Source organism: Arthrobacter sp. sptzw32, from assembly GCF_059089735.1.
Genome location: NZ_JBNHEZ010000002.1, coordinates 395857 through 452614, shown reverse-complemented (window position 1 = coordinate 452614; position 56758 = coordinate 395857). Strand labels below are relative to the sequence as shown.

Here is a 56758-nt window from a genome sequence, read left to right as displayed (position 1 = left end):
CGTCAAGCTCGTGTCGGAAGTGGGGATCGGCACCGTGGCGTCCGGCGTGACCAAGGCGAAGGCCGACGTCGTACTCGTCTCCGGCCACGACGGCGGAACGGGCGCCTCGCCGCTGAACTCGCTCAAGCACGCCGGTGTCCCGTGGGAGCTCGGCCTGGCCGAGACGCAGCAGACGCTGATGCTTAACGGCCTGCGCGACCGCGTGGTGGTGCAGGTGGACGGCCAGCTCAAGACCGGCCGCGACGTTGTGATCGCCGCTTTGCTGGGCGGCGAGGAGTTCGGCTTCGCCACCGCCCCGCTCGTGGTGGAGGGCTGCATCATGATGCGCGTCTGCCACCTGGACACCTGCCCCGTGGGCGTGGCCACCCAGAACCCGGAACTGCGGGCACGCTTCAGCGGCAAGCCCGAATTCGTGGTCAACTTCTTCGAGTTCCTCGCCGAGGAAGTCCGCGAAATCCTGGCAGAGCTGGGCTTCCGCAGCCTCGAAGAGGCCATCGGCCACGCCGAGGTCCTGGACACCCGCGAAGCCGTCAACCACTGGAAGGCCGACGGCCTGGACCTGGATCCGATCCTGCACGGGCTGGAGTTCGACGACGACGCCCCGCTGCGGAACATGACCGGCCAGAACCATGAGCTGGACAAGCACTTCGACCAGCGGCTGATCACCATGGCCACGGAAGCCCTGACGGACCGCAGCCCGGTGAAGATCTCGGTGGACGTGATCAACACTGACCGCTCCGTGGGCACCATGCTGGGCCACATGGTCACCAAGACCTTCAGCACGGACGTCCTGGCCACGGACACCATCGATGTCACCCTCAGCGGCACCGCCGGCCAGTCCCTGGGCGCCTTCCTGCCCGCAGGCATCACGCTGCGGCTGTTCGGTGACTCCAACGACTACGTGGGCAAGGGCCTGTCCGGCGGACGCATCATCGTCCGGCCGGACCGTACCAATGTGTTCAAGGCGGAGACCAACGTCATCGCCGGCAACGTGATCGGGTACGGCGCCACGAGCGGTGAAATGTTCCTGCGGGGCCAGGTGGGCGAACGCTTCCTGGTCCGCAACTCAGGTGCCACCGCCGTCGTCGAAGGCATCGGTGACCACGGCTGCGAGTACATGACCGGCGGCCAGACGCTGATCATCGGCCGCACCGGGCGCAACTTCGGCGCCGGCATGTCCGGCGGCACCGCCTACGTCCTTGACCTGGACACTGCCCGGGTCAACAAGGACGCGCTGCAGTCCGGCGAACTCCAGCTCCGCGGGCTGGACGCCGAGGACCGCGACATTGTGCACGGCCTCCTGGTCAAGCACGTTGAAGAAACAGACTCCCAGCTGGCTGCGCGGCTCCTCGAGAATTTCGATGACACCGCTGCCCGCATCACCAAGGTGCTGCCGCGCGATTACGCGGCTGTGCTGCAAACCCGCCTCAACGCCATTGAAGAGGGCCTGGACCCCGACGGCGAAGAAGTGTGGTCCCGAATCCTGGAGGTAACCGGTGGCTGATCCACGCGGATTTCTGAAAGTACGCCAGCGTGAAACCCAGCCCCGGCGTCCCGTTCCCGTCCGCATCATGGACTGGAAGGAAGTATACGAGGCGCAGGAAAAGGGCACCCTGAAGGCCCAGGCCGGCCGCTGCATGGACTGCGGCGTCCCGTTCTGCCACCAGGGCTGCCCGCTGGGCAACCTCATTCCCGAGTGGAACGACCTCATGTGGCGGGACAAGGGCGAGGAAGCCATCGAGCGGCTCCACGCCACGAACAACTTCCCGGAGTTCACCGGCCGGCTGTGCCCCGCCCCGTGCGAGGCGTCCTGCGTGCTGGGCATCAACCAGCCTGCAGTAACCATCAAGCAGGTGGAAGTTTCCATCATCGATGAGGCCTGGGACAACGGCTGGGTCAGCCCGCTGCCGCCGGCACGCCTGACCGGAAAGACCGTTGCCGTCGTCGGCTCCGGACCTGCCGGCCTTGCGGTCGCTCAGCAGCTGACGCGCGTGGGCCACACCGTGGCCGTGTACGAGCGGGACGAGAAAATCGGCGGCCTGCTGCGCTACGGCATCCCTGACTTCAAGATGGAAAAAGAGCAGGTGGACCGCCGCGTCGAGCAGATGAAGGCGGAAGGAACCCGTTTCCGCACCGGTGTAACGGTGGGGACGGACGTGACCTGGGAGCAGCTGCGCAGGCGCTACGACGCCGTCGTGGTTTGCACCGGCGCTACTGTGCCCCGTGACCTGCCCATCCCGGGCCGGGACCTCGAGGGCGTCCACTTCGCGATGGACTACCTGGTGCCGGCAAACCGTGTAGTAGCGGGGGAGACGGTGGAAAACCAGATTCACGCCCAGGGCAAGCACGTGGTGATCCTCGGCGGCGGCGACACCGGAGCAGACTGCCTCGGCACCGCCCACCGCCACGGTGCTGCTTCGGTGACCACCCTTGCCATCGGCAAGCAGCCCCCTGCTGAACGCGCGGGCCACCAGCCGTGGCCAACGTTCCCCACGCTGTTCGAGGTGGCCAGCGCCCACGAGGAAGGCGGCGAACGCACCTACCTCGCCTCCACGGTTGAGTTCGTTGGCGAAAACGGCCAGCTGACCGGCGTCAAGGTGGCCGAGACGGAGTTTGTTGACGGCAAGCGCCTACCCAAGGCCGGCACGGAGCGGATCATTCCCGCGGACCTGGTCTTCCTGTCCCTCGGGTTCACCGGTGCTGAGCCTGCCGGCATCACCGAACAGGTGAAGGCTGAATTCGACGGCCGCGGCAACGTGTCCCGCGACGGCTACTACATGACCAACACCGAAGGCGTATTCGTGGCCGGCGACGCCGGGCGCGGCCAGTCACTGATCGTCTGGGCCATCGCCGAAGGACGCGCCGCCGCAGCGGCAGTGGACAAGTTCCTGATGGGCAGCACCATCCTGCCGGCTCCCGTGGCGCCAACCGACAGGGCCATCGCCGTCCTCTAGCGCAGCATCAAGGGTTCACCTCCACGACGACTTAACCAATGCAAGTGACCAATAGGGTAGGTATATGAGACGCGCAAAAATTGTGGCTACGTTCGGCCCGGCAATTGCCAGCTACGAAAACACGCTCGCGGTGCTGGAGGCCGGCGTTGACGTCGCCCGCATGAACATGAGCCACGGTGACTACACCGTGCACGACAACACCTACGAGAACGTCCGGAAGGCTGCCGCCGATCTCGGCAAGGCGGTGGCCATCATGGCCGACCTGCAGGGGCCCAAGATCCGTTTGGGCCGGTTCGTTGACGGCCCGCACGCCCTGGCCGTCGGCGACACCTTCACCATCACCACGGAGGACGTTCCCGGCACCAAGGACATCTGCTCCACCACGCTGAAGAGCCTCACCGAGGACGTGAACGTGGGCGATGCCCTGCTGATCGACGACGGCAAGGTGGCGCTGCGTGCCACAGCCGTTGACGACGTCAAGGTTGTTGCCGAGGTGACAGTGGGCGGCATGGTGTCCAACAACAAGGGCATTAACCTGCCCGGCGTTGCCGTCAACGTCCCCGCCCTGAGCGAAAAGGATGAGGACGACCTCCGCTGGGCCATGCGCCGCGGTGTTGACCTGGTTGCCCTTTCCTTCGTGCGTGACGCCTCAGACATCACCCGGGTGCACGAGATCATGGACGAAGAAGGCCGCCGCGTGCCGGTCATCGCCAAGATCGAAAAGCCCCAGGCCGTGGAGCAGCTTTCGGAGATCATCGACGCGTTCGATGCCATCATGGTGGCCCGTGGCGACCTGGGCGTGGAACTGCCGCTGGAGGAAGTGCCGATCGTCCAGAAGCGTGCCATCGAACTGGCCCGCCGCTGGGCCAAGCCGGTCATCGTGGCAACCCAGGTCCTGGAATCCATGATCGACAACCCCCGCCCCACCCGGGCCGAGGCCTCCGACTGCGCCAACGCCGTCCTGGATGGTGCCGACGCCGTCATGCTCTCGGGTGAGACCAGCGTGGGCAAGTACCCGATTGAGACCGTCAAGGTGATGGCCCGGATCATCGAGTCCACCGAGGTCCACGGCCTTGAGCGCGTACCCCCGCTGGGGACGAAGCCCAAGACCCGCGGCGGTGCAATCACCCGTGCCGCCGTCGAAATCGCCGACCAGCTGGACGCCAAGTACATCTGTGCGTTCACCCAGTCCGGCGACTCCGCCCGCCGCCTCTCCCGCCTGCGCCCCATCAAGCCGGTCTTCGCGTTCACTCCGGTGGAGCAGGTCTGGAACCAGCTCGCGCTGACCTGGGGGATTCAGCCGGTGCTGGTCCAGATGGTGGACCACACGGATGAGATGACCGCGCAGGTGGACCGCAGCCTTCTGGAGATGGAACTCGTCGAAGATGGCGACCTGGTGGTCATCGCCGCCGGTTCCCCTCCCGGAAAAGCCGGCTCCACCAACTCGCTGAAGGTGCACAAGGTGGGCGACCTCGCTGACACCGCCCGTGTTGGTGAAGCGGTCAGCAACAAGGAAAAGCTCGGCCCCTGGCCGGAAAAGAAAAAGAAGGCCTAGGCTTTCGAGCAGCGAAAAGGACCCCTGCCGGTTGGCAGGGGTCCTTTTCGCTGGCTTCGTTGGTTGGGCCTGCTGGAACCAAAAGGCCCAACCTTTTGGCTGCTAGTTGACCTGGTTGATGATGGTTTCGGCGACCTCGCGCATGCTGAGGCGGCGGTCCATGGAGGTTTTCTGGATCCAGCGGAAGGCTTCGGGTTCGGTGAGGCCCATCTTGGTGGTGAGCAGGCTCTTGGCGCGCTCCACGAGCTTGCGGGTGGCGAACTGCTCCTGGAGGTCGGAGACTTCGCTTTCGAGTGCCTTGATCTCCTCGTGGCGGGAGAGTGCGATTTCGAGTGCCGGGATAAGGTCGGCAGGGGTGAAGGGCTTCACGACGTAAGCCATGGCCCCGGCGTCGCGGGCCCGCTCCACCAGTTCCTTCTGGCTGAAGGCGGTCAGCAGGACCACGGGGGCGATGCGGGCCTTGACGATCTTTTCCGCTGCTGAGATACCGTCCATGACGGGCATCTTGACGTCCATCAGGACCAGGTCCGGCTTCAGTTCCTCGGCAAGCTGGACAGCCTTTTCGCCGTTGTCCGCTTCGCCGATGACGTCATAGCCTTCGCCGCGCAGGATTTCGATGATGTCGAGGCGGATGAGGGTTTCATCCTCGGCCACAACGACGCGGCGCGCCGGCTGGGACGTGGGTTTTGACTCCGTCTGTTCAGTCACGGGATCTCCTTGGAAAGGTACGGCGGGACACCACTATCTTAGGTGCGCCCGGTCCCGTACTTGATCTGCATGGTCAGTTGCGGCGACGGCGGCGCGATTCTGGAATTCAGCCTATCTGCATGTAGAGTAATTCCGCGTACGTGAAGCGATCGCGTTGCTCACAATCAGCTGTGGGCGTACCGTTTTACTTCATGTATTCCGCGCCCGAGTGGCGGAATTGGCAGACGCGCCGCACTCAAAATGCGGTATCGAAAGGTGTGTGGGTTCGAGTCCCACCTCGGGCACGGCATATCCCCTCGTCAGAGGGGTTTTTGCTTTAACGTGTGTACCTGGCTTGTGGTGGCGTCCCTTTGACGCTAGGTGTGCGGGTTGTAGCCTGGCCGCCGCGGTGGCCTATTCAGGTGCGTGCGTGGCGGGATGAAGACCCTGGCTAGTGGGTCTTCCGCATGCTGGGGTTGAGTTCATGCGGTTTCTCGTTCCGGTATATCGGGTTGGTCGGGTGTGGCCAACACGTATTCATGGCTCGGGCTTTGCGGTCACAACATGACTTCGTCGAGTTGGGGGCGCATCGTCTTGGAGGGCTCCCCGAACATGCCCGGGAGCCGTATGAGCTCGGTTTGTCTGCCAAAGGAGGTGGACACTGTCCACACTTACGTCTGCTTTGTTTGATAGCCGGGCGGAAGACTGACGTAGCGAATTTAATGGTCACTGTTGGTGCCTGGTCTCCTGACAGCGCAGGAAAGCCGCCTAGCAGCAGCCAGAAGGACAACAGCGAAGCCGGCTCCTGGGGTTCAAGAGCGTGGGGGAGGAGCGCTCCATGGCGGACGGACAGGAGTGGACCGCTAACTGGCACCTTGAGTGTCTGGACAGAGGGCAGTTACTCCCGGTGCTGCCGCCCTCCAACCTGGCACTTCACCGTGCTGTTCCGCCGATTGGTCAGCTCTGATACTCGACGACCTGATGGATCAAATGAAGATTAGGCTCAACCAGATGTGTTCAAGTCTTAAGGTTTTGGTGGAACATCCTCTGGGTGTGTCGCGAGGGGGTTTACCTCTGCGGCATCGAGCAGGCCGGCCGTGTCGTTGTTGCTAACCAGGTCTTGCAGGGCGATGGCGGGGCGCGCCGGGGCATCAAAGGTCACTTTTCCCTTAGTTGAAATAGTCCCAAGTGAGACACGTTGTTTATACGCCGTCGTTCTCTGGAACCGCTGCGAAGCAAGGGGCTCCAGACGGCAGACAGGTCGGTTCTCCTGTCTCGATAAAGGATCCTTTAATGAACAACCCTCTTCAGGTCGCTCGTGGATCTAGTCGGAGGGTTCAGGAACATCATTGAGGTGGGTTGAGCGACGCGTTCTCGAAGAGGGATGGTCATGATGCGGGCTATGCTGTGCAGGCTCGATATTGGGCACCACTTGATGGCGCAGGGTCGCCTGAGGGTGGGTTCCGTCGCGTTGTACTGGGTGTGGCAAGTACAACGGCTATATCCCCAGCCGGCGGGGCACCTCGTACCAACTTAGAAGTTGATTTTTCGCTTTTCAGTCAAGCCATCGCTGAACGTTACTTCAACTGGCACTCCGTGATCCGAAGCATCTTGCAGTTCGTTTCCGGGTAGCCAGAAGGCGAAGTGACCTTTCGCTACGGTTGCGAGCACCTTTGTGCCGTCGGCGCTTGTGTAGGACATCGCTGCGACATCAGTTCCTACGCGACCTGCCGCCATCGAGATGTGGTTGTCCGCGTTGGTACCGGTCCCAAGTTGAGTAACAGCGATACCTCGGGCAGGCAGGGTAGTGGCATTCGTTGGTTTTCCAACCGTGCCGAAGGACCCCTTGTTGAACCAGGATGCTGTGGCGTCGGTGGTGCAGCTCGCTTCGAAACCGTCACCGCCGGTGAGGATGACTGTCACCCAGGCTCCGCGCCGCTCAGCAATGGCTACTTCCGCTGCTGCAAGGTCGGTCCTGTACATTCCGTCGCCTACACGTTGGGTAGATCCGCGGCAGTCCGAGACGGCATTGTCGCGTTCTAAGCCGATCAGTGTCCCGGGTGCTGCTGTCCATGTCGCGAAGGCTGGGTCACCTCCTGAGATTGCCGGCACGATGAGCAAACCGGCGGTGACTGCAGCGGCCAGACCTCCCAGAGAGACGGCTCGTCGCAAGCGCTTGACCTTGGGTCTGGTCGGGCAGTAGCTAACCCCCGAACTGCTGCTGGAACCAGTGGAAGCTGGCGGGGAGCTAAGTATGCGTGTGAGGTCGGCTTCAGCCCGGCCGGCGTTTGGCAGCGGGCTTTGCGCTGCGGCATCGAGGGAGCGAAGAAGCGGGTCGAGATGCTGATCGGTTTTCATAGTGTTGACGCCTTTTCGGGTGTTGCCGCCGACATCTCGGAAGCCTGATGGGGGAGGTGGTCAAGGAGGAGCCGCAAGGCTCGTCTGGCGCGGGTCAATCTCAGGCGGAAAGCCACAGGTGAGATGCCGAGGACTTTGGCCGCTTGCGGCGCGGCAAGGTTCTCGAAGACAGCGAGTCCGAGAGCTTCTTGATGTACTTCAGAAAGAAGCGCCCAGGCGCGGCTCACATCTATGCGGCTGCTGACCAGATCGGCATGAGAGTTGCTGCCGCCTACTGCTGTTGTTTCAGCGAGCCGAACGCCTAATGCCTGACGTCGTTGGTCTCCTCGCTGTGCGTTCAACAACAGATTCCGTGCTATCCCGAAAACCCAGGCCCGGGCGTCACACTCTTCCGCTGGCGCTTCCGAGAAGCGCCTCCAGACCACAAGAAATGCCTCAGCCACTACGTCCTCAGCATAAGCCGCGTCCGTTCGACGCTGGACGAACTTGAGCAGTTCGCTATATGAGGATTCGTATAGTAACCGAAAGGCGTCAGCCCTGTCGGGGGCCCTCGATAAATGGTTCATACCTATACCTGTCCGCCACCTGCCCATGTGTGTCGCGAATAGCTCGACCTTTCTGACAATCGGTTATCAGGGCGCGGATTGTCCAACTCGGTCTCACATAGGTGTGCCTCAATAATGACCGTTTCTGACCAGCTGTCGGTACGCGCCTCCGTTAGACAACCGGCAGCCCTATCGGACAATAAGCAACAGCGAGCAGGCACTCTGGGGCAAGTAACCACATATCGGTCATTGATTAGACCGTAGTGTCTACTTCAACAACCGAAGTAACAAATACGAGATTCCGGGGAAGGAACCGCATGGGCAAGGCAGCAGCAGTGGTCTGGCAGGCCGTCCACTCTGAGAGGCGACGGCTCGCCGCGGATCTCTCCGGCCTGTCCGACGAACAATGGCTCTTGCCCTCCCTCTGCCCAGGTTGGGATGTCCACGATGTCCTGGCCCACCTTGTAGACACGGCTCGAACCAGCCGGCTCTCATTCGTCCGTGACCTCCTGATGGCACGCATGGACTTCGATCGCGCCAACGTCAGAGGCATCGCCCGAGAGAAACGGCAGGACCCGCAGGACACCATCAACGCATTCAAGGACGCCGCCAACCTCACACGGACGCCGCCGGCTAACCTCGCAACTCGCCTGGTCGAGGCCATTGTGCACGGTGAGGACATTCGCCGGCCTTTGGGCATCGCTGGAAGTTACCCGGAACGTGCCGTCGTTCAGGCCCTCACCTACCAGCTGCGCACCTCCGTATCCTTTGGCGGAGGACGCGAGCGTGCCGCAGGACTCCGACTGATCAATCGGAGGTCCGGGGCGGCCTGGGGCCAGGGTGACGACGTCGAAGCCGATCCACTTGATTTGCTGCTAGCGGTCTCCGGGCGCCCCGTGAACCCGGAGAGCCTCAAAGGCAGCGGGACATCCCGCCTTGCCGCCGCAGCCACACCAGCTGCACATGAACCGGGTCAATGACGAGAACTGTCCGAAGCGATATGGCGAGATGGCAGAACGGTCACCCATCCTCTAAGCGTCACTCACTATTTAGTAATAAGAACGCGAGCCGCTGCTCCGGGGTCCACACGTACGTATCATCGCAGCAGTAACCCCTCAACCATGTCTGTCCGTCGATTACGCGGAGGTAGAACCCCTTGGGGTACTCAACGTCACCGCTCACGGGCTCGGACGCGATGTGAATCGCTCCGGCCGGTCCGTGGCCTGCGGATAGGACTGGGTCCGGTGAGTTCGCTTGGTTTACCAGCGCCAAGCGGAGGTAAGGTCCGGCCACCAAGGGGTAGAGTTCAAGTCCATGATTCCTTGCAGCCGCGAAGACCTGGGACAGGACGGCACCATTTTCGAAACCAAGCTGCTCTACGGTTCGCTCTACAATTCGTAGCGTTTCGCCCGCCGGGTTATCGAACGTGGAGTGAGCCAGCAGCGTCTCTGCATGAGCATCGAGTTGGACACCCGCATCGGACAGAACCCGAACAAGTTTCGTTCGCGATTGCCCGCCTACCTGGACAATGAGCCCGCCGATCTTCGCTGTATTCGCCATGAAGTTTTTCTCCGTTATCTGCAGCCGGACAGGACCACGGTCGGTTGATGATGTCACGTCGTGGGCGCATGCCCGTAAGCGGATCCCTATCTGGTTATGATCCCCGTACTTCGAAGCCGCATCGGCATGTTTTCCCATGTCAGATGCGTATAGCAGTTTTGACGGTACGGGCGCGAACACCCACAGTAGAACCTATGCACAAATTTGCCGCTTCTTTCAATGGTGGACTATTGCGGCTTCACTGGGCTCCCGGGACCTTCATTACCTACGAGATCGCTGTTCAGGCCGCTCGTGTATTGGAGAAGCTGGGTGGCGGGCAGAATCTGCCGCTTCTCGTGGACATTGCGGGCGTGACAGGGTTGGCCGCGGAGGCAAGAGCCGGCATGAATGCCTATCGGGGCTTTTCCATCATCGCGCTCCTGGGAGATCACCCCGTAGGTACCGTTCTTGCAGCCTTCGCTAAGCAGTCACTGACTCCCACCGCGTACTTCACCGATGAAGAAAGCGCACTGCGCTGGCTCGCTCAGCAAAACGGGCGCCATTACTGGACAGCGTCAACAGGGACCCCTGACGCGTCCGAGCGGCCAGGACATAACGTCGAGCAAAGCTTTCCCGAGCACGACCAATAAGGAGGAGTCGAGCCCCGCGCGGCGATCCCCCAACCCTCTTGTGAGAGTGTCGTCTTTACTATTGCCCTATGAGCAGTAAGCCCCACACCGTCGATGCCGTCCGTACTGAAATCGTTTCCGCGATTGCCGAGGTTCGCGCCGCCGCTAGGTTGGGCCAGGACGAGCAGCGAGCTCATACCGCTGACTGGCTCGATGAGTTGTTCGCCGGCGTCTCCGATCGGTGTGGTCTCCGAGAAGCATCAGCACAGGGACCCACCCTTTATCGCGGCGGCATGGGCTCGTTCAGAGACGTGGGTTATGCCGCTGCAGGACACGCCGTTGACCGTCTTCACACCGCCTTGCGGCGCGGCCGGTCATGGTTCCTGCGTAAGTCCTGACCGACAAATTCTGCCGAGCCGAGGTGTTGACGGAACGACGGCTGCACCCTAGGTTTGGCTTGGAAGGTTATCGAAAGTCGATAACAAATATGGGGGATTCATGAGGAACACAAGCAGCGAACCGCTGGCCTGGGGCGCTAAGCGGGTCATGTCCAAGGGGGATGCAACAGCCATCATGGTTGCCTCCGCAGGGGCCGCAGTCGTCATGACCATCATTGCTGTTGCCGGGGTCATCGGTTCGTTTGCTGGGCCGGTAACCCTGACACTTCCCCTGTCCACCGCGTCGCAGTCTCCCGCCGGCCTCCGCCTGGGCGCTGTAGCCCACTACACCTCAGTCGAGGCGACCATCCCGTCGATGCCTGACGCTGAGGCGGCTTTGCTGGCCTGGGCCGACGCCCTGAACCTTGTAGGAATCCTGTCCGTCCTGGCACTGCTGTTCCTGCTCGCGCTCCGCCTGCGGACGGAAAACCTCTTCACCCGGGCGACGGCTGAAATCATCGGAGCCTGCGGCATCGTCCTGGCGGCCGCCGGTACCGTGGGGCAATACCTTGACCAGGCTGCCCGGGGCCGGCTGGCCGAAATCATCGGGGTCAACCAGCGTGCAGTAGAGGAGACCGTCATCTTCACCGGCCAGATCAACCTCACACCCCTGGTTGCCGGGGTGGCATTGTCGCTCGTGGCCGCTGCCTTCCGCTACGGGCGCCGCCTGCAGGCCGACACCGAAGGCCTGGTGTGACGGCAGGAGTAGAAGAATCCGGAATCCACTGCCGCCTTGATGAGCTCCTGGCGGCCAGAGGGATGACACTGACGGAGCTGAGCAAGCGCGTCGGTGTGACCCTGGTGAACCTTTCGGTCCTCAAGAACGACCGGGCGAAGGCCATCCGATTCTCCACACTGACAGCAGTCTGCAACGCCCTGGAGTGCGAAGTGGGGGACCTTCTCGTCACACAGAAGTGAGCATTAGGCCCGCTCTACCGGGGGCGGGTACCCGAACCCCGCGGGCTGCAACAAAAGCCTCGACACCAATGACATGTTTTTCCATCAACCCCTGATCGGGCGCTGGCTTCTGCAACAGGATCGGCACCTGATACCCGGCCGCCCAGTCCTTGGCGCCGGGTCCGAGAACGTCATCAATCCACACCGTCGAGTCCCATGCAGCGTCACCGGCTGCCTCCATCCGCTCCAACCACCGGGTCACCGACCTCAGCTTAGGCGTCGGTTCGGCCTCGTCGCCGGGCCGCACCAGCAGCGTCACCCGCAGCGGTTCGACGTCCAGCTCGATCTGTTGCTCCAGCCCGGCCGTGGCATCCGCCGGCCAACTCGACACCCCTGCGATCCGGCCACACCTGGCCACCCTTTGAACCAGGGCCTTCCTCCCGCAGGCTAACTTCAGCTCCGTGCGTCCACCGGGACCCGGACGGCTCTCCGGGTTGAGTACACCGTCGATGTCCAGCAGGATGATCGGCTTCATAGCCCGACACTAGCTGTCCACCCCGCACAGCGGTAGGGGCAACACCGCACCCCGTCTGCCCTCGAAGCTGCACCTACACCGGGCAGTCCGGCGGCAAGGGTTTCAACCCTGTTAGACAGTCCTACTGCCCTGCGGTTGGCGAGCCGCTCTGTCGACTGCGACACACGCAAAGGTGACAAGTACCGCTGCGGAAATGCGGCCACTTACCGCTGCGATTCACAGGAGCTCCGAAAGTCATCGACGAGTAACTCCTCCCGTCTTGATAAAGGATCCTATGATGAAACCCGGACTTATTCTCTGGCTCAGTAGTTGTGAATGTTGGCATAGAGCGGAGACCAGGTTCGTTCTCAACTGACATTCGTGGGCTGCGGATGCTGCCGCCCGCAGGTCGCTGACGACTTCATCTCGCCATGCCAGGGCCGAGGGCAACAGTCGTGCATCAGCGCCGCTGCCGCTTCGAGGTCGTGGGCGTTCAGAGCGGCTATTAGCCTATCGACGACTTCACTCATGGGTTCGTCCCGCCCTCTTCCTTCACGCTCCGCACAGCATTCCGCCCGCTAGGATTCCCAGGTGACAAGTTCCTCGAGGCCGCATTGCTCAACCAGTCACTAGCCGCGCGCTGCCGCAAGACCTCGTGTCCGGATCAGGAGTCTCCACACTTCAACTATGGGCGCTGGCGCCCGGCGCGTCCATGGCCAGGTGCGCGGCGCATCACGTTCTGGATCTCCGCATAACCGGCGAGGTAGCAGGGCCCGCTACATCGCACCACCAGCTGACAGGACCCATGATGGATGTGGCCTTGGTGTCGCTGGTCAGGTAGTGGGCGACGGTGTGTGCGTAGGGGAGTTCTTGGCCGGACTGGCAGGGGAGATCGATTCGCAGGGTCGAGCCGATGCTGTTGCCGTTCATGGTGATGCAGCAATACACAGCTTCCACTCATCCATCGGAATGCGAAGAGCAGACAGCATGACCGGGAGGGTGTGGGGCGAAAAGAAGGTGTTGACTTTGCGTGGTTGAACCGTGCGCCCGTCGCTTCCGTCCGGGGATATTCACATGACGTGGCCAGCTGTGACCATGACGAGCCCAAGGCGATTCCATCGTTGTACCAGGATGCCGGGACCTGGGTGATAAAAAGGGTTGTTCCCAGGGCTGGCCCGTGCGGTTAGGGTGATCACGGGCGGTGCCGATGAGGGGTCGCCCGGTTGGGTGACCAGGCGCCAGTAATGGAGCTGATTCTAGATTCGATTCTTGGGAGGAAGCATGACCAGTCCAGAGCAGGATCCAAACCAGCAGGAAGGCCCCGCGGACGGTGGCGCGGACGGCGTCCCCGGCATGCACGACGGTGGTGCCGATGGTGGTGCCGATGGTGGTGCCGACGGCGGTGCCAATGGTGGTGCCGACGGCGGAGCTGACGGCGGTGCTGACGGCGGAGCCGACGGCGGTGCTGACGGCGGTGCTGACGGCGGTGCTGACGGCGGTGCCGATGGGGGAGCCGCGGAACGGGGCATCTAAGTTTTGAGCACCACCCGCACGGACTTCCAGGATCCCGACGCCTTGGAAAGCGGCGGGGTCCTGGAGACACACCTGATCAAAATTGGGCGTGAAAGGTTCGCCGACGACGTCTGGGGGCGCGCGGCGCTGCTCACGCGTGGCGCAGGCGACTTCTCCGATCTGTTCTCTGCTGAGGCCGTCGACGAACTGGTCTCTCGCCGTGGACTGCGCACACCTTTTCTCCGCGTTGCCAAGGGCGGCTCTACATTTCCCGACTCGTCATTCACCTCACCCGCCGGCGTCGGCGCCACCATCGCTGACCAGCTCGACGACACGGCGCTTTGGCGCAAATTCGCCGACGGCGCCACACTCGTACTGCAGGCACTGCACCGCACATGGGAGCCGGTCAGCCACCTCAGCAGCAGACTAAGCACGGAGCTTGGACATCCGGTGCAGGCCAATGCCTACATCACGCCGCCTCAGAACCGTGGGTTCGACGCTCACTACGACGTGCACGACGTCTTCGTCCTGCAGATCGAGGGGACAAAGCGCTGGATCATCCATGAGCCGATTCACACGGACCCGTTGCGTGATCAGCCCTGGACCGATCGCCGCTCCAGCGTGACAGAGGCCGCCAAAGGCGAGGCGTATATCGACACCGTGCTTGAGCCGGGGGATGTCCTCTACCTGCCGCGGGGCTGGTTGCATGCCGCGCAGGCGCAGGGCGAGGTCTCCATCCACCTCACGCTTGGAATCCACAGCTGGACCCGCTACGCATTGGCCGAACAACTCGCCCAGGCCGCACTCGCAGCGCTGTGCGACGATCCTGAGATGCGCCGTTCATTGCCGTTGGGCGTCCACGGACCAAACGGTGAGATCGACATGGTCCGTGGCCGATTGGCGGCTGCCCTCGCCGAGGCTGATACCACTGCGCTGTTCCACCGCACCCGGCGAGGACAGGGACGTCCCGCGCCGCTGGGACCGCTGGCCCAGCTCGCGGCTGTCAAAAGCCTGAGCCCCACGTCGGTGGTGCGGCTTCGCGATGCACTGGAAGCACGGCTGGAGGGACCGCGCCTGTCCACACGCGTGGGTTGGCTGGACTTCCCGGAGGCCGATCTGCCATCTGTGATGTGCGCGCTGGACGGGGAGGTTCACACCGCGGGTGATCTCGGCGTCGAGCTTGTTAAAAGACTGTTGCGCGCGGGGGTCCTCGTTCCCGTTGAACAATGATACAGACAGCGAGTTCGCCACAGTGGCGGCCACAGAGCGCTTTTTCTGCTCTGAAGGCGCCCGCCTGCGCGGTGATCCTATTGCAGGCACAGGGTCGCATGGCCTCGTCTGGGTCCTCATCGAGTACCGGGGCGGGTGGCCGCTCAATGGCTTCGAGGGGCTTGATCTCGAGCCTGGGATCAAAGCACTCTTGCTCTCCGCCGCGAAAGCGGCGCGGGCGCGGGTGCTGCTGGTGCGACGGCCCGGCCCACGCCGCCGTGAGGGTCAGAGCCATTGGGCAGTACTGCGGCATGAGGATTCGGGCGCCTATCGTCAGCACTGGGGAACGTGGGGCAAGGATGGCGATCTGGCGGAGGTTGCCAGAGCCCTCAGCCTTCCCGGGACGCTCGGCTATCCGCCTGTCATCCTGGTCTGCACTCACAGCCAACATGACCAATGCTGTGCTGTGTGGGGACGGCCCGTTGGACGTGTGCTGAGTGAGCGGTGGCCGGAGCTGGTGTGGGAATGTTCGCATGTAGGAGGTGACAGGTTCGCAGCGAACGTAGTGGTTGCTCCTGACGGTGTCTACTACGGAAATTTGGACGTGGACTCATCCGTCGCCACGATCGAAGAACACCTCGCGGGCCGTATCCATGCGGAGCATCTACGTGGGTACACAGATCTCGTCCCAGCACAGCAGGCCGCTGTGGCGGCCACGCTCAGTCGTTTCGGCCCGGCCGGCCGGAATGACTTCAAGGTGGTTGAGACCTCCCGCAACGGTGATCACTGGCGGATCCGTATTACCGGATCGCCTCCTCACCCCGCGCGCATCGACATCGAACTGCGTGCTCGCCGCGGCCCGCGATCCCGGCTGACCTGCCGCGGACCGGCGATGAGCTCGGCCATGGTTTACGAGCTCATTTCAATACGCGCGGTCTAAAGGACGGGTTTACCGAAGTCAGTATCTTTATCGGCAAGCCGACGAAGGTTCCAAACGATCCTGCGGACCTGGGGGTCGAGCACCGCCAATTTATTGATTTCACCGACGCGCTGCATTGCTGGCGGACAGTCCGCCGAGCTGCCGCTTTGGGACTGGCGGCAGAACTGGCCGCCGCGGCAGCAGTAAACCGCATTCACGCGCCGTGGCAGGGCGGGCAAGCCGACTGCTGTTAGACACAGGAATGCTCGTCGGCGGCGATGGGTGGGCTGAGGATCCCTTGTTCCAACGACGTGTTCGAGCCGTTGCGATGCTTGGTCGACGACGCGCGGCTGCTGTACGGCCTCCACCTGCTGGAGATTGTCGATGCGTACCAGGGCTGTTGACCAGGATGTGCTCGACGACGTCCTGCCGCTGCTGCGCACCGCCCCTTTCACCAGCCCTGCCTGAGGCGTAACGTCTATTCCGCCGGGAACGGTTGCAGCCGTCAGAGGAGCGGTCATGGCTGGATGGAATGCAGACACAGCGGCGGGGCCTGTGGGGGCGGGAACGGTAACGCTGGTGGAAGGCTCGTCTTTCTGCATCTCGGCCGCCAATGGCGACATCCACCCGGAACTTCCCCACGGCGTGTTCCACGAGGACACCCGGATTTTGTCCGGGTGGAGCATGACGGTGAACGGCCAGCCGCTCGAGCCGCTGGCCGCGGAAACGAAGGAACCCTACCGGGCACTCTTCATCGGCCGCGTTCCGCGCGGGGACGGATACGCGGACAGCCCTCTGATCGTGGAGCGCCTGCGGGAAGTGGCTGCCGGCGTGGTTGAAGAAATCACCATTCGCAACTACTCCGGAGACCCGGTGGAGTGTGACATCTCCGTCGGCGTCGATTCGGACTTCGCGGACCTGTTCGAGGTAAAGGAGGCGAGGGTCCAGCGGCGCTGGGAGGTCGTCCGTGGAGCCGACGGCGATTCCCTGATTATCAGCGCTGCCTGGCAGGACCTGCGGAATGCTGTCCTGGTGCGGGGACGCGGGGCCGTAGCCACCGCCGGCGCGCTCACGTACCAAGCGACGGTACCCGGCTACGGCCACTGGAGCACGCGGCTGAGCGTCGCACCGGCCGGGCAGCACAACGTTTCGCGCCCTGTCCGGCATGGCATCTCACCGAGCGACCGGCGGCACCAGGAGTGGGTCGCGAAGATTCCCAGGCTGCAGATGACCAACCGGTCCATAGAGCGGACCCTGCGGCGCAGTTACGACGACCTCGGCGCACTTCGGATCGAGGACCCTGCGCATCCGGAGCGGATTGTGGTGGCCGCGGGAGCACCGTGGTTCATGACGCTGTTTGGGCGTGACTCGCTGTGGGCTTCCGAAATGGCCCTTCCTGTGGACCCGTCACTGGCTCTTGGCACCTTGCAGACCCTGGCTGACCGCCAGGGCAAGGTGGTGGACCCGGTGAGTGAGGAGGAGCCCGGGAAGATCCTTCACGAGGTACGGCTGGGGGTGTCCTCCGGGCTGGCTCTCGGCGGCAAGTCGGTCTACTACGGCAGCGTGGACGCCACTCCCCAGTTTGTGATGACCCTGGCCTCCATCAGCCGGTGGGGCTTCGCGAAGGACACCATCGCAGCCCTCCTGCCCAACGCGGACCGCGCACTGGACTGGGTCCGGAACTACGGCGACAAGGACGGAGACGGCTTCGTAGAGTACTCCCGCCTCAACGACCAGGGCCTTCTCAACCAGGGTTGGAAGGACTCGTGGGACGGCATCAACTTCGCCGACGGCACCCTCGCGGAGCCGCCCATAGCACTTTGTGAGGTGCAGGCGATGGTGTACTCCGCGCTGCTGTCACGGGCGTGGATGGCGTACGACGGCGGCGACGCACCTTTGGCGGCGCAGCTCACCGAAGAGGCGGCGGCGCTGAAGAAGAAGTTTAACGAAGCGTTCTGGCTGCCGGAACGCGGCTACTTCGCTGTCGCGCTGGACGGCAGGAAGCGCCAAGTGGATGCCTGTGCCTCAAACATGGGCCAGTGCCTGTGGCACGGCATAGTTGACGATGACAAGGCACCGCTGGTGGCCGAGCGGCTGATGTCACCGGAGATGTTCAGTGGATGGGGCGTCCGGACCCTTGCCACGGATATGGGTGCCTACAACCCGGCAAGCTACCACAACGGGTCTGTCTGGCCGCATGACAACGCGATCACCGCGGCGGGCCTCATGCGCTACGGATTCGTGGAGGAAGCGCAACGGATCGCTACAGCCCTGCTTGAAGCGGCGGACTACTCCGACGGGCGGCTCCCGGAACTGTTCTGCGGTTTCAGCCGGGAACAGGTGGCTGAACCGGTGCCGTACCCCACCGCCTGCTCACCCCAGGCGTGGGCGGCAACCACCCCCATCATGCTGATCACCAGCCTGATGCGGTACGACGCCCACGTTTCGCGGGGCGGCTTCTGGATGGATCCAGCACTGCCGGAGTCCTACGGGGACCTGCACATTACCAACGCACCACTGGCCGGCAGCCGGATCACCATTGACATTACCCACTCGGGGCCGTCGGTGCAGGGCCTGCCCGAGGGCATCACATTCCACCATGAACACCGGCCGTGGCTGACCGAGCTTATTTCGCAGGCCGGACTGGACGTCAAAGGCTAAAGCGCCCAGCCGGCGTCGTCACACAAGCGGCGGAACGGGCGCGGAGGTACTGCCCACCGCGGCCCCAACGTCGATCGCCACCACCGGTCATCGATTCAGCTGGAAACCGCTGTACGAAACGAGGAGGAGTGACCATGGGCCCAGTTCCGGCCTAGTCCTTCCGCTGCTCCAATAATTCGTGATTGCAGTGCAGCAACAACTCGTGTCTGTAGTGAAGGCCTATCCAAGGAGATGCTGCATAGTCGTCAATGCCAAAAGCCTGCGCAAAAAGTGCGTCTTCAGCGCCAAGACCCTGATTGGGCCTACCTGGTGGAAGTGCTGTCTGAGCCCCGCTATGGACTGCTGTTCGACGTCTGGGCATGGTCTCTCTTCTCATCTTCGAAGGTGCGTTCGGTCAGAAGGCGCGGAGGATGTCTTCGACGCGTTGTTTGGCGTCGCCGAAGAGCATTTGGGAGTTGTCGCGGTAGAACAGGGGGTTCTGGACGCCGGCGTAGCCGGCGGCCATGGAGCGTTTGAACACGATGACGTTCTCGGCTTCCCAGACTTTGAGGACGGGCATCCCGGCGATGGGGCTTCCCGGGTCTTCGGCGGCGGCGGGATTGACGGTGTCGTTCGCGCCGATGACCAGGACCACGGAGGTGTCGCCGAGGTCGTCGTTGATTTCGTCCATTTCCAGGACAATGTCGTACGGGACTTTGGCTTCGGCAAGGAGGACGTTCATGTGCCCGGGCAGGCGCCCGGCGACCGGGTGAATGCCGAACCGGACGTCTACGCCTTTTTCGCGGAGCTGGTTGGCCAGTTCAGCGACGGGGTACTGGGCCTGGGCGACGGCCATGCCATAACCGGGGGTGATGACGACGGACGAGGCGTTGGTGAGCATTTCCGCGGTGGCTTCGGCAGTGATTTCCCGGTGCTCGCCCTGGTCCGTGTCCCCTTTGCTGGCTGGGGCGGCGATGCCGAAGCCGCCGGCTATCACGGAGATGAAGGACCGGTTCATGGCCTTGCACATGATGTAGGAAAGGTATGCACCGGAGGAGCCGACCAGGGCACCGGTGATGATCAGCAGGTCGTTGTTCAGCAGGAAGCCCGCGGCGGCGGCGGCCCAGCCCGAGTAGCTGTTGAGCATGGACACGACCACGGGCATGTCGCCGCCGCCGATGGAGGCCACGAGGTGCCAGCCGAGCCCCAGGGCCAGGGCCGTGACAACGATGAGCAGCCAGAGCTGGGAGTCGTTGACGTACCAGACCGTCAGGACGATGAACACAACGAGGGCGCCGAGGTTGATGGCGTTTTTGCCTGGCAGCATCAGGGGTGAGGATTTCATCCGGGCGGAAAGTTTCAGGAACGCCACGATGGAGCCGGTGAACGTGACAGCGCCGATGAACACGCCGATGAACACCTCGGCGTGGTGGATCGCCATCAGGTCTGAAGACAACGCAGGGGCTTCGAGGTGGCCGTTCCACCCCACGAGCACGGCGGCGAGGCCGACGAAGCTGTGCAGCAGGGCGATGAGTTCGGGCATGCCGGTCATTTCGACCACCCGGGCGCGCCAGAGTCCGATGGCCCCGCCGACCAGAACCGCGGCGACCAGCAGGCCCAGGCCGGTCAGGGCGTGGCCGGTGCCCCAGGCGTCCTGGAGTGTCAGCCAGATGGTGGCGGCGAGGGCGATGACCATGCCGGTGATGCCGTAGGCGACCCCCGCGCGGGCCTTCTCGTGTTTGCTCAGCCCGGCGAGGCTGAGGATGAACAGCAGGGCCGCGACGATGTAGGCCGCCCCCGCGATGGAGTCGGCGGTCAACGGACCGGAGACGGTGTCAGTCACGGTAAGGCTCCTCGTCAGTGTTGCTGCTGTTGCGGTGGCGGCGCTCATGAACGGACCTTCCCGGCGGAGAACATGGCGAGCATGCGCCGGGTGACGGCGAAGCCGCCGAAAATGTTAATGCTGGCCAGCAGCACCGCGACGGCGGCGAGCACTTGCATCACGATGTTCTCGGAGGTGACCTGCAGCAGGGCACCGACCACGATGATTCCGGAGATCGCATTAGTTACTGACATCAGCGGGGTGTGCAGGGCGTGGTGGACTTTCCCGATCACATAGAACCCGACCACGATCGAGAGCATCAAAACCGTGAAGTGCTGCGGCAGCGGCGCCGGGGCAACCGCGTTGACCAGGAACAGCGCGGCGATCCCCGCGGCGAACAGCCCGGCCTTACCGGCCGGGCTGAGGCCCTGTTTCTTCTTCGGCCCAGGACTTTCGGCAACCTCAGCCTGGGTCTTGGCCGCCGGTGCGGCGGAGACCTGAACCGGCGGTGGCGGCCACGTCTTCTCGCCCTCGCGCACCACCGTCACCGACCGCTGCACCACATCCGCAAAATCGAGCCGCAGCTGACCGTCCTTGTCCGGGGTCAGGAGCTTTAGCAGGTTCACCAGGTTTGTCCCGTACAGCTGGGACGCCTGCGCCGGAAGACGCGCCGGAAGATCCGTATACCCCAGGATCACCACACCGTTCTCCGTTACCACCCGCTCCCCAGCGACGGAGCCTTCCACATTCCCGCCCTGCCCGGCAGCCATATCCACGATGACACTGCCGGATTTCATCGCTGCCACATCGTTCGCCGTGAGCAGCTTCGGAGCGGGCCGACCCGGGATCAGGGCCGTGGTGATGACGATGTCGACATCAGCCGCCTGCTCGGTGTAGATTTCGGCTGCGCGCCTGTTGTACGCCTCGGACGTTGCTTTTGCATACCCGTCAGAGGACTTCATCTCCTCCTCTACCTCAACCTTGAGGTAAGTACCACCAATGGACTTCACCTGATCCGCCACCTCAGGCCGCGGATCAGTAGCGCGAACGATCGCGCCCAGGCTGCTGGCAGCGCCAATTGCCGCCAAGCCGGCGACACCGGCTCCGGCGACGAGGACCTTCGCCGGCGGGACCTTGCCCGCTGCGGTGACCTGCCCAGTGAAAAACCGGCCGAACTCATGCGCGGCCTCAATGACGGCACGATACCCGGCGATGTTCGCCATCGAACTGAGGACATCCATCGACTGCGCCCGCGAGATCCGCGGCACCGCATCCAAAGCCAAAGCGGTGATTGGACGGGCCGCCAACGCCTCCACCAACTCCGGCCGCAACCCCGGGCTAAGCATCCCGATAAGAGTGGCACCGTCAGCGAGGCGGGCGATCTCATCCTCGGTGGGCGGATTGACCCGCAGCACAACGTCGCTGCCCCACGCCTCGTCAGCCCCAACAAGCAAGGCACCCGCATCGACATACGCATCGTCCCGGAAGGAAGCGGACTCACCCGCGCCCTTCTCGACCACAACGTCGTAGCCCAAACCCAACAACTGTTTCACGGTGACAGGCGTTGCCGCCACCCTCGTTTCGCGGCCCAACTCGGCCACGATGCCTATACGCGTCACTGTTTTCTCTCTCTAAGATGTGGTGCCTGGGAAGTTGCGTCGCCGGGGACAGCAGTTGCTCCACTAAGGCACGGGCAGTGCAGAACGACTGAGATGCTGTTCCTTCAGAAGTCCGCCCGGTGCCACTAATTGATCGGTGTGGCCGGTTGTTCGCCGCTGAGAAGGGCGAGCGCGTTGTCTGCGGCGAGCATCGCCATCGCGGTGCGCGTTTCGACAGTAGCGGAGCCGAGGTGGGGCACGAGCGCCACGTTCTCAAGCTCAAGCAATCCAGGGTGCACGTCGGGCTCTTTCTCGAAAACATCGAGACCGGCGCCCGCGATTTGTCCCTCGCGGAGGGCAGAAGCGAGGGCTGCTTCGTCAACGATCGGACCGCGCGCCGTGTTGACAAGGTACGCCGTGCTCTTCATCGCCGCGAGTTGCTGGACGCCGATCAGGTGATGCGTGGCCGGCCCGTAGGGGCAGTGCAGGGAGACGACGTCGGAGATGGCCAGCAACTCAGCGAGATCGACCCGCCGGGCACCCAGGTTGGCTGCGGTCGCGGGGTCGATCTCACTGCGGGACTGGTAGACGATTTCCATTCCGAAGGCTTTGGCCCGGCGGGCAGTCGCCCGGCCGATGCCGCCCATACCGACGACGCCGAGGGTCTTGCCTTGCAGGCTGCTGCCGAGCAGGAAAAACATGCCCCACTTCCAGGCCTGGCCGGAGCGGATGAGCCGTTCCCCCTCACCGAGCCGGCGGGTCGCCGAAAGGATGAGGCCGAACGCGATGTCGGCCGTGGCCTCCGTGAGCACACCCGGTGTGTTGGTGGCGACGACGCCCCGCTCGGTGCAGGCGGGCACGTCGATGTTGTCGTACCCCACGGCAACGTTCGCGACGACCTTGAGTTGTGGGCCGGCGGCGTCGAGCAGTTCGGCGTCAATGCGTTCGGTCAGCAGGCTCACCACGGCATCGGCACCCTCTACCCGGCGCAGCAGCTCCTCGCGGCCGATCGACTCCGGACCCTCCCAGGCATCGACTTCGTGCTCGGTACGCAGCTTCTCAAGTGCGGCTTCGGGTACCCGTCCCGTGACGACGACCCGGCTCATGCCGTCTCGATCCACTTGCGCAGGCGGCCGAGGCCATCGTGGATATCGGTGACGTCGATGCCCGAGTAGGCGAGCCGGATGTACTGCCGCTCTTCGCCGGGCTGGCGGCGGCCGAAATGCTCACGCGTGCAGAAGGAGACGCCGGTTTCGTACAGCGCTGCGGAAGCGAAATCGCCGACTGCCGTATACCCCATGCGCTCCATGGCCTCGGTGACATCGGGGAACAGGTAGAACGTCGACTGCGGCACCGCGACATGTACGCCGGAGATGTCGTTGACAAGTTCACATGCGGCATCCCGGCGCCCGCGCAGGATGTCGAGCATCTGCTGCACGGGTTCCTGGCTGCCGCGCAGCGCTTCGATGCCGGCCCACTGCACGTAGTGCGTCGTGCACGACTCATCGTTGGTGTTAAGTGTGCTGAGGATTTTGGCGATCTCGATTGGGGCGACGGCACAGCCCAGGCGGGATCCGGTCATGGCGAACTTCTTGCTGAAGGTGTACAGGATCACGGTGCGCTCCGCCATGCCGGGAAGCGACGCGATCGAGCTCGAGAGACCCTCGTAGCGCGTCTCGAAGTACGCCTCATCGGAGAGTACCCAGAGGTCGTGCTCCTGCGCGAGCTGGGCGATTGCCTCCCGCTCAGCAGCGGTCGACTCGGCCGAGATGGGGTTCTGCAGGTCGTTGTAGATGATTGCGACAGTATTGGGTGTGATTGATGCGCGGACCTGGTCGAGATCGATCGCGAAGCCCTGGGGCGTGGGCAGGTAACGGTAAGGCACGGCAGTGCCACCGAGGTACTCGATCTGTGATTCGTAGATCGGGAAGCCGGGGTTCGGGTAGAGCACTTCCTGGCCAGGGTTCATGACCGCCTGCAGGAACTTGGTGATCACGGGCTTGCCTCCCGTCATCACCACGACGTTGTCCGGGGAGAACTCAATACCTCGGCGGGTTCCGATATCTTCTGCAAGGGCCTCCCGCAACTGCGGTATGCCCGGGCCGGGGCAATAGCCGGTATGGCCGTCGGCGATCGCCCGGTTCATGGCTTCGACGATATGCGGGGCGGTAGGGATGTTGATGTCGCCCAGGTGGAAGGGGTATACGGGGTTCCCCCTCGCTTTCCAGGCGGCGGCCGCTTGGGCGACGCTGAAGGCGGTTTCAGTGCCCAGCCGTTCGAGCCGGTGCGCGAGTTGTTTCATTCTGTCTTACTCCTCATTGAGTGGACGATCGATCCTTCAGCAAACCAACTGTTATAGAACTTATATATCAGTTGCCAGCAATAAATATACCGTTGATGTTTCCCAACGGGAAGGTTACCTTTCGAAGGCGTTGATCCTTGGTTCCCAGAACAGTTCGGGACGCTTGGTTACCTGCCGCTTTCCGCCGTCGTACTCCAGTGCGTCGGGTGGGGCGCGCTCCCGCAGGCGCTGATCCTGCCCATACTGCAGGCCGTCTGCGGCCTGCAGTATGAAAAGGGAAGGTTGCCGGGCGCCTGCCTGAATGTGGCCCCCGCCTTAGGGCGGTCCAGGGCGGCGGGTGCGGCTGCGGTTAGCGGACGCCGAGATCGCTGTCGACGTACGAACCCGGGCCTTTTCGGTACCGTCTGGCAATTGCAGCTAGCATCCAGCTGCAGCCAAACGGTCACCGGACCCGACGATTTGAGCCGGACGTCAACATGTTTTTTCCCCTTGCAGCTAAGGCGCAGAATCGTTTCCTGACCGTTGCTACAGCTCCTGCGATTACCTGCTAATGCAGGGAGAGTGGATATGCCTGGGTGGCCCGGGCCAAGAAGGCCCGAACCACCGGAGTAGGGCGGCGGGTTTCTGCCCGCCGCCCCACTCTTTGTCTTACAACCAGTCTTTCTTAGCTACCGGTCTGCTCCTTCCGTCCGCCCTGTCAGGCCCCCGGTGCCGCAGCTACTTGAAGGCTTCCGCAGTGGCACTCGTGGTCCCGCCGGCGTCAGGTTCCGCGTTTCCGTCCTCCGCATGGGCTGCGGTTACCTGCTCGCTGTCCACCAGGTGACCGTCGTTCATTTTCGCCTCCCCGCGGGTCTTGGTAAGGCTTGCAAGTGTGGCGACGGCGATGGTGGCTGCGATGAACAGCAGCGAGAACCAGATGGGGATTTCGGGCGCCCAAAGGAGCGGCTCCCCGCCGTTAACGAAGGACAGCTCGTTGACGTGCAGTGCGTGGAAGACGAGTTTCACGCCAATGAACGCCAGGATGACGGCGAGTCCCTGCGCGAGGTAGACCAGGCGTTCGAGCAGTCCGCCGATGAGGAAGAAGAGCTGGCGTAGACCCATCAGCGCAAAGGCGTTGGCCGTAAAGACGATGTACGCCTCGTTGGTCAGGCCGTAGATCGCGGGGATGGAGTCGACGGCGAAAATGAGGTCCACGAAGCCGATCGCGATGATGGTCAGCAGCATCGGTGTGGCGAACCGCGTGCCGCCCTTCTTCACAGTCAGCTTGTCCTGGTGGTACTCATCGGTCACCGGCAGGATGCGGCGCACGAGCCGCATGAACCTGCCGTCAGCCGGGTTGGAGTCATGGCTGCCGAACGCCTGCTTGTAGGCCAGAACGAGCAGCAGGGCGCCGAAAATGTAGAAGATCCACGAAAAGTTGGCGATCAGTCCCGCGCCGATGGCGATGAACCCGCCTCGGAGGACCAGGGCGATGACGATCCCGATCATCAGCACTTTTTGCTGGTACTTCTTCGGTACCGCGAAGCCGGCCATGACGATGAGGAAGACGAAGAGGTTGTCGATCGACAGGGCCTTCTCGGTGAGATAGCCCGCGAAATACTCCCCGCCGAACGTCCAGCCCGAGACCAGTCCGATGCCGGCGCCGAACAACAGGGCGAGCCCGATGTAGAAGGCGGACCAGCGCGCGGATTCGGCGATGGTCGGTTCGTGGGGTTTGCGCACGTGCGCGAAGAACTCGTAGACGAAGAAGAGGACAGTCACGGCAATAGTGATTAACCAGATCAGGGGTGTGACCTGCATGGTGGGCACTCCAAAGGGTAGGCGTCGGACATAGGCGCCAAGGTCTCCTCCGCCCGGACATAACCGGAACCGACGACCCGGGATGCATTGCTGCATCCGTAGTGACGGGTCAATCGCGACGGGAGTACTCCCCTTGATACAAAAATGCTAACGCACAGGCACCTGCTATCTCCACCCGCCCGATTACCGCAGGTGCCGCTTCAGCGGTCCCGCCGGCACCTTCGGCAATATCAGAGGCTGGCTGCCTTGGCCAGCAGGATTGTTTTTTGCTGTTCGTTGGCGGTGAGGGCGGCTGCCTGCAGCAGTTCGGTTTTGGCTTCAGCCGTTCTTCCCAGCCTGGTGAGCAGTTCTCCCCTGATGCTGGGCAGGAGGTGTGAGCGGCGGAGGGCCCCCTCGGCGGCGAGGCGGTCCACGATTTCAAGGGCGGCAGCAGGTCCGGTGGCCATGGAAACCGCTACGGCGTGGTTAAGTTCGACGACGGGGCCCGGCGCCAGGCGTCCGAGGGCTTCGTAGAGCAGCACAATTTTGTGCCAGTCGGTTTCTTCGAAGCTGCGGGCGGTTGCGTGGCATTGAGCGATGGCAGCCTGCAGGCAGTAGTTTCCCCTTCCGCGGCCGAGCGCGTCGGCACGTGCCAGGGATGCACGGCCGCGGCCGATCTGGGTCCTGTCCCAGCGTGCTCTGTCCTGGTCTGCAAGCAGGATTGGGCTGCCGTCGGGGTTGACGCGCGCCGCGAACCGGGACGCCTGGAACTCCATTAAGGCAAGGAGTCCGTGAACTTCGGGCTCCCGCGGCAGCAGGCCGGCCAGGACGCGGCCCAGGCGCAGCGCTTCGTTGGCAACTTCGGTGCGGATCCATCGGTCACCGGTTGTTGCGGCGTAACCTTCCGTGAAGATGAGGTACAGCACGGCAAGCACCGCGCTCAGGCGGGCGTTCCACTCGTTGGGCTCAGGCGTGTCAAAGGGGACCTGCGCGGCTGCGAGAGTCTTTTTGGCCCGGACGATGCGCTGCTGGACGGTGGCGACGGGTACGAGCAGCATCCGTGCGATTTCCTCGGTGGTCAGGCCACCGACGGTTCGCAGCGTCAAGGCGACCTGCCCCTCGCGGGAAAGCACGGGGTGGCAGGCGATGAAGACGAGCCGGAGCACATCATCCGGGATCGGCTGCCACTGGTCCTCGGTCATCTCCGTGAGGTCGTGGGCGATGGCGCGGTAGCGTTCGTCGAGCCGCTCCCGGCGGCGCCAGGCATCTATCGCCTTGCGTTTGGCTATGGCCGTGAGCCAGGCGCCCGGGTTCTCCGGGACGCCAGACTCGGGCCATTGCCTCAGGGCGTCGATCAGGGCTTCTTGAGCGAGGTCTTCCGCCAGACCGACGTCGCCGGTCACCTTGGCCAGTGTTGCAACGATCCGCGCGCTTTCGATCCGCCACACCGCGTCCAGGGTCCGCTGGAGCACGGGTGCTGAGGTGGTGACGTGCTTGTCGGCCATGGGGTCAGGGCTGGTTGAGTTCCTCGCGCCAGCCGGCCTCCTTCTGAAGGAACTCGTTGTCGGAGAAGTCTTCGAAGTCGCTCATATCGGTCACGCGGCGGACTTCGAGTTTGCTGCCCGGGCCAAGGGGACACCGGCTGGCCCACTGGACCGCTTCTTCCTTGCTGGCGGTCTGGATAATCCAAAAGCCATTGAACAGCTCGTGGGTTTCCCCATAGGGACCGTCCGTTACGATGGGTTGCTCGGCCGAGAAGTCGACAACAAACGCTTCGCTCATGTCATCGGAAAGCCCTTCACCGGCCAGCAGCACCCCGGCGTTCATCAGCGATTCGTTGTAGGCGCCCATCGCGTTGATGATCTGTTCGATATCGGCGGTTTCGTATGCCTTTTTTGCCTCATCGGTAGCGCGCATTATCAGCATGAACTTCACTGTTCTTCTCCTTCGTGTTGAGGACACCTGATGCGTCCTTCTACTATCGCGTCGAATAGGCGGACACCGGATCGACAAGGACCAGAAGAATTTTATTCAAAGATTCTTCACGGCAAAGCTTTGCCCGGAACGTGTTTATTGTCAGAAACTGCGCTTATTGCCCTGATAGCTGGCAGTCGTTTATCCCTTGACGGAACAGAACGCGCCCTGTAACAGTTAGGCGTGGGCGGATCAACGGAGAACCACGGGCGGATTGGCGCATCCTCAATCCCCGGTGCGCTCCCGCATGAATCTGCAGGCCCGCCACTCCTCGAAGTCCGTGAACTGACCAAAAGTTTCTTCGGCATCCCCGTCCTCGAAGACGCCTCCCTTGTGCTTCGCAGAAGCCAGGTTCACGGGCTCGTGGGTGAGAATGGCGCCGGGAAGTCCACTTTGATGAAAGTACTTGCCGGGGTGTACCAGCCGGACGCAGGAACAGTACTGCTGGATGGCCGGGAAGTCAGTTTCAGCCACCCTACGAAGGCTCACGAAGCCGGGCTGTCTTCGGTGTTCCAGGAGTTTAACCTCCTTCCCGACCGGACGGTGGCGGAGAACATCTACCTGGGCCGGGAGCCCCGCCGCGGACTCCTGGTAAACACGGCACTGATGAACGCCAAGACAGGGGAGTTGCTGGAGTCGCTCGGAATCAGCGCCATCCGGCCCGCTGCGCAGGTCAGGAGCCTGACCGTAGCCGAGCAGCAGGTCGTGGAGATTGCGAAGGCGGTCAGCTATGACGCCCGGATCGTGTCCATGGACGAGCCCACCGCCGCGCTGGCCGGGGCCGAAGTTGAGCTCCTCTACCAGATCGTGTCCCGCCTGCGGGAACGTGGAACGGCCATCCTCTACGTCTCGCACCGGCTCCGGGAGCTCTTTGATCTGTGTGACGTCATCACTGTTTTGAAGGATGGCAGGGTGGTCAGCACCGGCCCTGCCGCAGAACTCGACGACGCACGGCTTGTCCGGCTGATGGTGGGCCGGCCTATCTCAGCCTTCTTCCCGGACAAGTTGCCCCCGGCAGGCAGTGGCCCTGAGGACGAAAATGCCGAACTCAATGGCGGGAAAGGTGCCGCCGTCAGCGCAACACCAATCCTCGAACTGCGCAACGCCGGGAACGGCCAACTGGACGGAATCAGCCTCACCGTTCGGCCGGGCGAGATAGTCGGGCTGGCCGGTCTTCAGGGTTCCGGCCGGACCGAACTGCTTCACGCTATTTTCGGCGCCGCCCCCTTCCACCGCGGCACCATGAAAGTCGAGGGCCGGGAGCTACTGCCCAAGACGCCGAGGGAGGGGGCACGATCACGTATGGCCCTCATCACAGAAGACCGCAAGGCGGAGGGCCTGAGCCTGAACCAGTCCATCCTTGATAACGCATTGGCCGTTATCAGATCAGTCTTCCCGCGCCGCACCCGCACGGTCAGAACCGAAGTCCCCGGCGTCTTTTCCTCTCTGGAGGTCGTGGCTCGGGACCTCGACCAGGAGGTGCAGTATCTGTCCGGCGGAAATCAGCAGAAAGTGGTCCTTGCCAAGTGGCTGGCCATCGGTCCCCGACTGGTCCTGTTGGATGAACCTACCCGGGGAATAGATGTGGGAGCCAAAGTTGCCGTCTACCGGCTGATGCGCGCACTGGCAGCGGAAGGCAAGGCCATCCTGATGGTCTCCAGCGAACTTCCGGAGGTCATCGGCATGTCGGACCGGATCCTGGTTATGCGCGACGGACGTCTCGCGGGCGAGCTTCCGGCCGGAACGTCCGAGGAAGCCGTCCTGCAGCTGGCAACGGGCGCGAGGACTGCATCCGGAGGAGGGACATGAAGCAGCGCGCCGGCTTCATCGACCGCCTGTCCTCCACCCAGATCGTGTACCTGGTGGCGCTGCTGACGCTGATTGTGGGTGCCGTGCTGGTCGGCACGGTCGGCCGGAATTTCTTCAGCCAAGGCAACATATCGAGCATCCTGACCGGAACCAGCGTCCTTGGCTTCATCGCAATCGGGCAGACGCTGGTAATCCTGGCCGGCAGCCTCGATCTCTCGGTTCCGTATGTCGCCAGCCTTGCCAGCCTTATTGCCGCCGGTGTCATGGCTAACAACCCGGGCAATGTCCTGCCCGGCGTCCTCCTGACGCTGGGTGCCGCGGCGATCATCGGCCTGGCGAACGGGCTGATCGTGGCGCGCCTTAACGTGCATGGGTTCATTGCCACGCTTGGCATGGGCCTGATCATCAGCGGCTACCTCGCCACCAATTTCAAAGGCAGCTTCGGCCAGACGCCGCTCTCATTCCGGCTGATCGGGGCGACGGGCCTGGGGCCTGTCCCCATCTCGACCCTCATCATGCTGGCCTGTGCGGCGCTGGCCATGCTGCTGCTCCACCGCACCCGGATGGGCCACCACCTCTACGCCGTCGGCGGCGACGTCTCCGTGGCCCGGACTTCTGGAATCCGCGTCGACCTGCCGGTCATCACAGCTCACGTGATTTGTTCGCTGCTGGCAGGAATGGCGGGCCTGCTCCTCGCCAGCCGGCTGGGCGTCGGGAGCCCGACAGTGGGTTCACAGGGCGGCTATGACCTGCTTTCCATCGCAGCGGTGGTCCTGGGCGGCACACTGCTGGCCGGCGGCAAGGGAACCATCACCGGGACCCTTGGCGGGGTCCTCATCTTCGCAATGCTGGACAACATCATGTCCGTCATGCAGATCAACCCCTTCCTCAAAGACGTGGTCAGGGGCGTGGTAATTGTGGTCGCCGTCGCCGTGTACGCCCGCCGCAGAATTGTCAACAGACCGGAGCGGTTCAACTCCAAGGCCTCCACCGACGCGACTGCCGCGTCGGCTGCCCCAGCGGAGCGGCCATGAGCGCGGCGCTGCCTTCGGGGCGCAGCGCTGTGCTCCGGCAGAACCGTGCCAGCCGCTCCCAGCGGCTCCTGCGTGCCTTACGCACGCCGGGGGGCGCCGTATTCATCCTGTTGATCAGCCTCCTGGCAGCCATCATTGTGCTGAACCCTTCTTTCGGGGAACCAGGCTCCTTCATCCGGTTCATCGGCAGGACGGCCCCGATCGCCATCGCTGCCATCGGCCAATACTTCGTTATAGTTAGCGGCGAATTCGACCTGTCGATGGGCTCGGTGGTGACCATGCAGGTCATTGTGGCCGGCAACCTCATCCAACAGGACGATGCCAGGGTGGTTCCGGTCCTAATCCTGATGTTTGTGCTCGGCGCCTTCATTGGCCTCTTGAACGGGCTGATCACGACGCTGCTCAAGGTGCCCAGTTTCATTGTGACGCTGGGCATGATGCTGGCCTTGCTTGGACTGGTCCTCTATTGGACCGGCGGTGCCGCCCAGGGAAACCCGGCGGACAGCTTCCGCCACATAGGGCGCGGCGGCATCCAGGACGTCCCGGTCCTGGACATCATTCCCTACCCCGTCATCATCCTGACGGCGGTGGCCATTCTGGCGTTCGTCCTGATGCGCCGCCCGTTCGGCCGCATGCTTCTCGCCGTCGGCGACAATCCAAGGGCCGCTGAACTGGCCGGTTCCCGCGTCTGGTGGGTGCGGACCCGCGCGTTCATCATCTCGTCCCTGTCGGCAACTGTGGCGGGCATCCTGCTCGTGGGCTACGCAGGAGTCCACCCGTCGGTGGGGCGGGGTTACGAGTTCACGGCGATTACCGCCGTCGTCCTCGGGGGCGTAGTGCTGGGAGGCGGGCGCGGCTGGGTCCTGTCCGCGGCGGCCGGCGCGTTCGCCCTCGAGGCATTGTTCACCCTCCTCAACTTCCTGGGCGTCCAAGCCACCTGGCGGGACACGGTCCAAGGCGTGATCATCATTATCGCTGTGGCAGCAGCGTCCAAGTCATGGCAGCGCAAGCGGAAGGGAGCTACTGCCGCTGCCCATGACGAACGGCACCGGCTAAGCGCAGCACCTATGCCCCACGAGGGCACCAAACAAGGAGGAAATCGAGTCTGATGCGCAAACTCTCTATTCGCAGGGTGGCATTTGGGGCAGCATTGCCGCTGGTGGTGCTGACTGCCTGCACCACCACTGATCCGTCCGTCACCGAAACAACGGCGGCACCGGGCACCGGCTCCCCGGCACAAAGCAGCCCAGCAAGCCAGGAATGGTTTGACCAGGCGCTCTACGACAGCCAGTTTGAGCAACGTACCGCCACCTTCGAAGGGAACGCGCAGCAGCCCTACCTGCAGTACATAGCCGGCGATATGACGGACACCGCAAAATTCGCCTCAGCCGGACCCCACAAGGTCTGTTTCGCCAACGCCTCCATCTCGAATCCCTGGCGCCAGACCGGCTGGATCACCATGAACCAGCAGCTCAAGGTGCTGCAGGACTCCGGGGTCATTTCGGAAATGGAAACCCGGGACGCTAAGGACAACGACAACACCCAGATTGCGGACATCGACTACTTCATTGATGAGGGCAATTGCGATGGGTTCGTCATATCGCCCAACTCCACCGCGGCCCTCACCCAGGCCGTGGAGCGGGCCTGCCAAACCGGCAAACCCGTGGTGGTGTTCGACCGCGGCGTCGAAACCGACTGTGCCACCACGTTCATCCACCCGATCGGCGGTTTTGCCTGGGGGATAGACACCGCCACGTTCCTCACCGACAGGCTGAAGTCCGGCGACAAGGTGGTGGCCCTGCGCATCCTTCCCGGGGTGGACGTTCTGGAACACCGCTGGGCGGCGGCCAAGAAGATTTTTGAGGAAAAGGGAATCCAGGCCAAGGACTACTTCACCGGAGCGGACCCCACCGAGATCAAGAAGATCATCTCCGATGAACTGGCCACCGGTGATGTCCAGGGCGTCTGGATGGACGCCGGAGACGGTGCGGTGGCTGCCCTCGAAGCGTTCGAGGATGCAGGCAAGGACCTCCCGGTGATGACCGGCGAGGATGAGATGAGCTTCCTGACAAAGTGGAAGGAAACCGGAATCGATGCCATGGCCCCCGTCTACTCCAACTTCCAGTGGCGGACGCCGCTGCTCGCCCTGGAAAAAATCTTCAAGGGCGAGCAGATCCCGGCCGAATGGATCCTCCCGCAAAAGCCCATCCTCGCCGACGAACTTGACGACTGGCTGCAGCGCAACCAGGGAATGCCCGGCGGGCACTACGCAAAGTTCGGCGGTGAAGATCTCCCCGGCTATCCGGACGTGTGGCAGAGGCGGCAGATCCCCTGACACTGCCCGGGGGCTGTATAGGAGGGGAACGGCGTGAAGCGTCCCATCGGGATCAGCACATGGGTCTGGGAGTCCCCGCTCACCGACTCCAACCTGGGTAAGCACCTGGCGCGGATCTCCGCAATGGGGTTCGACGCCGTCGAACTGCCACTGGAAAACGCCGGCGACTTCAGCGCCGCGTCAGTGCGCGAAGCTCTGGAGTCGACCGCGCTTATTCCGTTTCTTGTTGGTGCCATGGCGCCGGGCCGCGACCTCGTGGCTGCGGCCCCGGCCTCCGTGGAAAGGACGCAGGCCTACCTCTCGGCCTGCGTCGCCATGGCCGGCAGCATTGGTTCGCCCACTGTTTGCGGTCCCTTCTATGCCCAGACGGGCAGGGTCTGGCGGATGACGCCGGCACAGCGGCGGGATGCCTACGCCGAGCTGCGACGGAATTTGCAGCCGGTGGCCGCACGGGCAAGGGAAGCGGGCGTTATCCTGGGGATCGAACCGCTGAATCGGTATGAAACATCCCTGATCAACACGGTGGACCAAGCGCTCGAGGCACTGGGGCCGCTGCTCGGCAACGGTGTTGGCCTTGCTCTTGACAGCTACCACCTCCACATCGAGGAGCGCTCGCTGGCCGCCGCGGTTCGGGCGGCCGGCGAGCACGTGGTGCACGTGCAGGTTTCAGGGAACGACCGCGGCGCCCCGGGGGGAGACCAGACGGACTGGGAAGACTTTCTGCAGGCTTTGGACGAGGTGGGCTACAGCGGACCGGTGAACATAGAAAGTTTCACTGCAGATAATGCCGCCATCGCCGTCGCCGCCTCGATCTGGCGGCCGCTCGCACCGAGCCAGGACGAGTTGGCCGCCAGCGGCCTGGCTTTCCTCCGCGGCGTAGAAGTTCAGTCCCGCGGTGACGTGCCCGAGGGACTCCGTTGAAGCTGACCCAGGGCGAGCAACGGAAACAGGAGGACAGAGAGCATCCCCGCACCCACCAGCGCGGACGCGATGCCGCTTGGGATAAGCCCCTCGTCCCGGCCTATGGCTGTCACCGCCACGACAATGGGCAACCCCGTTGCCCCGAACAGCATGATGGCACGCTTGCCGGCGGGGGTTGAGCCAGGGGGAGCGGCCAGCAGCGACGGCAGACCTCGGATGATGAGCAGGAGAACCAGGAACAAGGGGACCAACGCGAGGGCGGCAGGGTTACCGGTAAGCGCCCGCAGGTCGAAGTCGACGCCCGTATCGATAAAGAAGACCGGCACCAGAAACCCGAACGCGATGGCGTCAATTTTCATTTCGATGACATGCCGGTCGTGTTCGGGAGCCCTCGCGATGGCGACCTTCCAGAGGACTCCGGCGGCGAACGCGCCCAGCAGCATGTCCAGCCCCAACACCATACTCAACACAACGAGCACGCTGAGAATGAGCATGATGGACCGGACGGCGAACTGGCCGCTGGTGTGCAGGGTCTTGGTGACCTGGGAGTGGAGCAGGGAGTGCCGCGCGCGGGAGGCAAAATAAATTGCCAGCCCCGTGAGGATAACAAACCCGACCAGGACCGCCGTTGCCGGTCCCAGCTCCCTCCCACTGAAGAACAGCGAGATGGCCACCAGGGGACCGAACTCCCCGGCAGCACCCAAAGCAGTAACCGCGACACCAAGACGCGTCCTGGACTCGCCGGCGTCGCGAAGGATGGGCAGCAGCGTGCCTAAGGCAGTCGAACACAAGGCGACTCCAATAATCACCGCAGCTTCCGGCGCGGGAGCCACAAGTAGACCCGCCCCAACGCCGGCCGCCAGTGAAACAACCCAGCCAAGGGCTGCACGGTTCGCGGGGCGGCCTCGTATCACAGCGAAATCAATCTCATTACCGGCAACGAAGAAGAGCATGGCCAGCCCAAAGTCAGCCAGCGTATCGGTGAACTGGCTGGACTGGATCCACCCCAACAGACTGGGACCAAGCAGGATACCGAGGACAATCTCAAACACCACGATCGGTACCTTGACTACGCGGTCAAGGAAACGGGCCGCAAGGGGCGCTGCCACAGCAAGCAGGGCAATCAGAACCAATGATGTGGACAGGCCAGGCATCAGCGGTACCTCCGGTACCTCGGCTGCTGTGAAGGAAAGGTAACCCAAAGCTACCGCCACCATTAGCTACGGCGCCATGCTGGTCTGGGACGGTGCCTGCCCGACGCTGAACTTCCAGCCGATATTCAGCAGAAAGTAGCCGGCCAAACCCCTGCCCGCGCCCCTGTCAGCGTGTCCGCAGTGAGTGGCGTCACGCAATATGCAGGGGGACCGGAGCAGCGGATACGGTCTTCTGATGCGAAAACAGAAGAAACATGTCGCTGCCTCCCTGACCGTCCTCGTCCTGGCCGGCGGATTGCTGACCGCCGGTTCCGCTTCGGCGGGCGCCTTTTCCTGGCCCTTTGACTGGCCCGCGTGGACTGCCGCCGGTGTGCAGTCCCCGTCATCCATTGGTGCCGCGTCGGCTTCCGCGGCTCCATCGGCCGCGGCCAAACCCACCGCCAATGCTTCTGCGTCGGCCGCTCCAGCACCAGCGCCCGCAACGTCGTCTCCCGCTGCGGCCCCGGCAGCAGCTCCCGAACCCCCAGCGGCGCCTGTGGTTGCACCTCCGGCTCCAGCCCCGGCCGCCCCGGCCGCCCCGGTTAAAGCACCGGTTGCCGCTCCGGCCCCGGCCCCGGCCCCCGCTCCGGCCCGGCCGGCTCCGGCCGCACCGGCGCCCGCACCCGCCCCGGCTATGCCTGCCCCGGCAGCGCCTGCCGCAACGGGTACCTCATCCAACGCCGTCGCCCAGCGCTCCTTCGCGCTTGTCAATGAGTACCGCGCAGCCAACGGCCTTGCCGCGCTGCGGTACAACGCGGGACTGGAAACCGTAGCCCAGAACTGGTCAAACACCATGAAGGCGGACATCGACGCCCAGGGCCGCTCCGGCTTCCGGCACAATCCTGACGCATCCAGCCAGATCCCGTCCGGCTGGACCCGTACCGCGGAAAATATTGCAGTGAACGCTGACGCCGACGCGCTCTTCGCTGCGTGGAAGGCCTCTCCTGGACATAACGCCAATATGCTCAACGCCAGCCTGACGGACTTCGGTTTTGGTTCAGCCAGGCTCTCCGCCGGCTCACCCTACGGGGCGCAGCTGGTGGCGACCCAGAACTTCGCCACCTACGCGAGGTAGGCCAACGCATCCTGCCGGGCGGTAGAACCCGGGGGATGCCGGCACAGATACAAGGAACGACGGCGGTATACCGCCGTCGTTCCTTGTATCTGTGGGCTTTCCTGCACCGCTAACAGCGTTCGACGGCGGCCGAAAGGTATGCATCTACCTGGCGCCTGAGGGGGCGGCGGCAGGTAGGATCGGCCGCATGGAGTCCATCGTTATGTACAGCCTCGCTGAGGGCGTTGACCTATCACGGGTTATGGAAGCCTACCCCCGCCATCAGGCCTATTTCGAGGCGTTCCACGCAAACGGCGGCGGGCTGCTTGCGTTGGGTCCCTTCCTGACACCGGATCCGGCCGGGTCGTCCATGGGAATCTTGTCCTCACGGGCGGATGCCGAAAGGTTCATCGAGGATGATCCGTTTGTGGTCGAGGGGCTGGCTGTCCCACGGATCCTTGAATGGGACCCGGTGCGCTTCGCCTAGCACCCCGGAATCCGACTGCTTATAAACCGCTTCAGCGGCAAACAGCGGCAGCGGCAGTCCCGAACCCGCGTACCCCTTGAGTGCCCGCTCATGGCAGGGATAGCATGGCCCGCACCTGCCATCAAAGGAGACGGTCATGGCTGAGACAGAGGCGCCCTCGGCGGGCCTGATGGTTGACTTCATCATTTCCCTGGACGGGTATGCCTCGGCCGATGGATGGCCCGGGTGGTGGGGTCTGGAGGGGCCGGAATATCTTGCGTGGCTCGAGCAGGAGGGGCAGAAGGACTACACCTTCCTGATGGGCGCGAACACCTACCGGCTGATGTCCGGCATGTCGGAAGAAGCCGCAGCCAACAGCTCGGGTTTCTCAGAGGAGGAGGGGGCCAGCCTCTCCGGCCTGGCCGCCGTGCCCAAGATTGTCTTCTCCTCCACCCTGCAGGCGCCACTCGCCTGGCCGAACTCGGAGCTGATCGCCGGGGACGCTGTGGAGGCCGTGAGGGAAATGAAGCGGACCGGGGACAGGCCCTTGAGCACCCTCGGCAGCATCAGCCTTTGCCGTTCCCTCCTGGCCGCCGGTTTGGTGGACAGGTTCCGGCTGGTCGTCTTCCCTGTTATCACCGGCAGAACAGGGCAGGAGCGGATTTACGACGGCTACCCGGACGTCTCGCTGGAGATGGTGGACAGCAGGACGTTTGACGGCCGCCTCCAGTTGCTCGAGTACGTTCCTACCGTGATTGACGGGCCGCCAGGCAGGAGCCGGGCCTGAGGGCAGGCCAGCGAACCAAAAAAGTTCTACAGTTTGCATCCACAGAGGCTGCTGCTCCGGTAGTAGAGGTGTCCGCACAAGCACAGCCCGTCCCCCGGGCGTCCCTCTGAGGAGTTTGAAATGCGCAACAAGATTTTCCCTGCCGGAGCACTCTCATTCGCGGCCGTACTGGCCTTGGCGGGCCCGGCACAGGCCGGCGGCTGGCACCACCACGGCGAAGACCCGTCAAAACTCTCGGTCCTGCACGGTGTTCCCGGCCTGACCGTGGACGTATGGGTGGATGGTAACCGCACCCTGGACGACTTCACGCCCGGAAGCCTGGCCGGCCCGCTGGAACTCTCGGCCGGCGACTACGAAATCGCCATCACGGCAGCAGACGCCACCAGCGCCAACAATCCGGTGATCGGGCCCGTTACTGTCGAACTCGACGAAGGGGAAAACTATACGGCGGTGGCCCACCTCAACGCTGACGGCGCCCCCACAGCGACGCTCTTCACCAATGACACCAAGGCCCCCCGCAACAACGCGAAGGGCAAACTCACGGTGAGGCACGTAGCAGCGGCGCCCTCCGTTGACGTCCTGGCAGGGGGAACCGCAGTGATTGAGGAGCTCAGCAATCCTGACGAAGCCACCCTGAAGCTGAAGGCCGGAACCATCTCGGCTTCCGTTGCCGCTGCCGGGACCACCAACCCCGTGATCGGACCGGCCAACATCACCGTGGAGGGCGGCAAGAACACCATCGTGTACGCCTGGGGCAGCCTTGCTGACGGTACTTTGGCCACCGCGGTCCAGGTGGTCGACTCCGAGAAGGGGCGCAGCCGCCACTGACTCCATGACACCGGCGTGCGGGGCAGCAGCGCCCACACTTATCATCCTTCGCAGCGGGGCCACCTTGCCGGTGGCCCCGCTGCGGTGTTTGACGGCCAACACCTCCTGCCGCGCTATCGTTACCATATTCCGGGCGCGCCACGTGCTGCCTGCGAAACAATCTTCAACGCATGGTTGGAGAACTGGAGGCAAAGGAGGTCCGATGGGTGATGAACTGACGACAGGCCGGCTGGAGCGCCTGGCCAATGGGTCGGCATGGGCGGAAGGTCCTCTCTGGGTACCGGCGTCCCAGAGCCTGCGCTGGAGCGACATCCCCAATAACCGCATCCTCGAGTTCCACCCCGCCACGGGAATCACCAGCGAATACGCAGCCGGCGTCGAGTTCACGAATGGCCGGACCCTCGATGGTGACGGCAGCGTGGTGCAATGCAGTCACGGGCGCCGCCGGGTTGAGCGGGACCGCGACGGCACGGTGACAGGACTCGTCGAGTCCTTCCAGGGCCGGCGGCTGAACTCACCGAACGACGTGGTTATCGCACGTGACTCCAGCATCTGGTTCACGGACCCCCCGTACGGGATTCTTCCGGGCACCAGGGAAGGGCACGAGGGAGAGCAGGAATACGGAGGCTGCTACGTATTCCGCTTCGAGCCCGCCTCCCGGACCCTTACGGCTGCAGTCACAGACCTCGTGTACCCCAACGGACTGGCCTTTTCACCGGACGAATCGGTCCTGTACGTTGCGGACACGGCCGGTCCGGGTCTCGGCGTTCCGCTGAGGATCGCAGCCTACGACGTGGCCGGTGCCGCCTGCAGCCCCCGCGGAGCCGTTCTCGAGCTTGAAGAAGGCCACGCCGCTGACGGATTAAGGGTTGACGTCGAAGGCAGGATTTGGACCTCAGCCGGCCCGGAGGTACGGATCTATTCGCCGTCCTTCGAGCTCCTCGGAACCATTAACGTGCCCGAGGGGGTATCGAACGTGTGTTTCGGAGGCCCGGACGGTGAGGACCTTTACATCACCGCCACCAGCAGCCTGTACCGGATCCGCACCACCACCCGCGACGCGGCCGCCCCGGCCCAAGCAGGAAGTCCATAGACCGCCCGCTTCTGCCCGGGGAACAGGCCGGGGAAGTCCCTGGGCTTGCACACGTGAAGGAATCTTTAACCGGTCTCAGAAGGCGTCGATCATTGACAGCCCGGCGCGGACTGCGGAAAGTGGTTGTTGCATCTGTTCCAGCCCTGTGCTGGAGTTCGGGGGTACCCATGGGCAATGACGGCTATGGTCTTCACGTGAGGCTGCTGCAGTCGTGGCAGCTTCGCCAGGACGGCGAGGTCCTGCATGTCGCCACGCGGCAACAGCGGCTTATTACCGCGCTGGCCATCCATGGTCCCCGTCCCCGAAGCTTTCTCGCTGGCCTGCTGTGGCCGGAAATCGCCGAGCAAAAGGCACTCGAAAGCGTTCGTGTTGCCGTACACCTCATCTCGCGGCAGGTGCCGGGCCTTTTGGTCAACGGCGGTTCAGTACTGTCCTTGAGCGAACGGGTGGACGTGGACCTGCACAGGCTTCGGGCCCGGATCCGGGAACTGGGGCAGGCCGGGCTCGACGGGAATGCCACCTTCCTTCTTCAGCAGTTACGGGAAGCGGAACTGCTCCCCGGCTGGTATGAGGACTGGGTGCTTTTCGAACAGAACAGGCTGCAGCAGGACCGGCTCCACGCCTACCACCTGATCGCCCGCCAGTCGCTGGTCCGTTGCGATTATGAGGCGGCCCTGCAGGCTTCGGAGGCCGCGCTGGCCATTGAGCCGCTTCGTGAGAGCGCGGTTGGACTGCTCATCGAGGCCGAACGGCGCCAGGGAAACAACGCTGCCGCGCTTCGGGCCTATGAAAAGTTCCAATGCCGGTTGAAGGAGGACCTGGGTCTTGTGCCTTCGGAGGATCTGCGGCGCATCGCAAGGGAAATTGCGTCACGGGCCAACCAACCGGAAACTGCCTAAACCTTCCGCGGGGGCTCGGCCTGGGACAGAACCCATTGACGCACCAACCTGAGGACTTCCTCCGGATCGACCGCATAAACGGTGGCCGGGTCAGCCGTGGGGACTTGGCTGAAAGTCAACCTTGCGCGAAACCCCGGCGCCTGGTCGGGTTCGTTCCAGGTGCGGATCACCAGAGTACCCATCGACGGCGTTGCCCGGTCTGATTCGTCTCCGCCAGGAGGTCCTGACAGAGGATCATCCGTTGTCATGACATGTCACCTTACTCTCATTTAGTCGGGGGCACCTGCCTTGATCCTGCTCAACAAGAATCAGGAATAAGCTTGGGTTCGCCCAAAATCTGCTCAAGATCCTCCGGAACAAGGGGCACAATAGGTGCCATGGCTGAATCTGAAGCGGTAACAACCCAAGGCTCCACAGTTGAGGAATGGACACAGGCGCTGGCAGAGTCCAAAGGTTCGCCGGGCGGAGGGGCAGGAACAGGAGTCATGCTTGCCATCGCCGCGTCCCTGGCGTCAATGGTGGCCGGCTACTCAGAACCAAGCCACGATCAGGCAGGGGAGCTGGCCGATATTCACGCCCGGGCGCGTTCCCTCCGGAAGACCGCCCTGCAACTGGCCGACGACGACGCTGCCGCCTCCGAAGCATTCGGCGCAGCTTTCCGCCTGGAGCCGGGGCGGGAACGCGACGACGCGATCCACGAAGCGTCCGTGAACGCCGCGAAAGCTTCCGCAGTGCTGGGCGAAAGGGCTATTGAAGCCATCGACGACCTCGGCTGGCTTGCCGCCAACGGTAACCCGGCGCTGATCGCCGACGTCGTGGTTGCTTTCGGCGCCCTTCGGGCAGCAGTAACCGGGGCGCGTACGAACGTCAGCTTCGACCTGGCAACGCTGCGGTCCGCCGGTGCCACCCTTGAGCAGATCCGCGAAGAGCATCCCGTCCTGTGGGCCACTGTCCAGCAGCTGAACGCGGCGCTGGACCGGATCGACGAACTGACAGCTGCCGTGGACCACCGCGCCGCCCCCACCGACACCGGCAACGCCCCGGACCAGCAGGGCAGTCAGAGTCAGGCCTGATAAACCGGTTTCGTAACGGTTATGCGGCAGGGCAGTCAGTCGCCGGAGAGAAATTCCGGCCTAGCCTCACAATAGCCGGACAGGAAGGTGGCAGGCAGCGATCACAAAATTTCCTCGATTCGCGGCACAGGTGGGGCTTACCGTGGAGGGGTGACTGATCGACCCGACATTTTCACCCTTGGGGAACTGCGTGCCGCCGGGCACGTCCAGAAGGACCTGCGCCGCGAGATCCGCGACAACCTGCTCGCGGCGCTCGCCTCCGGCCAGGACCCCTGGCCGGGCTTGTACGGTTTCAGCCGGACGGTCCTTCCCCAGCTTGAGCGCGCCTTGATCGCCGGCCACGACGTGGTCCTGCTGGGGGAGCGCGGGCAGGGCAAGACGCGGCTCCTGCGCACGTTGGCCGGACTGCTGGACGAGTGGTCCCCGGTCATCGAGGACTCGGAACTGAACGAGCACCCGTATGGGCCGATCACGGAGCAGTCCCGGGCCCGGGCGCTCACTGAAGGGGACCGTCTGCGGGTGGCGTGGCGCCACCGCTCCGAACGGTACGTGGAGAAGCTTGCGACGCCGGACACCTCCGTTGCCGACCTTGTCGGCGATGTGGACCCGATGCGCGTGGCTGAGGGCCGCCGCCTGGGCGACCCCGAAACCATCCACTACGGTTTGGTCCCCCGCTCCAACCGCGGAATCATCGCCATCAACGAACTGCCGGACCTCGCCGAGCGGATCCAGGTGGCAATGCTCAACGTGATGGAGGAACGCGATATCCAGATCCGCGGCTACGTCCTGCGGCTGCCGCTGGACGTGCTCGTCGTCGCGTCCGCCAACCCGGAGGACTACACCAACCGCGGCCGGATCATCACGCCGCTGAAGGACCGGTTCGGCGCGGAGATCCGGACGCACTACCCGATAGAGCTGGACGACGAAGTAGCGGTCATCCGGCAGGAGGGCCGGCTGGTGGCCGATGTTCCGCCGGTCATCCTTGAGATCCTGGCCCGCTACACCCGCGCGCTCCGGCAGTCCCCGGCGGTCAACCAGAGCTCGGGAGTGTCAGCGCGCTTCGGCATCGCAGGGGCCGAGACCGTGGCCGCGGCAGCACTTCGCCGGGCCAGTGTCCGGGGGGAGGAAGAAGCAGTGGCGCGGATCGTCGACCTGGGCGCAGCCGTGGATGTCCTCACAGGCAAGATCGAGTTCGAGTCGGGAGAGGAAGGCCGGGAACAGGACGTCCTGGAGCACCTCCTGCGTACCGCCACCGCCGAAACGGTGCGGGCGCATTATCACGGCATCGACCTGGGCCCGCTTGTCGCCGCCCTGGACGGCCACACCACCGTCACAACCGGCGAACACGTCACGGCGCAGGAGTTCCTCGAAAACCTGCCGTCCCTCAACGGATCGGGACTTTACGATCAGATCAGCGGGCGACTCGGGGCGGTAAACCGGGGGCAGCGCGCGGCCGCCATCGAACTCGCCCTGGAAGGGCTCTACCTCGCCCGCCGGATTTCCAAGGAATCCGACGACGAGGAAACCATTTACGGCTAGCTTGAGCGCGGCTGGAAGCAGAACCAGGAGGCGACATGGCCATCCACCACCACTCCGCCAGATATGGCAGGTACGCCGGCGGACCCGATCCGCTCGCGCCGCCCGTTGATCTCGCAGAGGCCCTCGACGCTGTCGCCGAGGACGTCATGGCCGGTTACTCGCCCCGCCACGCGCTGCAGGAGTTCCTGCGGCGCGGCGGCCGTAACCGGGAAGGCCTGGACGATCTGGCCCGACGTGTCCGGCAGCGCCGCAGTGAGCTGCTGGGCAGGCATCGGCTGGACGGCACCTTGAACGAGGTGCAAAAGCTGCTGGAAACGGCAGTCCTGGAAGAACGCAAGCAGCTGGCCCGCGACGCCATGATGGACAACACCGACCGCGCCCTCCGGGAAATGCAGCTCCAAAACCTGCCGGCATCCACGGCGGCTGCCGTCAACGAGCTCGCCTCGTACGACTGGCAGTCCAGCACCGCCCGCGAAGCCTACGAACAAATCAAGGACTTGCTGGGCCGCGAGGTCCTGGACCAGCGGTTCGCCGGGATGAAGCAGGCGCTTCAAAAGGCCACGGACGAAGACCGGGCAGTTGTGGCCGAAATGCTGCGGGATCTCAACGGGTTGCTGGACAAACACCGGCGCGGTGAGGACACGGACGCCGACTTCGAGCAGTTTATGGCCCGGCACGGCGGCTTCTTCCCGGAAAACCCGCGGTCAGTCGAGGAACTGATCGACGCTCTCGCCAAACGCGCGGCCGCGGCCCAGCGGCTCCTGCAGTCCATGTCCGCGGAGCAACGCGATGAGCTGATGCGGCTGTCCACGCAGGCTTTCGGATCACCCCAACTGATGGCCCAACTTGATCAACTCGACTCCAGCCTGCGCGCCCTGCGCCCCGGCGAGGACTGGACCGGCTCCGAACGCTTCGAGGGCCAGGAAGGCCTGGGCCTGGGCGACGGCACCGGGGTGCTGCAGGATATCGCCGAACTGGACGGACTGGCTGAACAATTGTCCCAGTCCTACAACGGATCAAACCTCGGCGACCTGGATCTGGATGCCCTCGCCCGGCAACTGGGGCAGAACGCCGCCGTGACCGCCGGGACGCTCGCAGAAATTGAACGCGCCATGCAGGACGGCGGCTACCTGAAGCGGGGAACCGACGGGGACCTCCGGCTGTCACCGCAGGCAATGCGGCGGCTCGGCAGGTCGCTGCTGCGTGACACCGCAAAGCAGCTCTCCGGCCGGCAGGGGCGGCGCGACACGCGCGTGGCCGGAGCGGCCGGGGAGCAAACCGGGTCCAGCCGTCTGTGGGAGTTCGGCGATGCGGAGCCCTGGGATGTCACCCGTACCCTCACCAACGCAATCAGCCGGACCGTAGCCGACGGCGGCAACCCCGGGAGCAGGCTCAAGCTCACGGCGGCTGACATCGAAGTCAGCGAGACAGAGGCCCGGACCCAGGCCGCCGTCGTCCTGCTCGTCGACGTGTCATTCTCCATGGCCGCCGAGGGGAGGTGGGTGCCGATGAAACGCACCGCCCTGGCCCTGCACCACCTGGTCTCTACCCGCTTCCGCGGCGACCGGCTGGGACTCATCACGTTCGGCCTTCAGGCTCAGTCGATGGATATCGGTGAACTGACAGCCCTGCCTGTCCGGCGGGAGCAGGGGACCAACCTGCATCACGGGCTGCTGCTGGCCGGCCGTTTCTTCCGCCGGCACCCGTCCATGCAGCCTGTACTCCTGGTGGTGACCGACGGCGAACCGACAGCGCATCTGCTGCCGGAGGGTGAGCCGTGGTTCTGCTGGCCATCAGATCCGGAAACCATCCGCGTCACGGTCGCTGAGCTGGACCGGCTTGGGCGTGCGGGGACGCAGGCCACGTTTTTCCGGCTCGGTGATGACCCCAGCCTTGAGCGGTTCGTCCAGCGGATGGTGCGGCGGGTGGGCGGCCGGGTGGTCGCACCCGACGTCGGCGGACTCGGGGCCGCTGTTGTGGGCGAATACCTGCGGGCGCATTTCCGGGGCCGGGTTTTCGGCGACTCCGACTGGGTTTCCTAGCCACCGCGCGAGGGCGCACGTGCCGCCACGCTTCAGGGAAGGGGTTCCCCGCTTGATCCCTTGTCCGGATGATCCGTTGCGGCGGTGGCACGGTCAGCGGGAGAACCCTGCCGCCGGCTGGCCACCAGGAACGGAACCGCGAGGCTCTGGAAGAACCCTGCGAGAGCCAGTGACATCGGATAGCCGTACAGGTCCGCGCTCCTGCCAAGCACCGGCTGCACCACAACGCCGCCGCTGGATCCCATCAGCGAGTCGAAGCTGAGCACGGTGGCGCGCTGCTTGGACGGGATCATGTCGTTGACATAGGCCTGCCGGACCGGGGTGGCAGCGGAATCAATGACGGCCCACAACGTCAACAGGGCCAAAGCCACCCAGAACACCCGGGTAAAGCCGAGCACCACAAGCAGGACGGCACTGATGCTGCCGCTGAGGATCAACACGGATGTGCGCTTGCGGAACCAGGCCCGCACGTAGGGTGCAAGCCAGCCGCCCACCACCTCCGCACCGGCCACGATGGCCGCCGCCAGTCCGGCTACTGAATAAGCGCGTGGGTCGCCGAAGAGCTCCAGCAGGTAGGGCTGCAGGGCGTAAAAGACATAAATCCCGACGCCGGCACTGAAGGGGGCGGCCAGCATGACGTACCGTACGGACGGGATTTTCAGGCCGTTCTCAATGGAAGCGGAGAGTACTGCCTGTGTTGCCCGAAGTGGGTGGGTGGAGCGCTCAGGGGTGAACCCGACATCGTGCATCAGCCAAAAGGCGACCGCGAACATGGCCAGCAGCACCCCCACCCGCACCAGGAACGGCACGCCAAGATCCGTGGCCTGGGCTATCACGCCACCGGCAACTGAACCGGCCAGCATCGCCACCCCGGAGACCATCTGACCGCGCCCGAAGACGCCCTCCAGCCCGCCTTCATACCCGGAATAGCGCAGCGCATCCACGAGCCAGGCTTCAACGGCGCCAGAGAAGAACGTGAAGCCCAGGCCAAGCAATACGGATACCACCGCCCACAACGGGAACGGGGCGGAGAACTGCCACAGCAGGTAGTAGAGGTAGGTGGAGCCCGCCAGCGTCACGGTGCCGAGCAGGAACGAAACCCGGCGCCCCCAGCCGTCCGCAACCACACCGGTGGGAACCTCGAAAATCACCATTCCCACTGTGAAGAATGCGTTGGCGGCGAAGGCCTCGAAATTGTTCAGGCCCGCATCCAGCAGGAACAGTGTGTTAACGCCCCAGATAAACGAGGCCGCGAGCGTATTGCCCAGCGTCAGCGTCAGATAGATGCGCTGGATCCTGCGGGCCGCGGAGTTCATCGGTTCGGCAGCCCGGCCCCTGCGTGCAAGGAACACGAGGTTATTGTCGCCCTGTTCATGCTCCTGTGCCAGTGGGAACGGCGCCGCTGCCGCCACAGCAGCCGCATTCCATGTCAGGATCAGGGTATGCCTGACCGCCTGATGCTGCTGGACACCGCTTCGCTGTACTTCCGCGCCTTCTATGGCCTGCCCGACTCGATCCGCCGGGCAGACGGGACGCCCGTTAACGCCGTTCGGGGACTCCTGGACATGATCGCGCGGCTGACGACGGATTACGGGGCCACGCATCTCATTGCGTGCTGGGATGATGACTGGCGGCCGCAGTGGCGGGTGGACCTGGTTCCCAGCTATAAGTCGCATCGTGTCGCCGAGACCAACACAGACGCCCCCGACGTTGAGGTGGTGCCGGACGCACTCGAGGCGCAGCTTCCCATGATCCGGCGCGTACTCGGCCTGGCCGGAATCGCCGTCGTCGGTGCTGCCGACCATGAGGCCGATGATGTTGTGGGCACCTACGCCACCCAGGCCGGGCTTCCTGTCGACGTGGTCACCGGGGACCGTGACCTGTTCCAGGTTTGCGACGACGCCCGCCAGGTCCGGGTCATTTACACCGCACGTGGCATGAGGAACCTTGAGATCATGACCGAAGCGGTGGTGGTGGGGAAGTACCGCGTGCTGCCTCAGCAGTACGCCGACTACGCCACGCTTCGCGGTGACGCATCGGACGGCCTGCCGGGTGTGGCCGGGATCGGCGAGAAGACGGCAGCATCATTGCTCCTGAAATACGGCACCCTCGAAAACCTGCTCGAAGCTGCAGCGGACCCGCACAGCGGCCTATCGTCACCCGTCCGGGCCAAGCTGGAAGCCGCCGCGGACTACCTCGTAGCCGCGCCCGCCGTCGTCCGCCTTGTGCGGGACCTCACCCTGCCTTCGCTGGAGGAAGCAGGCGCCCGGCTGCACCCCGTCACGGGGGAGGCCCGCGCAGAACTCGAAAGCCTCGCCACTGACTGGAACCTCGGGGGTTCGGTCCGGCGCCTGCTCGACGCGCTGGACCGCATCGGGCCAAGCTGAAACGCGGCGGTGCAGGTTCGGCCGTGTTCCCGCCACGCGGCCCGAAACTGCCCATTTCTTGAGCAAAAGTGACATGTTCTGCCGCCTTCGGGGCCGTTAGGGTGGGCTTCAGTGGTTCAAGCAGCCGGACCGCAACATTGGGGGAATGGAGTGTTCATGGCTGAGAGCCAGGACCGGCACGACAGTTCCAACGGGGACGCGAAGAAGAACGCTGCCGGCGAGGCAGAGGAAGTGGAACAGCAGGCAGAAGCTCCTGCTGCCGCGCCGGAAGATAAGCCCCGCCGTCCGCGCCTCTACGGTTACGACCCCGACCATTGGCCGGAGCTGGGTTGATGCCGGAACCCGGACGGGCCCTGCAGGCCGGGTCCGGCAGCAGACAAGCCAACCACGGCGTGGCTAAGCTTGGTGTGTCCGGACCATCAGCCTGCTGACGAAAGCGCGGTGAGTGCAATGCCGAAGACGGGAAAGAACCACCACGCCCGCAAGGACGAGCTTCCCTCAACCCTGCAGCGCTCGGACCGCAAAGCGCAGGACACGTTCGCCAAAACCTACGATTCCGCAATGGAGTCCTACGACCAGGACGAAAGCCGCGCTGCCCGCACCGCCTACGCATCCCTGAAACACAGCTACGAAAAAGTGGGGGACCACTGGGAGCCCAAAGAGCAACGCGGGCCCTCGGACAAGCGGGCGGAAAAGGGACCAGGTTCAGCCGAGCCCACCGCCGGCGGCGTGGACGCAAATGCCACAAAGAAACACCTGCTGGAGCGGGCCCGGGAACTGGAGATCGCCGGCCGCTCAAAAATGGACAAGGACGAACTCGTCAAAGCGCTGCAAAAGGCGAACGACGCCGCCACCCGTAAGGCCCGCGAAAAGTAGCAAACAACCAGGCAAAGACGCCAGGAGGTTCCGATGTCCGTGAAAGGCACCAAGGACGCAGCAGGTACTGCAGGACGGGGCGGGCCGGAAGGCCGGCCCGGCAACGGTTCCGCCGCGGTCTCGCCGCGGGACCCTGCCATGGTCAGGAACGTAGCACTCGTGGGCCGCTCCGGTGCCGGCAAAACCACCCTGGTCGAGGCCCTGCTTGAGGCCAATGGCATGATCACCCGGAAGGGCTCCGTGGTTGACGGCACCACCGTGAGCGATTCCGATCCCGCCGCCATCCACCAGCAACGCTCCGTGGCAGTGTCGGTGGTCCCGCTGCCGGTAGCAGGCATGAAAATCAACCTCCTCGATACTCCAGGCTACCCGGACTTCATCGGTGAGCTGCGGGCCGGCCTTCGCGCTGCTGACGCCGTCCTTTTCGCCGTTTCCGCCGTTGACGGCGTGGACGCGGGCACCACAGCGATCTGGCAGGAGTGCCAGTACCTGGGAATGCCCCGCGCTGTGGTCATCACCCGGCTGGACCACCCCCGCGCTGATTACGACGGCGTCCTGGCCGCCTGCCGCGCAGCGTTCGGCGACACCGTGCTCCCGCTGTACGTCCCCGTCAGGGCCGGCGGGGAGGTCAGCGGCCTCCTCGGCCTGCTGTCCGGCACGGTCTTTGAGTATGCCCCCGAGACCCCGGGCGGCGCAGCGCGTGCCGGGGAGCCGCAGGAGATCGCGGCAGCGGACGCTGCCCGTGCCGAGCTGATCGAGGGCATCATCGCGGAAAGCGAAGATGAAACGCTGATGGAGCGTTACCTTGGGGGCGAGGACATCGACGCCGGCGTGCTCATCGCAGACCTGGAGACCGCCGTCGCCCGCGGCTCCTTCTTCCCGGCGGTGCCGGCCTCCTCGCTTACCGGGCTGGGCACGGCGGAGTTGCTGGAGCTGCTCACCAAGGCGTTTCCGTCACCACCGGAGCGGCCGCTGCCGCGGGCGACGGACCTCAACGGAGCGCCCGTCCGGACCCTTGCCTGCAACCCGGAGGGGCCGCTGGCGGCCGAGGTGGTCCGCACCACCGTGGACGCTTTCCTGGGCCGCGTCTGCCTGGTCCGGGTGTTCTCCGGAACCCTGCGGGGGGACACGCCGGTACACGTAAGCGGACACGGCCTGGCTGACCGCGGGCACCAGGACCACGACACCGACGAACGGCTCACCCACCTCTACTCACCCCTCGGAGCCACGCTTCGGCCGGTGCCCTTTTGTATCGCCGGCGACATCGCCGCGGTAGCCAAGCTGGGCAGCGCCGAGACCGGAGACACCATCTCGGCCAAGGACCAGCCATTGCTGCTGGCCACCTGGGAGATGCCGGAACCGCTGATGCCGGTGGCCGTTGAAGCCGATTCCCATGGTGACGAGGATGCCCTGGCCCGCAGCCTGGGCAAGGTAGCGGCCGGCGATCCAACGCTGCGGGTGGACCGGAACGCCGAAACCCACCAGCTGATCCTCTGGTGCATGGGGGAGGCCCACGCCGAAGTGGTGCTGGACCGGCTGCGGGACCAGGGCGTCAAGCTGCACACCGTGGACGTCGTGACGCCCCTGCGGGAAACCTTTTCCACCCGCGCCGCAGGGCACGGGCGCCACGTCAAGCAATCCGGCGGCCACGGCCAGTATGCCGTCTGCGACATCGAAGTTGAGCCCCTGCCGAGGGGATCCGGCTTCGAATTCCTGGACAAAACGGTAGGTGGCGTGATTCCCGGCACCTATATCTCTTCCGTTGAGAAGGGCGTGCGTGCGCAGATGCAGAGAGGCGTTGCGTCCGGCTTCCCGGTAGTGGATGTGCGTGTAACGGTGGTGGGCGGCAAGGCGCACAGCGTCGACTCCTCTGACGCGGCCTTCCAGGCAGCCGGTGCCCTTGCCCTGCGGGAAGCGGCAGCGGCGGGCAAAATCCAGCTACTGGAACCTGTCTCCTCCGTGGCGATCAGCGTCCCTGACGAACATGTGGGGACCGTGATGAGTGACCTTTCGGGGCGCCGCGGCCGCCTTACCGGCACCACCTCCGCCGGCGGGGACCGGACCGAAATCACGGCCGAAGTGCCGGACCAGGAACTCCTGAAATATGCGGTGGAACTGCGTGCCCTGACGGCGGGGACCGGCACCTTCAGCCGTCAGTACATCCGCCATGATCCCGTGCCCGGCAACCTGGCCGCTGCCGGGGCGGGCAGGTGATCCTGGGACTTCGGCGGGCTTAAGGCGCCTGCGGCGCGTGCTGTTCCGCTTTCCTGGGAGTGGTGCTTCTGGGCGTAATGGTGAGCGACGCGACACGCTTCAGCCGAGGGTGGAGCTGGTCGCCGCCTTCCACCACGCCTTTCTGCCACCACAGGTCCAGGCCTTCTGCCGTGACCTCAAGGCAGGCCAGGTTGTTGTCGAACCAAGGCCCCTTGATGCCGGACCAGTTGAAGGGCGGGGCCGGGACTTTGGCAGAGTGCGCCGCGAGGGCCCCCAGCGATGCCGCAAGCCCGTAGGACGAGATGGCGGTGACAAACCGCATCAGCCGGGGCAGCGGATTACGGATCGGCGAGCAGACAGCCTGGATGATCCTGCTCCCGGTTGCCCGCTGCACTTCGGAGACGTAGGAAAAGTGGACGTCCCCCGAGAGGAACACCACGGCCTCCGGCGCGTCCCCGCGCTTGCCGTCCGCCACCTCGCTGGCCAGGGCGGCGAGGCGCTGGAAGCTTTTCTGGAAGGCCGCCCAGTGTTCCAGGTCCAATGCCTGGCGCAGCTTTTCTGCGCCCTTGGCCGGCAGGCGTCCCCACGCGCCCTCGGCAATGGCCTCGTTCCAGGATTCCACGTGGTGCAATCCCATCGGCAGGAGGAACGGCAGCGACGTGGCGATGAGGAGGTGGCGGAAACCGCCACGCATGCTGTCGTCCAGCCAGCCCATTTCGACCTCGTCCAGCAGTGCCCTTCGGTCCGGCGAAAGGTCCCGGGCCGCACGGGAGTCCACCACAATCAGCCGGGTGTCGCCGAAGTCGCGGCAGAGGCTCCACCGGTAGGTCCCGGGGTCGGCGTCAGCCCGTTCCACGAGTTGGTCCAGTTCAGCACTGATGTCCAGTTCGCCGTCGCCGGTATGGTGAACCACCTGCTGCCACAGGGCGTCCCGGGATCGTTCCTGCGGAGACAGGTTCCCCAAATGCTGGTAGACCCAGTACGACGCCAGCCCGGAGACCACCCGTTCCCGCCACCAGGGGGTGGCGGCCATGTCCTGCTTCCACGTGAGGGATGCGTTCCAGTCGTCACGGATGTCGTGGTCATCAAAAATCATGCTGCTGGGCAGGGTGGACAGCAGCCACCGGTTGGCGGGGTCGGACCACGCCAGATAGTAGAGGTGGGCATACTCTTCGTAGTCCTTGAGCTCCTTTCCCGGCGCTTCCTTGATGTCCCGCCGGGAGCGGATGAACTCCTGCATGTGCTTGCTGGTTGAGTCCGCGTACACCTGGTCGCCCAGGAAGGCCACCAGGTCCGGCCAGGGGGTGCCGTCGTCGGAGGCCATCTGCAGGGCGTAGGCGCGCAGGGAGTCGACGCCGTGGCTTCGGTTTCCCGAGGCATCGTGGGGGATGCTGGTGCGGCAGGAGCCGAAGGCCAGGCGAAGGGGCCTGCCGGGAGCCAGGGTGGCAATTTTCGACGCCGGCAGGTCGGATTCCGGATCAGGCCACACCTGGGTCCCGTCGACTTCGACGGTGTAGGGGGTGACAGTTCCGGGCCCCAGCCCGGTCACCTCCACCAGCGCGTAGTGGTGCCCGTGAACGGCGAAGGTACGGGCGGCCCACCTGGTTCCGTTACCGCCGACCGTTACCTCCGCGGCGCTGCGGGTTTCCACCCAGATACTCGCCGAGTTTTCATCCACGAACCGCATCATGGGGCCGAGCACCAGGGGCGACGTCATGAATAAGTTGTACCCGCTCCGCGGCGCCGGCGCCATGGCAGGACACTAGCCGGTCAGGAGCTCAGGGTGCCCCTGACGATACTCACGCTGGAGTGCGCCGGATTGCCGTCCAGCGGTTCATCGGAAATATCAACGATGGGGTAGCCGGAAAGGTCCAGCCCTGCCGGAACGTCAAAACGGCCGGACGAGGAATTCATGATGCCCAGGCTGACCAGCCGGGAAAGGTCTGGGGCAATAAGCCAGACTTCCTGGTAACCCCGGGCTTCGGTCTTATCCAGCTGCACCTCGATGGTCCGCGAACCGTCGCTGGTTTCGGTCACCGTGGCTGAACCCGTGGCGGAAAACCGGTCCAGCGGTTCCAGGCGTGCCGAGGCAAGCGGAACCGGGGCGACCGTCTGGTTGACGGCCACAACAACTCCGGTGGTGATGACTGCGGCGGCGGCAGCAGCTGCAAGCCACGTCGCCGGACGGCGAAGCCACGTTACCTTGGCGGGTGTTTGGACCGGCTGCGGTTCTGCAACGGATGTCTCCGCAGTGCGGGCCGGGCCAAGCGGGTCGGCCGCGACGGTGTCGGAGAGTCCCAGCGTGCGGTGTATTCCTTCCCAGACATTCGCGCCCGGACGCTCCAGGGAACTGGCGTCGGGGGTGGTCCGGACCGCGTTGACGGCGCGCCGGAGTGCGGCGTACTCGGCTGCGCATTCGGGGCAGGACCGGAGGTGGTCGGTGCTGCGGGTGTCCACGGGCTCGTCCAGGGCGAACAGGCTCAGGACTTCGGGGTCAAGGTGCTGCATGATCCACCTCCAATCTGTGTCTCAAATGGCTAAGGCTGCGGCGGATGTGACTCTTGACCGTACCAAGCGGAAGATTCAGTTGCCGTGAAATCTGGTCATGGGTCAGGTCATCGTAAAACGCCAAACGCATGATGGAACCCTGCGGTTCGCCGAGCCGGTCAAGCTCCCCGTCCAGCAGCAGCCGGTCGGCCAGGACTTCGGCGGAGGCGGAGGCCGCTGCGTCCTCCGCCTCCGGTTGGAGTTCCGCGGCCGCAAACACTTTCCGGTTTTCCCGGGCAGACGCGCTCAGGGCATCGGTGACGGCGTTACGGGTGATGCCCACAATCCACGCCGGCAATTCCGCCCTGCGGGGATCAAACGCCGACCGTGATTTCCAGACGCGGATGAAGACTTCCTGCGTGACGTCGTCTGCTGCAGTGCGGTTCCTCAGAGCCCGGAGCGCCAGTGTGTACACCAGGGGAGAGAACTGGCGGTACGCTTCGGCGAGCGCTGTCTCGTCGCCGGCGGAAAACAAGCGGCTCAGCTGGGGGTCCCAGCCGCCGGGGCCGGGTGGACGTTCTGCGGCTCCGCCTTCGTGCTGGGTTCCGCCGGAAGGCGCCGGGCCGGAAGGTGCCACATTGGCCTCCTTCCCCTCGGCGTTGAGTGTCAAGGCTGCGGAGCCGGTCATTCCGGTTCCGCAGTGACAATGACATTGTCACTGTAGTCCTGTTTCTCGTCCAGCCAACGGCCTCCGCAGGTCACGAGCTTGAGCTGGTGCGGCCCGTCACGGCGGAAGAGGGAGCCGCCGTCGAACTTGTCCTTGGCCATCAGTTCAACGGAGCGAACCCGGTAGTTGAGGGCGGGTGCGCCGTGGCGCTCGATAGTGACGCGCGTGCCCGGCGCCAGGCCCTTCAGCTGCGACAACGGCGCCAGATCAGAAGTAGTGTCCACGTGGCCCGCCACCACTGCTGCCCCCGCCGCTGCGCCGGGGGCCGGCCCGTGCCGGTACCAGCCGGCCTGGTCGAAGGCGTCCGGGATCTCCATGGCCCCGTCAGGAGACACGCTGACTTCCACGATGTCCAGGCTGATGGTGGTGCCCTCGACTGTCAGGAACCGGGGTGCCGGGTCCCGGGGAGCGGCAGGGGCGGGGGTGACCTGGCGGACGGGAATGTCGGGCAGCGGGGCGGGGGTGCCGGTGGGAGCCGGTGGCGGTGTGGGGGAGGGAACGGCGCCGGCTGTTGCGGCGGGCGCAGCAGCTTCGGGCGGCGGCGGCGCTGCGGGAGTGCCGCAACCGGACAGCAGTACCGCCGCGGCAAAGACGACGGCGGCTCCCGCCCCGCGTGCCCCCGCTGCCTTGCGTCCAATGCGCGTCACCGCCGGATCCCGGGCATCGACTTGGAATGACTGCTCCGTCGTCGTGCTTTTCATGGGACTGCCTCCTCTATCCAGTCTGCGGGAGCTCCGCGGCCTGGTGGGTTGGAACACCAGGGGCGGACGTGCCGAGCCGGCCGACCGGAGGGGATAGCCGGTCGGCCGGGGTCTCGGTGCCGGAGCTTCGGGCGGTCACCCTGCTCCTGCAAGCGGTGCGCTAGCTTGCCCTGCGCAAAGCCACCGAACGGGATACTGCCGCGGCTCCCAGCAGGAGGGCGATGCCTGCGGCTCCAAATCCGGCAATCGCCATAACCTGGCCGGCACCCTCATCAGCAGCACCGGAACGCCCGCCCGGAACAGCACCCGGGGCTGAGTGCAGGCCCTCGATGGTCTGCACGGCGAGCTGCAGGTTCTGGTCCGTGAGGCTACCCCAGGCGTACACGATGGTGTGGGTGCCCTCGGCGACCGTAACGTCAGCCGGGCCGATAACGGGCTGGGTGGTTCCCGCCGCTGCCACAGCTGCCGGGATAGTGCCCGGATCGAGGGTCAGGGTCTGCTCGTTCGGATTGGCCAGGTTGGAGATGACGGCGCTGCCGCCGGCCAGGACGTCGACGGCGGGAGCGGCAGCGGTGTGCCTGACGGTCAGCTTGCCCTTGCCGGCTTCAATTTGGGAGACGTCGTTGGTGAAGAGGTTTGCGGTGGGCTTGCCGGCTGCATCAAGGTTGGCCACTGCCGTGTAGTTGCCGTTGGCGGCGAGGGTCACGTTGACAGGACCGATGACGGCGGCAGTTGCGTCTGCCGCGTCGGCGGCGGTGATAGCCAGGGCGTAGCTTCCGGCCGGAAGGGCCAGCGGGCCGGCGAGGGTGCCGGGAGTGAAATCGTCTAGGGTCCGTTCACCATTGACCCAGACATCCACTGTCAGGCCCGGGACTCCGTGCAGGACGGACAGCTGGGCGTCTCCTTCCGCGGCCTGTGCCGGGCCGGCGAAAGCCAGTGCCGCCGCGATTGCCACTGCTCCTGATGCGAAAATGCTGGTGCGCATGATTCCTCCTTCTGCGGCCCGCTGGGCGGGCGGTTTTTGCTTACACCCCTACTACCGGCGGCGAAGGTCATCTGGATGCACATGCATGAAAAATCTTTAAAAACCTTTTTGGTCCCGCTCCTGAAGGCACGCCTGGCCCATTACGGCGGATGTACCGGTATGACCCTCCGTTTCGGCCGGCGTCGGTACGTTGCACCAGCGGTTGAACAGAAGGAGGGGCCGGTGGTTTGGTGAGGTAACGATCCAACGAGAGGGCCATCCATGACAGCCACATCAGATCTTGCTCCCCGCCGGCTTCGCGACATTTTTGGAACTTTCGCCACCGGTCTGACAGTGATTACCGGCACCACGGAGGAGGGGCCGGCGGGCTTTACCTGCCAGTCTTTTGCGTCGCTGTCCCTCGAGCCGGCGCTGGTGACCTTCAGCCCCGCCAGGAGCTCCAGGACCTGGCCGGTGCTGCGGCAGGCGGGATCCTTTGTTATTAACGTCCTCCCGGCCGAACACCAGCATCTCGCGGCGCAGTTCGCCAAGTCGGGGACGGACAAGTTTGCCGGCGTCGGCTACCAGGCTTCACCGCTGGGCTGCCCTGTCCTGGACGACGCCCTTGCCTGGTTCGATTGCGAGCTCCACGCCGAGTATGACGGCGGTGACCACACCATAGTGGTGGCTGCCGTGAGGCACTTATGGGCGCGGCAGGACGCGGAGCCATTGCTGTTTTTCAAGGGCCGGTATGCCGGGATTGCTCCAGCTGGCCGACTCCTCGAAGCGGCCAGCTGAGCCTGCTGATGGCGCCGTCGTGCCGCGCCGCGCTTGGGGGTCAGTATGAAATGAAGGCTACGAGTTCCCCGACACGATCCTCCGGGTAGTTGCGGGCTATGTCAGCCTGGCTCACAACCCCCACCAGGTCGTGCCCATCGATTACGGGCAGCCGCCGCACCTGATGGTCCTGCATCGTCCGGATAGCTTCTTCAATCGAATCATCAGCGCCGATGGTAACGGGTTTGCCTTCTCCAAATTCCCCGGCCGTCGCCGTACGCGGATCCCCGCCCGCTGCTAGGCATTTGACGACAATGTCCCGGTCCGTCAGCATGCCTTTGAGCCGGTTGTCCTCGCCGCAGATCGGCAGTGATCCCACGTCGAGTTCCTTCATCTTCCGGGCTGCTGCCTCGAGCGTCTCTTTCTCTCCCACACACTCCGCGCCGCCGGTCATGATTTCCCGTGCCGTTGCCATGTTGGTCTCCTTCGTCCAAGATGCCGTGCCGTCTCTGCGGCCTGTTCCGGTGGCCCTTCGGCGATTTGCCCGTGGTTCACAGCGCTGAAGAACCAGCCGATGGACAAATGCTAAGCCTGCTGATTATCAGTGTCCAGAGCAGTGTCACGCCGTCACTGGTGGGTGCGGTGCACAACGGCGCCGTTCTTGCCATACCGCAATCAAGTA

The 56758-nt window shown here is 64.3% G+C and carries 52 protein-coding genes and 1 tRNA gene (1 of these 53 cut by a window edge); 32 read left to right on the top strand and 21 right to left on the bottom strand.

The window, feature by feature from the left end:
• The 3 genes from gltB to pyk form a co-directional block, all read left to right on the top strand.
• On the top strand, positions 1-1504 hold the 3' portion of the coding sequence (gene gltB, locus AC5RVN_RS05640) for a glutamate synthase large subunit (protein ID WP_494039538.1). The gene continues 3110 nt to the left of window position 1, outside the view; only the last 1504 of its 4614 coding nucleotides appear in the window; its start codon lies beyond the left edge, outside the window; the stop codon is at positions 1502-1504.
• A complete protein-coding gene (locus tag AC5RVN_RS05635; protein WP_494039539.1) occupies positions 1497-2954 on the top strand; it encodes a glutamate synthase subunit beta in 1458 nt (485 codons plus the stop codon). The genes gltB and AC5RVN_RS05635 overlap by 8 nt, the downstream gene beginning before the upstream one ends.
• A gap of 64 nt (positions 2955-3018) precedes the next feature.
• Positions 3019-4509 carry a pyruvate kinase gene (pyk, locus tag AC5RVN_RS05630; protein WP_494105579.1) on the top strand — a complete coding sequence of 497 codons (1491 nt, stop codon included), beginning with the start codon at positions 3019-3021 and terminating at the stop codon, positions 4507-4509.
• A 102-nt stretch (positions 4510-4611) separates the two neighbouring features.
• On the opposite strand, the gene AC5RVN_RS05625 is transcribed toward pyk, so the two are convergent.
• Positions 4612-5217 carry an ANTAR domain-containing response regulator gene (locus tag AC5RVN_RS05625; RefSeq protein ID WP_163163231.1) on the bottom strand — a complete coding sequence of 202 codons (606 nt, stop codon included), beginning with the start codon at positions 5215-5217 and terminating at the stop codon, positions 4612-4614.
• Positions 5218-5419: 202 nt separating this feature from the next.
• Between AC5RVN_RS05625 and AC5RVN_RS05620 the strand changes: the two genes are divergently transcribed.
• Positions 5420-5501 (top strand) — tRNA-Leu (locus AC5RVN_RS05620).
• A gap of 1228 nt (positions 5502-6729) precedes the next feature.
• On the opposite strand, the gene AC5RVN_RS05615 is transcribed toward AC5RVN_RS05620, so the two are convergent.
• Both AC5RVN_RS05615 and AC5RVN_RS05610 read right to left on the bottom strand, forming a co-directional pair.
• Positions 6730-7554 carry a hypothetical protein gene (locus AC5RVN_RS05615; RefSeq protein WP_494137313.1) on the bottom strand — a complete coding sequence of 275 codons (825 nt, stop codon included), beginning with the start codon at positions 7552-7554 and terminating at the stop codon, positions 6730-6732.
• Complete coding sequence (locus AC5RVN_RS05610; RefSeq protein WP_494137312.1) at positions 7551-8120, bottom strand: RNA polymerase sigma factor; 570 nt, start codon at positions 8118-8120, stop codon at positions 7551-7553. The genes AC5RVN_RS05615 and AC5RVN_RS05610 overlap by 4 nt, the downstream gene beginning before the upstream one ends.
• A 296-nt stretch (positions 8121-8416) precedes the next feature.
• On the opposite strand from AC5RVN_RS05610, the gene AC5RVN_RS05605 reads away from it, so the two are divergent.
• On the top strand, positions 8417-9079 hold the full coding sequence (locus AC5RVN_RS05605) for a maleylpyruvate isomerase family mycothiol-dependent enzyme (protein ID WP_494137311.1): 663 nt from the start codon (positions 8417-8419) through the stop codon (positions 9077-9079).
• A gap of 58 nt (positions 9080-9137) precedes the next feature.
• On the opposite strand, the gene AC5RVN_RS05600 is transcribed toward AC5RVN_RS05605, so the two are convergent.
• Positions 9138-9797: a hypothetical protein gene (locus AC5RVN_RS05600; protein ID WP_494137310.1), complete on the bottom strand. Its 660-nt coding sequence runs from the start codon at positions 9795-9797 to the stop codon at positions 9138-9140.
• A gap of 56 nt (positions 9798-9853) precedes the next feature.
• Between AC5RVN_RS05600 and AC5RVN_RS05595 the strand changes: the two genes are divergently transcribed.
• The 4 genes from AC5RVN_RS05595 (at position 9854) to AC5RVN_RS05580 (ending at position 11622) form a co-directional block, all read left to right on the top strand.
• Positions 9854-10288, top strand: coding sequence for a DUF7793 family protein (locus AC5RVN_RS05595; protein WP_494137309.1), 435 nt, complete (start codon positions 9854-9856; stop codon positions 10286-10288).
• Positions 10289-10356: 68 nt separating this feature from the next.
• Entirely contained in the window at positions 10357-10665 is a 309-nt protein-coding gene (locus tag AC5RVN_RS05590) for a hypothetical protein (RefSeq protein WP_494039545.1), read from the top strand.
• A 100-nt stretch (positions 10666-10765) separates the two neighbouring features.
• Positions 10766-11401 (top strand): hypothetical protein, encoded by a 636-nt coding sequence (locus AC5RVN_RS05585; RefSeq protein WP_494137308.1) that lies wholly within the window; start codon positions 10766-10768, stop codon positions 11399-11401.
• A complete protein-coding gene (locus tag AC5RVN_RS05580) occupies positions 11398-11622 on the top strand; it encodes a helix-turn-helix domain-containing protein (RefSeq protein WP_494039547.1) in 225 nt (74 codons plus the stop codon). The genes AC5RVN_RS05585 and AC5RVN_RS05580 overlap by 4 nt, the downstream gene beginning before the upstream one ends.
• On the opposite strand, the gene AC5RVN_RS05575 is transcribed toward AC5RVN_RS05580, so the two are convergent.
• Entirely contained in the window at positions 11609-12136 is a 528-nt protein-coding gene (locus AC5RVN_RS05575; RefSeq protein WP_494137307.1) for an HAD domain-containing protein, read from the bottom strand. The two genes, AC5RVN_RS05580 and AC5RVN_RS05575, sit on opposite strands and share 14 nt — an antisense overlap.
• A gap of 1260 nt (positions 12137-13396) precedes the next feature.
• Here AC5RVN_RS05575 and AC5RVN_RS05570 point away from each other — a divergent pair.
• From AC5RVN_RS05570 to AC5RVN_RS05560, 3 genes are read left to right on the top strand one after another with little or no spacing between them, the layout of a single operon-like run.
• Positions 13397-13648: a BatC protein gene (locus AC5RVN_RS05570; protein ID WP_494137306.1), complete on the top strand. Its 252-nt coding sequence runs from the start codon at positions 13397-13399 to the stop codon at positions 13646-13648.
• A gap of 3 nt (positions 13649-13651) precedes the next feature.
• Positions 13652-14857 carry a cupin domain-containing protein gene (locus AC5RVN_RS05565; protein ID WP_494137305.1) on the top strand — a complete coding sequence of 402 codons (1206 nt, stop codon included), beginning with the start codon at positions 13652-13654 and terminating at the stop codon, positions 14855-14857.
• The gene (locus AC5RVN_RS05560; RefSeq protein WP_494137304.1) at positions 14847-15776 is read left to right on the top strand and encodes a sucrase ferredoxin; all 930 of its coding nucleotides are present in this window, start codon (positions 14847-14849) and stop codon (positions 15774-15776) included. The genes AC5RVN_RS05565 and AC5RVN_RS05560 overlap by 11 nt, the downstream gene beginning before the upstream one ends.
• Here the strand turns inward: AC5RVN_RS05560 and AC5RVN_RS05555 are convergent.
• Positions 15773-16276, bottom strand: a complete 504-nt coding sequence (locus AC5RVN_RS05555; RefSeq protein WP_494137303.1) for a hypothetical protein — start codon at positions 16274-16276, stop codon at positions 15773-15775. The genes AC5RVN_RS05560 and AC5RVN_RS05555 overlap by 4 nt on opposite strands.
• On the opposite strand from AC5RVN_RS05555, the gene AC5RVN_RS05550 reads away from it, so the two are divergent.
• Entirely contained in the window at positions 16275-18416 is a 2142-nt protein-coding gene (locus tag AC5RVN_RS05550; RefSeq protein WP_494137302.1) for an amylo-alpha-1,6-glucosidase, read from the top strand. The genes AC5RVN_RS05555 and AC5RVN_RS05550 overlap by 2 nt on opposite strands.
• Before the next feature lie 394 nt (positions 18417-18810).
• Here AC5RVN_RS05550 and pntB read toward each other — a convergent pair whose 3' ends face one another.
• The 7 genes from pntB to AC5RVN_RS05515 all read right to left on the bottom strand — a co-directional run bounded on the left by pntB (position 18811) and on the right by AC5RVN_RS05515 (position 27831).
• Positions 18811-20286 (bottom strand): Re/Si-specific NAD(P)(+) transhydrogenase subunit beta, encoded by a 1476-nt coding sequence (pntB, locus tag AC5RVN_RS05545; RefSeq protein WP_494105564.1) that lies wholly within the window; start codon positions 20284-20286, stop codon positions 18811-18813.
• Entirely contained in the window at positions 20283-21836 is a 1554-nt protein-coding gene (locus AC5RVN_RS05540; protein WP_494105563.1) for a Re/Si-specific NAD(P)(+) transhydrogenase subunit alpha, read from the bottom strand. Before AC5RVN_RS05540 ends, pntB begins: the two co-directional genes overlap by 4 nt.
• Positions 21837-21961: 125 nt before the next feature.
• The gene (locus tag AC5RVN_RS05535) at positions 21962-22921 is read right to left on the bottom strand and encodes a 2-hydroxyacid dehydrogenase (RefSeq protein ID WP_494105562.1); all 960 of its coding nucleotides are present in this window, start codon (positions 22919-22921) and stop codon (positions 21962-21964) included.
• Complete coding sequence (locus AC5RVN_RS05530) at positions 22918-24117, bottom strand: pyridoxal phosphate-dependent aminotransferase (protein WP_494105561.1); 1200 nt, start codon at positions 24115-24117, stop codon at positions 22918-22920. The genes AC5RVN_RS05535 and AC5RVN_RS05530 overlap by 4 nt, the downstream gene beginning before the upstream one ends.
• Before the next feature lie 717 nt (positions 24118-24834).
• A complete protein-coding gene (locus AC5RVN_RS05525) occupies positions 24835-25917 on the bottom strand; it encodes a TerC family protein (RefSeq protein ID WP_494105560.1) in 1083 nt (360 codons plus the stop codon).
• Positions 25918-26147: 230 nt separating this feature from the next.
• The gene (locus AC5RVN_RS05520) at positions 26148-27401 is read right to left on the bottom strand and encodes an RNA polymerase sigma factor (RefSeq protein ID WP_494137301.1); all 1254 of its coding nucleotides are present in this window, start codon (positions 27399-27401) and stop codon (positions 26148-26150) included.
• A 4-nt stretch (positions 27402-27405) separates the two neighbouring features.
• Positions 27406-27831: a YciI family protein gene (locus tag AC5RVN_RS05515; protein WP_494137300.1), complete on the bottom strand. Its 426-nt coding sequence runs from the start codon at positions 27829-27831 to the stop codon at positions 27406-27408.
• 267 nt (positions 27832-28098) lie between these two features.
• On the opposite strand from AC5RVN_RS05515, the gene AC5RVN_RS05510 reads away from it, so the two are divergent.
• From AC5RVN_RS05510 to AC5RVN_RS05490, 5 genes are read left to right on the top strand one after another with little or no spacing between them, the layout of a single operon-like run.
• Positions 28099-29679 (top strand): sugar ABC transporter ATP-binding protein, encoded by a 1581-nt coding sequence (locus tag AC5RVN_RS05510; protein WP_494137433.1) that lies wholly within the window; start codon positions 28099-28101, stop codon positions 29677-29679.
• A complete protein-coding gene (locus AC5RVN_RS05505) occupies positions 29676-30713 on the top strand; it encodes an ABC transporter permease (protein ID WP_494137299.1) in 1038 nt (345 codons plus the stop codon). The genes AC5RVN_RS05510 and AC5RVN_RS05505 overlap by 4 nt, the downstream gene beginning before the upstream one ends.
• Entirely contained in the window at positions 30710-31822 is a 1113-nt protein-coding gene (locus AC5RVN_RS05500) for an ABC transporter permease (RefSeq protein WP_494137298.1), read from the top strand. The genes AC5RVN_RS05505 and AC5RVN_RS05500 overlap by 4 nt, the downstream gene beginning before the upstream one ends.
• Positions 31822-33048 carry a substrate-binding domain-containing protein gene (locus AC5RVN_RS05495; protein ID WP_494137297.1) on the top strand — a complete coding sequence of 409 codons (1227 nt, stop codon included), beginning with the start codon at positions 31822-31824 and terminating at the stop codon, positions 33046-33048. The genes AC5RVN_RS05500 and AC5RVN_RS05495 overlap by 1 nt, the downstream gene beginning before the upstream one ends.
• 33 nt (positions 33049-33081) lie before the next feature.
• Entirely contained in the window at positions 33082-33969 is an 888-nt protein-coding gene (locus AC5RVN_RS05490) for a sugar phosphate isomerase/epimerase family protein (RefSeq protein WP_494137296.1), read from the top strand.
• Here AC5RVN_RS05490 and AC5RVN_RS05485 read toward each other — a convergent pair.
• Positions 33933-35186, bottom strand: a complete 1254-nt coding sequence (locus AC5RVN_RS05485; RefSeq protein ID WP_494137295.1) for a cation:proton antiporter — start codon at positions 35184-35186, stop codon at positions 33933-33935. The genes AC5RVN_RS05490 and AC5RVN_RS05485 overlap by 37 nt on opposite strands.
• Positions 35187-35358: 172 nt before the next feature.
• Here AC5RVN_RS05485 and AC5RVN_RS05480 point away from each other — a divergent pair, with 172 nt between their 5' ends.
• The 9 genes from AC5RVN_RS05480 (at position 35359) to AC5RVN_RS05440 (ending at position 44943) form a co-directional block, all read left to right on the top strand.
• Positions 35359-36237, top strand: a complete 879-nt coding sequence (locus tag AC5RVN_RS05480; RefSeq protein WP_494137294.1) for a CAP domain-containing protein — start codon at positions 35359-35361, stop codon at positions 36235-36237.
• Positions 36238-36424: 187 nt separating this feature from the next.
• Positions 36425-36703, top strand: coding sequence for a YciI family protein (locus AC5RVN_RS05475; protein ID WP_494137293.1), 279 nt, complete (start codon positions 36425-36427; stop codon positions 36701-36703).
• A 136-nt stretch (positions 36704-36839) separates the two neighbouring features.
• On the top strand, positions 36840-37469 hold the full coding sequence (locus AC5RVN_RS05470; protein WP_494105556.1) for a dihydrofolate reductase family protein: 630 nt from the start codon (positions 36840-36842) through the stop codon (positions 37467-37469).
• A 120-nt stretch (positions 37470-37589) separates the two neighbouring features.
• The gene (locus AC5RVN_RS05465) at positions 37590-38297 is read left to right on the top strand and encodes a DUF4397 domain-containing protein (RefSeq protein WP_494105555.1); all 708 of its coding nucleotides are present in this window, start codon (positions 37590-37592) and stop codon (positions 38295-38297) included.
• A 202-nt stretch (positions 38298-38499) separates the two neighbouring features.
• On the top strand, positions 38500-39390 hold the full coding sequence (locus tag AC5RVN_RS05460; RefSeq protein ID WP_494104741.1) for an SMP-30/gluconolactonase/LRE family protein: 891 nt from the start codon (positions 38500-38502) through the stop codon (positions 39388-39390).
• A 194-nt stretch (positions 39391-39584) separates the two neighbouring features.
• Positions 39585-40289: an AfsR/SARP family transcriptional regulator gene (locus AC5RVN_RS05455; protein ID WP_494104742.1), complete on the top strand. Its 705-nt coding sequence runs from the start codon at positions 39585-39587 to the stop codon at positions 40287-40289.
• Positions 40290-40666: 377 nt separating this feature from the next.
• Entirely contained in the window at positions 40667-41362 is a 696-nt protein-coding gene (locus AC5RVN_RS05450) for a cyclodeaminase/cyclohydrolase family protein (RefSeq protein WP_494137292.1), read from the top strand.
• A 150-nt stretch (positions 41363-41512) separates the two neighbouring features.
• On the top strand, positions 41513-42901 hold the full coding sequence (locus tag AC5RVN_RS05445) for a sigma 54-interacting transcriptional regulator (RefSeq protein ID WP_494137291.1): 1389 nt from the start codon (positions 41513-41515) through the stop codon (positions 42899-42901).
• A gap of 35 nt (positions 42902-42936) precedes the next feature.
• A complete protein-coding gene (locus AC5RVN_RS05440) occupies positions 42937-44943 on the top strand; it encodes a vWA domain-containing protein (protein ID WP_494137290.1) in 2007 nt (668 codons plus the stop codon).
• Between the two features lie 32 nt (positions 44944-44975).
• On the opposite strand, the gene AC5RVN_RS05435 is transcribed toward AC5RVN_RS05440, so the two are convergent.
• Positions 44976-46259, bottom strand: a complete 1284-nt coding sequence (locus AC5RVN_RS05435; RefSeq protein WP_494137432.1) for an MFS transporter — start codon at positions 46257-46259, stop codon at positions 44976-44978.
• A gap of 126 nt (positions 46260-46385) precedes the next feature.
• Here AC5RVN_RS05435 and AC5RVN_RS05430 point away from each other — a divergent pair, with 126 nt between their 5' ends.
• From AC5RVN_RS05430 to AC5RVN_RS05415, 4 genes are all read left to right on the top strand, one after another.
• Positions 46386-47330, top strand: coding sequence for a 5'-3' exonuclease (locus AC5RVN_RS05430; protein ID WP_494137289.1), 945 nt, complete (start codon positions 46386-46388; stop codon positions 47328-47330).
• A gap of 156 nt (positions 47331-47486) precedes the next feature.
• Positions 47487-47663 (top strand): hypothetical protein, encoded by a 177-nt coding sequence (locus AC5RVN_RS05425; RefSeq protein ID WP_494137288.1) that lies wholly within the window; start codon positions 47487-47489, stop codon positions 47661-47663.
• A 117-nt stretch (positions 47664-47780) separates the two neighbouring features.
• Entirely contained in the window at positions 47781-48206 is a 426-nt protein-coding gene (locus AC5RVN_RS05420; protein ID WP_494039574.1) for a ChaB family protein, read from the top strand.
• A gap of 33 nt (positions 48207-48239) precedes the next feature.
• On the top strand, positions 48240-50420 hold the full coding sequence (locus AC5RVN_RS05415) for an elongation factor G-like protein EF-G2 (protein WP_494137287.1): 2181 nt from the start codon (positions 48240-48242) through the stop codon (positions 50418-50420).
• 19 nt (positions 50421-50439) lie between these two features.
• Here the strand turns inward: AC5RVN_RS05415 and AC5RVN_RS05410 are convergent, their stop codons facing one another.
• From AC5RVN_RS05410 to AC5RVN_RS05390, 5 genes are all read right to left on the bottom strand, one after another.
• A complete protein-coding gene (locus AC5RVN_RS05410; RefSeq protein ID WP_494137286.1) occupies positions 50440-52137 on the bottom strand; it encodes an alkaline phosphatase D family protein in 1698 nt (565 codons plus the stop codon).
• A gap of 53 nt (positions 52138-52190) precedes the next feature.
• Positions 52191-52928: an anti-sigma factor domain-containing protein gene (locus AC5RVN_RS05405; protein WP_494137285.1), complete on the bottom strand. Its 738-nt coding sequence runs from the start codon at positions 52926-52928 to the stop codon at positions 52191-52193.
• Positions 52915-53595, bottom strand: coding sequence for an RNA polymerase sigma factor (locus tag AC5RVN_RS05400; protein WP_494137284.1), 681 nt, complete (start codon positions 53593-53595; stop codon positions 52915-52917). The genes AC5RVN_RS05405 and AC5RVN_RS05400 overlap by 14 nt, the downstream gene beginning before the upstream one ends.
• Positions 53592-54335 carry a class F sortase gene (locus AC5RVN_RS05395; RefSeq protein WP_494137283.1) on the bottom strand — a complete coding sequence of 248 codons (744 nt, stop codon included), beginning with the start codon at positions 54333-54335 and terminating at the stop codon, positions 53592-53594. Before AC5RVN_RS05395 ends, AC5RVN_RS05400 begins: the two co-directional genes overlap by 4 nt.
• 160 nt (positions 54336-54495) lie before the next feature.
• The gene (locus AC5RVN_RS05390) at positions 54496-55320 is read right to left on the bottom strand and encodes a DUF4397 domain-containing protein (protein ID WP_494039579.1); all 825 of its coding nucleotides are present in this window, start codon (positions 55318-55320) and stop codon (positions 54496-54498) included.
• 261 nt (positions 55321-55581) lie between these two features.
• Between AC5RVN_RS05390 and AC5RVN_RS05385 the strand changes: the two genes are divergently transcribed.
• The gene (locus AC5RVN_RS05385) at positions 55582-56097 is read left to right on the top strand and encodes a flavin reductase family protein (RefSeq protein ID WP_494039580.1); all 516 of its coding nucleotides are present in this window, start codon (positions 55582-55584) and stop codon (positions 56095-56097) included.
• A 40-nt stretch (positions 56098-56137) separates the two neighbouring features.
• On the opposite strand, the gene AC5RVN_RS05380 is transcribed toward AC5RVN_RS05385, so the two are convergent.
• Entirely contained in the window at positions 56138-56551 is a 414-nt protein-coding gene (locus AC5RVN_RS05380; protein ID WP_494039581.1) for a CBS domain-containing protein, read from the bottom strand.
• Between the last annotated feature and the right edge of the window lie 207 nt (positions 56552-56758).

What these genes read in the sequence shown, in the direction of transcription:
- AC5RVN_RS05525 (WP_494105560.1), bottom strand. Translation starts at nt 25,917, where the DNA reads ATGCAGGTCACACCCCTGATCTGGTTAATCACTATTGCCGTGACTGTC.
- AC5RVN_RS05535 (WP_494105562.1), bottom strand. Translation starts at nt 22,921, where the DNA reads ATGAGCCGGGTCGTCGTCACGGGACGGGTACCCGAAGCCGCACTTGAG.
- AC5RVN_RS05430 (WP_494137289.1), top strand. Translation starts at nt 46,386, where the DNA reads ATGCCTGACCGCCTGATGCTGCTGGACACCGCTTCGCTGTACTTCCGC.
- AC5RVN_RS05385 (WP_494039580.1), top strand. Translation starts at nt 55,582, where the DNA reads ATGACAGCCACATCAGATCTTGCTCCCCGCCGGCTTCGCGACATTTTT.
- AC5RVN_RS05520 (WP_494137301.1), bottom strand. Translation starts at nt 27,401, where the DNA reads ATGGCCGACAAGCACGTCACCACCTCAGCACCCGTGCTCCAGCGGACC.
- AC5RVN_RS05550 (WP_494137302.1), top strand. Translation starts at nt 16,275, where the DNA reads ATGGCTGGATGGAATGCAGACACAGCGGCGGGGCCTGTGGGGGCGGGA.
- AC5RVN_RS05585 (WP_494137308.1), top strand. Translation starts at nt 10,766, where the DNA reads ATGAGGAACACAAGCAGCGAACCGCTGGCCTGGGGCGCTAAGCGGGTC.
- AC5RVN_RS05440 (WP_494137290.1), top strand. Translation starts at nt 42,937, where the DNA reads ATGGCCATCCACCACCACTCCGCCAGATATGGCAGGTACGCCGGCGGA.
- AC5RVN_RS05590 (WP_494039545.1), top strand. Translation starts at nt 10,357, where the DNA reads ATGAGCAGTAAGCCCCACACCGTCGATGCCGTCCGTACTGAAATCGTT.
- AC5RVN_RS05395 (WP_494137283.1), bottom strand. Translation starts at nt 54,335, where the DNA reads ATGAAAAGCACGACGACGGAGCAGTCATTCCAAGTCGATGCCCGGGAT.
- pntB (WP_494105564.1), bottom strand. Translation starts at nt 20,286, where the DNA reads ATGAGCGCCGCCACCGCAACAGCAGCAACACTGACGAGGAGCCTTACC.
- AC5RVN_RS05380 (WP_494039581.1), bottom strand. Translation starts at nt 56,551, where the DNA reads ATGGCAACGGCACGGGAAATCATGACCGGCGGCGCGGAGTGTGTGGGA.
- AC5RVN_RS05600 (WP_494137310.1), bottom strand. Translation starts at nt 9,797, where the DNA reads ATGGGAAAACATGCCGATGCGGCTTCGAAGTACGGGGATCATAACCAG.
- AC5RVN_RS05465 (WP_494105555.1), top strand. Translation starts at nt 37,590, where the DNA reads ATGCGCAACAAGATTTTCCCTGCCGGAGCACTCTCATTCGCGGCCGTA.
- AC5RVN_RS05610 (WP_494137312.1), bottom strand. Translation starts at nt 8,120, where the DNA reads ATGAACCATTTATCGAGGGCCCCCGACAGGGCTGACGCCTTTCGGTTA.
- pyk (WP_494105579.1), top strand. Translation starts at nt 3,019, where the DNA reads ATGAGACGCGCAAAAATTGTGGCTACGTTCGGCCCGGCAATTGCCAGC.
- AC5RVN_RS05575 (WP_494137307.1), bottom strand. Translation starts at nt 12,136, where the DNA reads ATGAAGCCGATCATCCTGCTGGACATCGACGGTGTACTCAACCCGGAG.
- AC5RVN_RS05420 (WP_494039574.1), top strand. Translation starts at nt 47,781, where the DNA reads ATGCCGAAGACGGGAAAGAACCACCACGCCCGCAAGGACGAGCTTCCC.
- AC5RVN_RS05415 (WP_494137287.1), top strand. Translation starts at nt 48,240, where the DNA reads ATGTCCGTGAAAGGCACCAAGGACGCAGCAGGTACTGCAGGACGGGGC.
- AC5RVN_RS05435 (WP_494137432.1), bottom strand. Translation starts at nt 46,259, where the DNA reads ATGAACTCCGCGGCCCGCAGGATCCAGCGCATCTATCTGACGCTGACG.
- AC5RVN_RS05570 (WP_494137306.1), top strand. Translation starts at nt 13,397, where the DNA reads ATGACCAGTCCAGAGCAGGATCCAAACCAGCAGGAAGGCCCCGCGGAC.
- AC5RVN_RS05405 (WP_494137285.1), bottom strand. Translation starts at nt 52,928, where the DNA reads ATGCAGCACCTTGACCCCGAAGTCCTGAGCCTGTTCGCCCTGGACGAG.
- AC5RVN_RS05555 (WP_494137303.1), bottom strand. Translation starts at nt 16,276, where the DNA reads ATGACCGCTCCTCTGACGGCTGCAACCGTTCCCGGCGGAATAGACGTT.
- AC5RVN_RS05480 (WP_494137294.1), top strand. Translation starts at nt 35,359, where the DNA reads ATGCGAAAACAGAAGAAACATGTCGCTGCCTCCCTGACCGTCCTCGTC.
- AC5RVN_RS05450 (WP_494137292.1), top strand. Translation starts at nt 40,667, where the DNA reads ATGGCTGAATCTGAAGCGGTAACAACCCAAGGCTCCACAGTTGAGGAA.
- AC5RVN_RS05505 (WP_494137299.1), top strand. Translation starts at nt 29,676, where the DNA reads ATGAAGCAGCGCGCCGGCTTCATCGACCGCCTGTCCTCCACCCAGATC.
- AC5RVN_RS05400 (WP_494137284.1), bottom strand. Translation starts at nt 53,595, where the DNA reads ATGACCGGCTCCGCAGCCTTGACACTCAACGCCGAGGGGAAGGAGGCC.
- AC5RVN_RS05410 (WP_494137286.1), bottom strand. Translation starts at nt 52,137, where the DNA reads ATGACGTCGCCCCTGGTGCTCGGCCCCATGATGCGGTTCGTGGATGAA.
- AC5RVN_RS05615 (WP_494137313.1), bottom strand. Translation starts at nt 7,554, where the DNA reads ATGAAAACCGATCAGCATCTCGACCCGCTTCTTCGCTCCCTCGATGCC.
- AC5RVN_RS05470 (WP_494105556.1), top strand. Translation starts at nt 36,840, where the DNA reads ATGGCTGAGACAGAGGCGCCCTCGGCGGGCCTGATGGTTGACTTCATC.
- AC5RVN_RS05390 (WP_494039579.1), bottom strand. Translation starts at nt 55,320, where the DNA reads ATGCGCACCAGCATTTTCGCATCAGGAGCAGTGGCAATCGCGGCGGCA.
- AC5RVN_RS05500 (WP_494137298.1), top strand. Translation starts at nt 30,710, where the DNA reads ATGAGCGCGGCGCTGCCTTCGGGGCGCAGCGCTGTGCTCCGGCAGAAC.
- AC5RVN_RS05425 (WP_494137288.1), top strand. Translation starts at nt 47,487, where the DNA reads ATGGCTGAGAGCCAGGACCGGCACGACAGTTCCAACGGGGACGCGAAG.
- AC5RVN_RS05495 (WP_494137297.1), top strand. Translation starts at nt 31,822, where the DNA reads ATGCGCAAACTCTCTATTCGCAGGGTGGCATTTGGGGCAGCATTGCCG.
- AC5RVN_RS05475 (WP_494137293.1), top strand. Translation starts at nt 36,425, where the DNA reads ATGGAGTCCATCGTTATGTACAGCCTCGCTGAGGGCGTTGACCTATCA.
- AC5RVN_RS05530 (WP_494105561.1), bottom strand. Translation starts at nt 24,117, where the DNA reads ATGAAACAACTCGCGCACCGGCTCGAACGGCTGGGCACTGAAACCGCC.
- AC5RVN_RS05460 (WP_494104741.1), top strand. Translation starts at nt 38,500, where the DNA reads ATGGGTGATGAACTGACGACAGGCCGGCTGGAGCGCCTGGCCAATGGG.
- AC5RVN_RS05485 (WP_494137295.1), bottom strand. Translation starts at nt 35,186, where the DNA reads ATGGTGGCGGTAGCTTTGGGTTACCTTTCCTTCACAGCAGCCGAGGTA.
- AC5RVN_RS05605 (WP_494137311.1), top strand. Translation starts at nt 8,417, where the DNA reads ATGGGCAAGGCAGCAGCAGTGGTCTGGCAGGCCGTCCACTCTGAGAGG.
- AC5RVN_RS05595 (WP_494137309.1), top strand. Translation starts at nt 9,854, where the DNA reads ATGCACAAATTTGCCGCTTCTTTCAATGGTGGACTATTGCGGCTTCAC.